This is a genomic window from Kitasatospora misakiensis (assembly GCF_042656005.1).
GTDB lineage: Bacteria > Actinomycetota > Actinomycetes > Streptomycetales > Streptomycetaceae > Kitasatospora > Kitasatospora misakiensis.
This window is the reverse complement of sequence record NZ_JBHSOF010000022.1, coordinates 1-54,399: the sequence shown is the minus strand read 5'-3', so window position 1 is coordinate 54,399 and position 54,399 is coordinate 1. Positions and strand designations below refer to the sequence as shown.

The following is a 54,399-nucleotide window of genomic DNA, read 5'->3' as shown; positions in this document are numbered from 1 at the left end:
TGGACGAAGCCAAGGCCGCCGTCCTGGTCGTGATCGGCGTCCGCGCGGACGGCACCAAGGAGCTCGTCGCCATGACCGACGGCTACCGCCAATCGTCCGAAGCCTGGGCCAGCCTGTTACGAGACTGCGCCCGCCGCGGCATGCGCGCCCCGGTCCTTGCGGTCGGCGACGGCGCGCTCGGCTTCTGGAAGGCCCTGCGCGAGGTCTTCCCCGCCACCCGCGAGCAGCGGTGCTGGGTTCACAACCGCCAAGCCCAAGTCCGCGCAGCCGGCGTCGAAGAGGGCCCTGCAGGACATCTACAACGCCGAGGACCGCGAGCACGCCGAGCAGGCCATCAAGGCGTTCGCCAGGATCTACGGAACGAAGTTCCCCAAGGCCGTCAAGAAGATCACCGACGACCAGGACGAGCTGCTGGCGTTCTACGACTTCCCGGCCGAGCACTGGATCCACCTGCGCACAACCAACCCTATCGAGTCCACCTTCGCCACCGTCCGGCTGCGGACCAAGGTCACCAAGGGCGCCGGATCCCGGGCCGCCGGTCTCGCGATGGTCTTCAAGCTCGTCGAGTCCGCCCAAAGCCGCTGGCGCTCGGTCGACGGCGCCCACCTCGTCCGCGCGGGAGCACGCTTCGAACGCGGCCGGCTCGTCGAACGCCCTGAGATCATGGCAGCGTGACGATGACTCCCGAGCCCCCGCGGATTGACGCGGAACTCCAGATCGACGACGTCCGAGGCACCGAGGAGGGCAAGGCGGCCGTTGTCGTGCGTTGCATCCGAGGACCGGCCCGCCTCGGGGCGCGCTTCCACCGTATCCGCGACACTGCGGCCCCGATCGACCTGGAGCTGGCGGAGATCCTCCTCTACGGGCGTCCGGTCGACGAACTCGATCCCTCCCACACCGCCCTCGTGACCCTCCGCGGAGCAGGAACGCCTCTCCTTGTTTCAGGAAACAAGGCTCATGGCTGGAAGATCATCCAGGGCGCAAACCCCTCGTCGTGACTCCATCCGCCCACAGGTTTTGACAATTGCTCGACTGCTGAGAGACGCGGCTGCGGCCGCCGCCTGCCCAGGCCGCTTTCGCGGGTTGCTCTCCGGTGGCCCTGCCGGCCACTGAAGTGCCGCCTTTCGAGGACGCCAGGCCCAACGGGTGGGGCCGGAGGGCGCCGTCGTCGGCAGCGCGCCGACTGTATGGCCTTCGTCCGGCAGGTCCACGACGCACGGGGCGGCCAAGCACGATGCCGGTCACCCGAAAGGGTGGATCCCTCGGCTGTCGCCCGCCACGGGACGGCGTTGCTTGGGAACCCACTGCGGGTGCGCTGCGCCCGGGAGTGGACGTCGTGTTCGGGCATGGGTCGCCGCCTGCTTACTGGCCTCCATCGCCCATAAGCCCCCGAGCCCGGCTGTTCGAACCTCGCCGCCCGCGACTCTGACGATGCCCGAAAAGTCCATGTTCGTCCCGGGCTCGCCCAGGCCTTAATCCACTTGAACACGGCTTTCGAACAGCACCATCATCGACGGCGTTCCATCTGGCCAACTACGCCTGTGAGGAGCCAACTTGAGCCATGCCGCCAGCAACGTTCCGATCCGCGAGAACCAGGAATCCGCCCAGTGATGGACTTCGCATCACTACCCGCCGAGGGCATCGAACAGACCGGCTTCGTCGTCCGCGTCATGAGGAAGGCCTGTTCCTCTTGCCGGTGCGACCGGAACCCGTACGCCTGGGCCCCCCACCGCCGCCCAGAACTGCCTCTCTGACACTCCGGAGGAATCCCCCGTGTCCCCCCTCCCCGTACTCCCCGCCGGTCCCCAAAGCCGCTCCGGTGGCTGCCTGTGCGGAGTGGTCCGGTTTACCGTGACCGGTGAACCCGAAGACCCGCACGTCTGCGGGTGCGCCCACTGTTCCCACCGGGCCGGGAGCCCGTTCCAGTGGTGGACCGGCTTCCCGCTGGCCGGCCTGTCCTGGATCGGCGAACACGGCGAGCCCTCCTGGTACGACACCCACGCCGGCAGGACCAAGCGCGGTTTCTGCCCCGCCTGCGGCAGCCACGTCGCCGCCCTCGACCACGGCGACACCGCGGTCGTCGGCATCCTCGTCACCGCACTCGACGGCTACCGGGACGACCCTGCTCACGTGCCGCTCAACCCGAGCCGCCTGACCGAAGCCGCCCCCTGGCTCGCGCCCGCCACACACCGCCACCAGGAACCCGTCGACGTCCACCTGATCCTTCGCCAGGACGGGGCGGACGGTCCCGAGGTGCTGTTGTCCCGGCGCGCCGGGCCCGTCTACGCCACGGGCCTGCTGCACCTGCCGTCCGGGCACCTCGACGGCCCGCACGAGGACGTCGTGGCGGCGCTGATCCGCGAAGCACGGGAGGAGACCGGTGTCGACATCGAACCGGCCGACGTCCGCCACGCCGTCACCGTGCACCACCGAAGCCCGGCCGGCGGCGCCCGGATCGGGCTCTTCTTCGAGGTCCGGCACTGGAGCGGCGAGCCCCACATCATGGAACCGGCCGTCTGCGACGCGATGGGCTGGCACGTGCTGTCCGAGCTTCCGACCCCGATGGTGGCCTACTGCCGGGCCGGGCTGGACGCCTACCGTGCCGGCCGGGCGTTCGCCGTCCACTTCCAGCAGCCTGGTGATCCGGTCGAATTCGAGCCCACGGCGGACCGCCTTCGGTCGGTGCCCTCCGCAGAGATGGCCGCGCCCGACCCGGCGGTGCGGGAGTTCACCGAGAAGGCCGTCGGGCGCGTCAGCGCCTGGACCGACACCAGCCTCGCCGACCCGGCCGCGCCGGCCGAATCGCCCCGCTGAACGAACCGCGCCTGACCAGCACGACACCGACCGACCTGCCGACCGGACGAGGAGCAGCACCGTGGGGTCCATCCCGCAGGAGCAGTGGGAGCAGAGCTACACCGATGGCATCGCGTTCAGCCCGCTCGGCGAGGACGAGCGGAAGCTCCTCGCCGAACATGCGCCCGCCCCGGTCGATGGAGGTCGGGCACTCGAGGTCGGCTGCGGAACCGGGGAGTTGGCCGTCCACCTCGCGGCGGCCGGCTACCAGGTCGACGCCGTCGACCTCGCCGAGGCCGCGCTGGAACGCGCTCGCGCCGGCCATCCCGGCGCCGCCGGGGTGCGGTGGCTGCGTCTGGACATCGAGCACGACGATCCCGAACCGCTCGGAGACGAGCGCTACGACCTCGTGGTCTTCCGCCTGGCACTGGCGTTCATCGGCGACCGCGCCCGCGTGCTGCATGCCCTCGGCCGCCGCCTGCGCGAAGGCGGCACCCTGCTGATCATCACACCGCTCGCCGCGACCACGCCGGCCGATCGGCGTCACATCGCCGTCGACGACCGGGAGATCACCGCGCTCACCTCCGGTTGGAAGGACGTGCAGCGCTACGCCGCTGGTGACCTGGCCGTGCTGGTGCTGCGCGGCCCGTGCGCGGACACCGTCGCGGTGGAGCGGCAGCACCCGCCGGAAGGGCCGGCCGTCACCGGTGCCCTCGCCGTCGTCACCGATGCCTCGGGCCGGGTCCTGCTCGGCTGGTCCCACCGCGGCATGTGGGAGCTTCCCGGCGGCAAGACGAACGGACCCGAGTCCTTCGAGGCGGCCGCCGTCCGCGAACTCGCCGAGGAGACCGGCCTCCTGGCCGAGGAAAACGCCGCCACCGTGCTGACGATGCTCGCCGACGCCGTGGGCGGGGTGCCCCGGCTGACCGCCGTTGTCCGGATCAGGCGCTGGAGCGGCACCCTCGGCAACCCCGAGGCGGACACGTTCCTGCGCTGGGAGTGGCACGACCTCCACGGCCTGGGCTGCCTCGGCCCGACATTCGCGCCGGCCGCCCACGCCCTGGCCGCCGTCTGGCCCGGCGCCGTCCCGGACCTGCCGGCCGTCCACTCCTACCCTCACTCCACCCCGCCGCCGGCGGTGCCGGGCGAAAGCCCGGAAGCCGAACGGCGGCGCGAGGCGATGGTCCAGGCCGTCATCGACGGCGGCTGGGCGCCCTCCGCCGAGGTTCAGGCCGCGCTGCGCACCGTGCCGCGGCACCGTTTCATCCCGGAGGCGGACCTCGCCGACGCCTACCGCCACGACCTGGCGGTCGTCACGCGCAGGGACGAGCACTCCCGGGCGACCAGCTCCGTCTCCGCCGTCTGGCTCCAGGCGAACATGATCGAGAACGCCCGGCTGCGCCCCGGCTCGCGAGTCCTGGAGGTCGGCGCGGGCGGCTACAACGCCGCGCTGATCGCCGGGATGGTCGGCCCGGGCGGGCGGGTCGTCACCGTGGACCTCGATCCGTACGTGGTGAACCGCACCAGGCGCTTCACCGCCGAGGTCGGCGCCGACACCGTGGTGGCCGTTCACGGCGACGGCGCGCTCGGCGCACCCGCCGCCCTGGTGCCCCGGGGCGGCTTCGACGCGGTCATCGTCACCTACAACGCCTGGACCATCGCACCGGCCTGGCGGGAGCAACTCGCCGACGGCGGAGTCCTGGTGGTCCCGCTGGAGATCCACGGGTACACCCGGGCGATCGCCTTCCGCCGTGAAGGAGCTGTCCTGCGCGCGATGGCGTGGACGTACTGCGGCTTCATCCGCGACGCCGGTGCGCTCCGCCGGGCCGTCCCCGAGGCCGTGCTGGCCGACGGCGGCCTGCGGCTGCGGTTCGACGACGGCGAACCGGGCGACACCGCCGGCATCGACGAAGCGCTGCGCGGGCCGCGGCACGAGGTCGCCACCGGCGTGACCATGGGAGCCGACGTCTACTTCGGCTCACTGCAGTTGTACGCCGCCACCACCCTGCCGGGCTTCTGCCGACTGGCCGCGGACCAAGACCCGGAGGACGGTGCCACCGGGATCACGAAGGGCCAGGAGGTGCCCGCGATCCTCGGCGAAGCCTCCCTCGCCTACCTGATCTACGTCCAGATCCGGGACGGCGACCGCCCCGAGGACAAGGAGTGGGAGTGGTTCGTCCACGCCTTCGGCGAGCAGGGCCCCCGACTCGCCGAGCAGTTGACGGAGACGGTTCGGGCATGGGACCGCCAGGTACGCGCCGACGACAACGGCAAGCACACCGACCCGGCGCTCACCGTCCACCCGGCCGACACCCCCGGCGAACTGCCGGCTGCGGGCCGCGTGCTGGAGAAGGGGCCCTGCCGGCTCGTCTTCCGGTGGCCGGACCGCACCGGGCAGGACTCGCCCGCGTGACCCGCCCGCAGAGTAAAACGTGTTGGCGGTGGCAGGCGGGCAACGGTCATGATCGCTGCCATGCCCACCGAGATCTCCTTCACCAAGAAGCCGACCCTCACCGACGCGCGCGTACTCCTGCGTCCGGTCCGCAGGAGCGACGCGCTGGCCGCGGTGGCAGCCGATCCGGAGGCGGATCGGCTGACCGGCACCCACGAGACCTTCAGCCTCCAAGCGTTGGAGCGCTGGTACGGCTCCCGGGCCGACCACGCCGACCGGTTGGACCTGGCGATCGTCGAACGGACCCTCGGCGAATGCGTCGGCGAGGTCGTGTTGTCGGACCTCGATGTCCACAACCGTTCCTGCTCGTTCCGGATCAGCCTGTTCGATCGCCGGTTCTTCGGACAGGGCCTGGGAACCGCGGCGAGCCGGCTGATCCTGGCCCACGCCTTCGAAACCGTCGGGATCCACCGGATCGAACTGGAGGTCTTCGCCTTCAACCCCCGGGCCCGCCACGTCTACGAGAAGCTCGGCTTCGTCCACGAGGGAACCCGGCGTGATGCGCTGCGCTGGGACGGGAAGTGGATCGACGCGCACACGATGGCCGTCCTGGCCCACGAGTGGACCGCGCACCGCGGCCACCCGAGCCTGGGGAGCAAGGGACCGACCGCGTCCGGCACGGGCACCGAACCGGGTCCTGCCCATCCGAAACCCTGATCCAGGCGATCACCGCCCGGGCGACCCGCGCTCCTTACGACCGGGGAAACTCCTCCTGGACGATGACGCGCTCGCCCTCGCCGGCGGGTTCCTCGAAGTTGGCGAAGTAGCGTTCGAGGAGTTCGTCGGAGACGGTGACGCTGTTCGCCCCGTTCCGCTGGTTGCGGGTGGCCAGTCGGCGTCGGAGGGTTTCCAGATCGGCCTTGAGACGGATCAGCTCCCATCGGCACCCGTGGCTCTCGATCGCGGCCTTGTACCGGTCCCGGGCGGCTCGGCTCCAGAAGCTGTAGTCGATGACGACCGGTACCTTCGCCTCCATCAAGCGGACCAGTTCCTCCCACAGCTCCCGCTCCACGGCGGACTTGAGTCGCTCGTACTCCGCCGGGTCGAGGTCGGCCGCGTCATGGCCGATGCGCGCCCACACCACCTCGTCGATCGACAGCCGGGTGTAGCCGCGACGCTCAAGCACTTGCGCATAGGTGCTCTTGCCCGAGCCGGGAAGGCCGCACATCATCACGACGAGGCCGCGCTCCGTCCCGTCCAGATGCGGCAGAAGATCTACTTCTTCCATGCGGGTGAGGCTAACGTGCCGGCGCGCGGTCGTCCTCGGGGTTTCCGCGGCCCCGCCCAGCCGGAGAAGCTCCTGGCCTCCCCGGGAGGCGACCGGCTGCCGGACGTCGGCCGTCGAACGCGGGCGTCCGGAGCGTGGTACGAGCGGGGGCCGGGTACTAACGTTCTACGGGTTGTCGCTGTGATGGGGGGCATCGCACATGCGCCTGCTGTTCTGGTCAACAGCATTGATATGTACAGGTGTTGCGGTCACTCTGGCCCTGTGGGCGGTCCTCGGGGACGCCGCCGGGGCCGAGCGCGCGAGTGCCGTGGTCGGGGCGGTCGTCGGGCTCGCCGGGCTTGTCATTTCGGTCTTCGCCCTACGGCGGGACGGCGGCGCCGCCGTCCGGGCCGGTGGACGCGGTGCGGTCGCCGCCGGGGGGAGCGTGACCGGCAACGCGATCGGTGCCGACAGCAGAGTCGCGGGGGTGGCCCGGGCCCCGCGCGGTGTGCCCGGGCCGGGGCGGGCCGTGTCCGCCCAGGGCGAGGGGGCGGTGGCCGCCGGAGGCGATGTCACCGGGAACGCGGTGGGCGAGGGCAGCGAGGTGACCGGCTGATGGCGAGCTCGCGCTTCCGGAGGCGCGGGCAGCAGGAACCGGCCGAACCCGAGCGGCCGGCCGAGCACGTGGAGGTCCGCGGCGGCGGGGTCGGTGCCGGGGCCGACGTCGCCGGCAACGCCATCGGCCCGCGCAGTTCCGTGACGAACAACTTCAACTACTACGGGCCCGCGGAGACCGACCCCCGCGCCGGCACCCCGGCACCGCCGGGCACGGCCCCGCCGGCGCCCACCGCACCTGACGAGCGCCGCTACCAGGTGTTCGTCAGCTCGACCAGCCTCGACCTGCGGCAGCACCGCGAGGCCGTGATCGACGAACTCGTCAAGGAGGGGTACATCCCCTCCGGCATGGAGTTGTTCGACGCACGGTCGGAAGGCGCCTGGGAGGTGGTCGAGCGGGTGATCAACGACTGCGACTACCTCGTCCTCATCCTCGGGGCGCGCTATGGGGACCTCAACGGAGGGACCGTCAGCTTCACGGAACGGGAGTACGACTACGCCCGCTCGCTGGGCAAGCCCGTCCTGGTCTTCGTCCACTCCGATCCCGCCGAGCTGCACACGGACAGCTGGCAGCCGACACCGGAGGACACCGAACGGCTCGCCGTCTTCCGGGAAAAGGTGCGCGGCGAGCGGCTCTGGAAGCCCTGGCGCACCGTCGCCGACCTGCGCAGCGATGTGACCAGGTCGCTGCGGCTGGCCGTCAGGCACAATCCCCAGCCCGGCTGGGTCAGGGGCAACTCGACCGCTCACACCTTCTCCACCGAATGGCAGAACCTGGTGGCGCCGGGCACGCGGATCGGTGTGGCCCGGATCAGCGTCGACGGGCAGGCCGGCAACGCGCTGAGCGAGAACCTCGGGAAGGCCGCGTCCATCGGGATCATGTCCACCAGCGGGAAGCGGCTGATCGAGATCCAGACGCCCTACCTGACGAAGGCGCTCGCGGCCGGAGCCCGGCTCCGCGTCCTGGTGCCGGTCTCCGACGGCCAGTTCCTCGCCGACGTCGACGAGTCCGAGTCGCTGTGGGACCAGCGCTCGCCGATCGCGGCCGAGGTCCGCGAGGTGGAGGCGCGGCTCCGGGCGATCGTCCGCGAGGCCCGGGCGCGCGGGACGGCCGCCAGCACGGCCACGGCCACCGGATCGGCCACCGCCACCACCGCCACCACCGGATCGGCCGAGATCGGGTTCTTCACCACGCACCTGCGGTCCACGATGATTCTGTGCGACCGGACCTGGGGATGGATCACTCTGACCCTGCCGCCGGCGAGGGCCCCGGAGACCCCGTCCCTGGAACTGCGCGGGACTGAGGAGTTCGGTCTGATCGACGCCTGCTGGAAGCACTTCGAGCGGACCTGGGCCATCGTCGAGGAGCGCGGAGAAGTGAAGACGATCACGTGAGGCGATCTGCGATGAACGTGCGAGACACGGCGCCCCTCCTCTCCCCCGCTGTGGCGGGGCGGTGGCGCGACCGGCTGCTGACGGCCCAGGCCTTCATGCGGACGCGACGCCATCTGCCGGGCGTGCTGATCGAGGTGGCGGCCCAGCACCCGCTGGTCGACGGCGCCACGCCCGGCGAAGAGTTCGCCGCCCGGCTGCGGCGCGGCCACGAGCTCTTCCAGGAATACCGGAAGGCAGGACACCCGGTGGAGGTCTACGTGCCGGGCAGTCGGCACCGCCACCTCGGGGTGGAGGACGAGAGCAGCCTCAGCCGGGCCGGCGGGGACTTCCTGGAGAAGCTCGGTGTACCGCCCTCGGCCGTCCACGGCGACGACCTCAACGAGCGGTACAAGGGCGAGGCCGGCGTCTACGGTTCGGCGGACGAGTGCTTCGTCGCCGCCTCGTACTTCAGGGACGGGGGCTTCGGCACGCTCGTCTCGGTCTGCTCGCCGGCCCAGATGATGCGCAAGACCCTGCACTACCTGCAGTTCGGGGTCTATCCGCTGAACCACACGGCACCCACGCCGGAGGGGTACCACGACTTCCTCCACGAGCTCCTGGTCGCGGTACCCGACGTCCTGGGCACCGACGACACGCTTCAGGCCTCGGACTCGGACGGGGCCGAGCGCCTGCGGGCCGACCGCCGGCCCTCGGCAGGCTGAGGGCCCGGCGGGCCGGCGGCCCGGAGGCGGCAGGCTCCGTCAGCCGATCGGCGGTGCCAGGTATTCCAGCGCGTAACCGTCACCGGAGGGGGTTACGCGGGCGATGCCGGGCGAGTCGAGGTGGGCGCCGGCGACGAAGTGGTGCGGTCGGGCCAGCTGTTCGAGGAGGGTCGCTCGCGCGGCGCGGGCCTGGGACTGGTCGCCGTCGAACTCCCAGGCGATGTTCGGCTGCTCGAACTGGAGCGTGGGAACGTGCACGGTGTCGCCCCAGACGAGAAGGTGGCCGGTGCCGCTCCTGACCTGGTAGACGGTGTGACCGGGCGTGTGGCCCGGCGTCGGGATCGCGGTGGTCCAGTCGTTGATCGCGACCGCCTCCGAGACAGGGACGAGCCGGTCGCGGAACGGTTCGAGCCGCCCCGTGAACACCGAGGTGTCGCCCGCGCCGATCCACACGCGCTCCAGTTTGCCGAACGCCTCCGAACCGTCCGGCGTGATCAGGCCGCTCACGTGGTCCTCGTGCTTGTGGGTGATGGCCACGTCGGTGACCTGCGCGCGGTCGATCCCCGCTTCGTCGAGCGCGTCGTAGATCAATCCCATGGTGGGGTCGTGCCAGACGTCGGACGCGCCGGTGTCGATGAGCACCGACCGCGTGCCGTCGGTGACGAAGAAGGCGTTGACCGCCAGCCGCAGGTTGTCGCCCACCAGCGGGACGGCGGCCGGCAGTTCGTCGAGTGCGCACCCGTCCTCGTCGCGGAGCCGGGTCGGCGGCATGTCGATGTACCCGTCCCGCAACGAGACCACCTGCAGATCGCCGAATTCGAAGGTGGCATGGTGCCGGCCACTCGAGATCAAACGCATGGAACCCCTCCGTCGTGTCGAGCGCGGTGAACATCACGCATCTCCTATAGAAGATCTGATCTTCTATAGGAGAGACCCTACACTGTGGGCAGCGGAGGTATCCATCAATCGAGGAGCACGGTGGTCGAGCAAGACTCAAACGCGGCCGCACCAGAGCACGGTGACGACCTGGCCGGCGCGTTCGGCGGCAATGTGCGGCGACGCCGCGAGGAGGCGGGCCTGACGCTGGAGCAGTTGTCCGCCCAGTCGTCGGTCAGCCGGGCGATGCTGTCCAAGGTCGAACGCGGCGAGAAGAGCCCGACGATCGGCGTCGCGTCCAGGATCGCCCACGCGCTCGACGCGTCGCTCTCGGACCTGGTCGGTGCGCCGGGCGCCGCCGCGTCCGGCGTGGCCATCGTCACGCGCAAGAACGATCGCCCCGTTTTCCGCGACCCGGAGACGGGCTTCGAGCGGCACATCGTGTCGGCGGCCCCGGGCGCGGGACGAGCCGAGATGATCGCCCACTACCTCCCCGCGCAGGTCTCCACCGGGCTTCTGCCCGCGTATCCGCCGGGTACGGAGAAGCAACTCGTGGTGCTCCTGGGCACCCTCACCGTCGCGATCGGCGGGATCAGCGAGACCCTGAACACGGGCGACTCCCTGTTCTTCCAAGCCGACGCGGACCACGGCTTCGCCAACCGGACGAACGCCCCCTGCGAATACATCATGGTCATCTCGCGCAGAACCTGATCGGCCGCCTGATGCTGTCGGGAGCCGTGGAGGACGCCAGAACCCCTCGCCCCACCCCGGGTTCGCCCGGCCGGCAGCCGGCGGTCGTCCTCGCGGTGGGCCCTGGGGAAGGGCATGCGGGTGGCCACCGCGGGACGACAGGAGGTGTCGGCGACGTCAGTCGAACTGGCGGATCACCTTGGCGACGACATCGGTGATCAGGGGACCGCATCCGTCGGGCGCGCGTCCGGTGAACTCCAGGGTGAAGTGGTCGGCAAGGGCCAAGAACGTCAGGCTTCTGTTGACCGACGCGAAGCGAGGGCCGTTGGGCGTGTAGGAGTCGCCCAGGGGGTCCCCGGTCGGGAAAATCACCTGGGCACTGTAGGACTGGTCGCCCATCGTCCTGGCGCACGCGGGGTCGGTGTTGCGGGAATGCTTCCAGGTGACGTCGACCACGGAGCCCCGGTCCGCCTCGAAGTCCTGGGAGAGGGTTCCCGGTCCGATGTCGACCGCCTGGTAGGTGTACTGGGTGAGGGCGCGGCTGTACAGCGTCACCCCGCCCTGCGGGCTGGACGCGCTGACCTGCCACGCGCCGATGCTCTCGCCGTCGTCGAACTCCACGTAGCCGCCCGCCGGGGCGATCGGCTGGGAGAAGGTGCCGTTGCTGATGAGGTTCCCGGCCGCCGCCGCAGGGGTGACGGTGGCGGTGGTGGCCAGGATGGTGGCGCCCAACAGGGCACCGACGGACGCGCGCTTGTTCATACGTTCTCCTTCATGCGTCGAGAAAGTCGAGAAAGGGGTCCGCCGTCGCATTGGTGCAACGGCGGCTGTGGGGACGGGACACACCCACGCGGGCCGGGAGCGGTGGACGGGCCGGCGCGTGCGTCGGGCGCACCCGGGCGGCTCGCGGGCGGACGGCGCCGCGCGAACGCGTCGGCCGGTCCCGCCCGGGCGGGACCGGCCGACGCGTTCGGAGGGGCATGGGTGGAGGCGCGGCGGCGCAGATCTCGCCGTCAGGCAATACCGAACACCGGAACGACACGCCCGTGAGCCTCGGAGGGAAGGTACTCGTCGCTGCCGTTGTACTTGACGGAGTACCCGCCGAGCTCGCCCACGATGGAGGTACCGATATCGCTGATACTGCCGCCCTCCATGGTGGCGATACCTCTTTGGTCGGTCTGCGAGGTGCCGAGGTACTCACCGCCGCTGCCGGCGTACCAGTCGATGTCCTGGAAGGCCACGGGCTTTCCCTTGCTCGTCAGCCGACATCTGCCGGACCCACTCAGCCCGGACAGGAGGTGGCCCTTCGTCGTCTCGGCCGTCAGGTTCGTGGGCTGCGCCTGCTGGGGCGCCTGAACGGTCGTTGTCGTCTGCGGCGCCTGAGCGTCGTTAGGTGAAACTCTCCTTGGCGACATGATGACTCCATGTGATCGAAAGATCCGGCTCATGTAGTAGGCCTACGGACAACGTCTCATGTTCAGGCATGGTTCGCATCCGCACTGAAGTCGACGCGCTACGCTCCGCAATCGTCGACTGAGTCGAGCGGGCAGCGGGTCCGGGGAAGTCACACCCCCGCGGCACCGGATCAGGACGAAAGGACCGCCTCGGCCGCCTGCCGGAGACTCCTGATCATGGGATTCGGGTCGCCGCTGCGGCTGACCAGGACGACCTGACTGGGGGGAGCGCCCTCGATCGGGACGGTGACGAGGTCGGGGCGCAGCGAACTGCGCCGGTCGCCGACCGGGAGCACGGCGATCGCCCTGCCGCTCGCGACGAGTTCGAGCTTGTCCTCGTAGCGCTCGATCGGCGGGACGCCGGCCCCGAGGATCCGGTAGGACGTCCAGTCCGCGGTCTCGAACGCGCACGGCGCCGCCTCCTCGCCGGCCAGTTCCGCCGCGGTCACCGACGCGCGGTCGGCGAGGAAATGGCCGCGCGGGACCACGAGCATCCGGGGCTCCTGGTACAGCGGGGTGGTGACCACGTCGTCGGCGGCGAACGGCAGCGGGGCCCGCGCGATCAGGGCGTCGACGCGCTTGTCGGACAGCGCCCCGACGTCGCGGCAGCTCAGGTACCGGGTGGCGATCTCGGCGTCCGGGTGACGGCGGCGCAGTTCCCGTACGGCGGCGGTGATCACCAGGTCTTCGACGTAGCCGATGGCGATCCGTTCGGTCTCGGCCTGTTCACGCGCGGCCGACTCGGCCTGCCGGGCGGCCCGCAGCAGGGCTTGGGCCCGAGGGAGGAACCGCTGGCCGGCCGGAGTGAGCCGGGCGCCCTGGGGCACGCGGTCCAGCAGTCGTACGCCGAGATACCTCTCGAGCCGTTGGATCTGGCGGCTCAGCGCCGGCTGGGCCACGTGCAGGTCGGCGGCGGCCCGGCCGAAGTGCTGATGCGCCGCCACCACGGTGAAGTAGCGCACCAGCCGCAGCTCCAGGTCCTGTCCGAGATCGTTCACCCTTCCAGCGTACGCGTCATGCTGTTTCGGAATGATCGGGTTGCCGAACCGGTCTTGGACGGCCGTGCCGTCCCGGGCCTTGACTGGAGGAGCAACGTTTCCCCGAGAAAGCGACAGGCGCGATGAAGGCGATCCAGTTCCACGAAGCGGGCGGCCCGGAGGTTCTGCGGTATGACGAGGTGCCGGTTCCCGAGATCGGGCCGGGCGAGGTGCTCGTCCGGGTGCACGCGGCGGGCATCAACCCGCCGGACTGGTACCTGCGTGAGGGGATGAAGGTCATGCCGGCCGAGATGAGGCCGGTGCTGGAGTTCCCGCTGACCCCCGGGACGGACATGTCGGGCGTGGTCGAGGCGGTCGCTCCGGACGTGGTGGGGTTCGCCGTCGGTGACGAGGTCTTCGGCATGCTGCGGTTCCCCGGGTTCGACGGCCGGACGTACGCCGAGTACGTGGCCGCGCCGGCTGCGGACCTGGCCCACAAGCCGGCCGGCATCGACCACGTACAGGCGGCCGGGGCGCCGATGGCCGTGCTCACGGCCTGGCAGTACCTGGTCGATCTCGGCCACGACGTGCCGTCTCCGTTCACCGGCCGGGTGCACCGGCCGGTGCCGATCACGCCGGGGATGACCGTGCTGGTCAACGGCGCCGCCGGTGGGGTGGGCCACTTCGCGGTGCAGTTGGCGAAATGGAAGGGGGCACACGTGATCGCGGTGGCCTCGGGCCGGCACGAGGAGTTCCTGCGCAAGCTCGGCGCCGACGAGTTCATCGACTACACCAGGACGCGGGCCGCCGACGTGGTCAGCGGTGTCGACCTGGTGATCGACACCGTCGGCGGCCCGGACAGCTCGCGCTTCCTGACCGTGCTCAAGCGCGGTGGCACCATGCTTCCGGTGTTCTTCGCCGAGTACGACCCGGCGGAGACGGCGCGTCTGGGCATCACGGTCTCGAACATCCAGGTGCGTTCCAACGGCTCCCAACTCGCCGAGATCGGGAGCCTGTTCGACAAGGGCGAGCTCCAGGTCGGGATGGACAGCACCTACCCGCTGCCCGAGGCGGGCAGCGCCCACACGCGAGCCGCGCGGGGGCACATCCAGGGCAAGATCGTGCTGACGGTGGTCTCGTGATCGCCTAACTCCACGCGGCGGCTTCAGCACCTACTTGCTGTCGGTGCTGAAGTCGCCGCTGCGGTGGCTGATCCGGTCCTGGAGATCCCGCCGGCTTCCCGCGTCGGCACCGAGGACGTCGTACAGGTAGGCGGAGACGGCGTCGGCGACGAGGACGACGCGGGCGGGGTCCTCCTCGGTGGTGTCCTTCCGGCGCAGCCCAGCAACTCCGGGGGTGGGGATCGCGCGGGCCGTGTCGTGCGTCAGGCGGTGAAGCCCGGTACCACCAGGCCTGATTCGTACGCGATCACCACCGCGTGGGTCCGGTTCTGCGCGCCGAGCTTGGTCAGTACGTTCCCGACGTGCGTCTTCACCGTTTCCAGGCTCACCATGAGCGACTGGGCGATCTCCGGGTTGGACAGTCCGGTGGCCATCAGCCGCAGCACCTCCTCCTCCCGCCCCGTCAGCGCCGCCTTCGGCAAGGCCTCGGCGCTGGCCAACGGGCGGGCGGTGACCATCCGGCTCAGGGCCGCCGGGAAGAGGATCGCCTCCCCCGCCGCCACCACGCGTACCGCCTCGGCGATCTGCCGGACCGGCAGCCGCTTGAGTACGAACCCGCTGGCCCCGGCGCCGAGCGCGGCGGTGACGTAGTCGTCGTTCTCGAAGGTGGTGATCACCACGACCTTGGGCGGCTCGACCGGCTCGACCGGCTCGACCGAATCGGCCGAATCGGCTGACTCAGCCGACTTGGCAAGGAGCTGCCGGGTGGCCTCGATTCCGTTGCGGCGCGGCATCCGTACGTCCATCAGGACCACGTCGGGCCGCAGCCGCCGCGCCTCCTCGACCGCCTCGACTCCGTCGGCGGCCTCCCCGATCACCGCGATCCCCGGCTGCGCCGCGAGCAAGGTGCGCAGACCACTGCGGGTCACCGCGTCGTCGTCCGCGATCAAGAGGGTGACGGGGGTGACCGGGGTGCCGGCCAGGTCGGCCGCGGTCGCGCTCACGCTCGCGTCGGAGCCGTTCACGCCGACACCCTTACCGGCAGCCGGACCGCCAAGCTCCAGTGCTGCGGCCCGCGCGGGCCGGTCTCGATCTCGCCGTGCAGCAGCCGTACGCGCTCGGCGAGACCTGGCAGGCCGTGCCCCGAGGTCGGGAAGGCGCCCGCACCGGTGCCCGGACGCGTACCGGCTCCGGTTCTGTTGACCACACCCAGCTCCAGGCTGTCCGGCGTGGCCGCCACCCGGACCTCGATCGGGCCGCCCGCCCCGTGCCGCAACGCGTTCGTCAGCCCCTCCTGCAGGATCCGGTACGCCGCCCGGGAGAGCGTCCCCTGCACCTGCGCCAGGTCGCCCGAGAGCTCCGGCTCCACCACCGCGCCCGCGTGCCGCAACCGGTCGAGCAGTTCGGGCAGGTCGGCCAGGGTCCGGGTCGGAGCCGTCCCCGACCGCTGGTCGCGCAGCACGCCCAGGACGTAGTCCAGGTCCTCCAGCGCGGCCCGCGACGACTCCTCGATGCTGCGCAGGGCGGCCCTCGCCGCCACCGGGTCGGCGGAGAACACCTCGCCGGCCACCGCGGCCTGGATCGTGGTCGCGGTCAGCGTGTGCCCGATCGAGTCGTGCAACTCGTGGGCCAGCCGGTTGCGTTCGGCCAGCGACCGCTCCCGCTCGGCCGCCAGCGCGAGTTGCTCGGCCGACGAGGGGCCCAGCAGCCTGGGCGCCAGCCACCGCAGGGTGCCCGTCACCACCGCGCACACGGCCGCCGCCAGCAGCAGGCAGCCGAGTGCCACCACCCAGCTCTGCCAGCCACCGTCCACCCGCACCGACCGGCCGAACAGGCTCAGGCCCGCCTCGGCATGGAGCCAGTTCCACGGCAGGGTCAGGCCCATGAGGACCAGCACCCCGCTGACCAGGGATCCCGTCCACCCCACTGCCACGTGCAGCAGCAACCAGAGCGAAGTCCGCCAACGGTCGGTGCCGGGGAAGCCCGCGGTCCGACGCGCGGCCACCGGGTCGGGCAGCGGCACCCTCAGCAGGTGGCGGGCGAACGCGATCAGCGCCCGCCGCATGAGGGGGACCAGCCCGACCGCGCCGATCAGCGCCGCCCAGACCAGGAGGACCAGCGCGGCCTGCACTCCATAGGGAGCGGACGACCACACCAACGAAGGCAGCAGCGCGAAAGGCAGCAGTGGAAGGCTCGCCAACGCCCCGCAATAGGCGAACAGCATTCCCGAATACGTGGAGCCGCGCAGCAACGGCCGAAATCCCCTGAACATGATCATCCCAGTATGACCGAGGCGCTCCCCGGTGCCCTCCCCCGATCGGGGGAGCACTTCCTCCCGCCTTCCCGCGATGCGCGCCGGCGCCCCCGGACGCCAGGATCGTGCCCTGAGCACGTAACCGGAGGACACCTGATGAACACACAAGGGACAGAGATGTCGACGCAGCACACCGCATTCGCTCGGACCGATCAGCCCCGGAAGAACGGTCCGGCCGGCGCCGCCGTGGTACTCGGCGTCCTCGGCTTGAGCACGTCGATCGTGTTCGTCGGCGGCCTGCTCGGCGTCATCGGCCTGGCCCTGGGCATCGGCGCCCTGGTGACGGCCAGGCGGACCGGCGTCGGCCGGGGCAGGGCCATCACCGGCGTGGTGACGTCCGCCCTCGCGATCGTGGTGTCCGTCCTGGTCGCCGTCTTCTTCGTCTGGTACGCCAACCAGACCCAGGAGTGCTACCGGCCCGACTCCTTCCAGCAGTACAAGCAGTGCGTCCAGCAGCACCTCACCGGAAACTGACAGGTTGCGCTCGGTAGGGATCATCGACGGGTGGTGCTGTCGATCGAGCACGCTGCGTCGAAGCCGGCTTCCTTCGCATTCCAGACGAGGAGGGCGTCGTCGAGGTCACCGCTGTTGAACAGTTGCACGCAGCAGGGCTACATCAGTTCGGTGTCGCCTTCGCCCTGAGCGCGCCGCTCGCGCTCCGTGTGCTCGCTGAGCAGTCCGCGGATCTCGTCGAGGTGCGTGCGGGAGGGGCGCAGCCCGAAGCGGCGCAGACTCTCCTCGTCATCCATCGGTGGTCTCCTTCAATCGTCCGGCACCGACCGTCCCTTCATACACCCTGGGTCGGACATCCGGCCCTGTGATCACGCTGGGCGCACCGAGCCCCGCGTGGGCAAGTCGTCGGTCACGGACGGCCTGCGGCCCATGACCGCCGACATCGCCCGATCAACTTCAGTACCCTGCGGGAATGCCGGCCGATCAACGCCGCGCTCGCCCTGCTCGACGTCGCTCCGAGCAGTTCCGAAGACGCGAACCACCAGAACCTGTTCCTGGAGGTGGGGCTCGGTCGGGAACAGGACATGGACGGCTGGCAGTTGGCCGGCCGGACCGCTCGGTGGGCGGCGACCTACGACAAGTGGTATCAGGAGCACAAGAGGACAGCGCGTGCCGCCGCAGAGCTCGAAAGGCACACGAGGCTCCCCGACGTTCCGGTGACTCTGAACGGCAAGGCGATCATGGAACTGCTCGGCATACCTCCGGGCCCACTGATCGGTGCGGCCACTCGCCATCTACAGGATCTGCATCTCGAACGCGGCCCGCTGTCACGGGAGGAGGCCGTGGCCCTGCTGCGGACCTGGGCCGTGGAACAGGACACGGGGCGCCGAGGCCGGGGACCGGTCGCGCGACCAAGGCCATCGCACCGGGCCGAGCCCCTACTCTATGGCCCTCCGGCATCGTCGTTGAGGATCCGCATGCACGTACTCACCCAGCCCTGACCCGGGGGGGGCGGCCGCCTCGCCGAGCGTCCGGCCCGACGACGTGGTTCCCTGTTCTACTGACTGACCGTCGCTGTGGGCGACGTCGCTGCGGCCACGTACACGCCGACCGGGTCGGCGGCCTTGCGGCGGCGGTAGTAGTGCACGGTCAAGGTGCCGAGCAGCGGCCCCCAGGCGGCCAGCGGCCAGTACGCCGCGTGGAAGACGAAGACCTGCCAACCGTGGGTGCCCACACCGGGGTCGACGCCGCCGTCGACCCTACGACCGAGACTGATCATGATCATCGAATACGGCCAGAGCAGGGTGTTGAACGTCGCGCCGAGGCCGGCCGGGACGACCGCGGCAAGGATCGGCACCCGGCGGCCGCGCAACCACGGGATCCACCGGGGCCACACCTCGCCCCACGTACACACCAGACCGACCGCCAGAAACGCCAGGGCCTCACTGACCGCGCTCAGCCCGAGGACGTACCACCACTCGCCGCCGAACCAGTCCGGCGGCGGGCTGCCGTCGGCCGGGGCGTCCATCAACGGGATCCGGAGGTCGACGCTCAGAACCCGCCAGAGCCCGGCGGGCAGCACGGTCAGCGAGATCGCGTAGGCGACCCGCACCGCCCACCGGGGCACTCCCGCCGCTGTCCGGCCGTGCAGCCGTGCCAGAACTGAGCCTGCGGCCATGGGGATCCTCCTCATCCGGACACCCGGTCGGTGCGGACGGCCTCTCCGGCCGCCCGATCCGGTGGGCGCACCCTGCGGAATCGATGATCACGAAGAGCGCCGGAGCGACACATCCCCCCTGAGAACGGAGCGGCTCACCCCCACGGGGGAGGCCGGTCCACACCTTGTGGCGGTCGGGCACCCCGCCGCTCGGTGACCTGCCGTTTCGCCTGGCCGGCCGGCGCTGCGTCCTGGTCGTCACGGCCAGCGGGGCTCCTACCGCCCCTGCGGGTTTTCACGCGGCTCTGATCGGTGCCGGATCGGCGGGGAGTTGCCAGTTGCCGCCGCGGTCTGCCCTGGAGCGGCGAAGCTCCTGGTCGGAGGTGTCACGACCAGGAGCCACCGGGAAGGTCGGTCAGGCGGAGGCGGGCCGGCGCCCGCGTGTCCGGTCGAAGGCGATGCGGGTGAGCCAGCCGAGGCCGGCGGTGAAGAGCGGTGGCCATACGACCGGCCCGACGGAGTAGCCGACCAGGATCACGAGTGGGACCCACCCACGGTTCACGGTGCGGTAGAGCATGCTGGGCGGGCGGATGCCGACGAGCCGCGCCAGGTCGGGCAGCACGAAGAACGCCAGCGCCGCGGTTGTGGTCGGCAGGCCGTACTTCTGACTCTCGAAGACGGCGAACGCGGCCAGCAGCAACGCGAGGGCACCCCAGGCGATTCGTGCAGGCCAGCCCCCGCCGTCCGCGCCGGAGTTGCGTAACGGTCCGGCGGAGCCCGGGGGTTTGGTGGTCACGCGTGGATCATACATATGACAACACGTCATCAGACAGAGGGCCGTGGGAACCAGCGATGGCAGGAGCTTCAGTGGCCGCCACGCCGATGCGATTGCGACGCGGACACGTTGGACAGGCCGCCGCTGCCGCGCGCCGACGTCGTCCCCGTGTCCGCCCCACAGCACCCGGCCGCACGGCGGGACACGCTCGTCGGTGTCAAGACGTCTGCGGTTGCTGAAGCCCCTGGAGGAGGAGCGCGATCAGGCGTCGGGGGTCGTAGCGGGGATCGTTGTCGCGTCCGATGCAGAGGTTGCCGACGCCGCGCGTCAGCTCGTAGGGCTGCGTGCCGGCCCCGATGTCGCCGGCCTCAACCGCGACGTCGAGCAGTTGGGCGCAGACAGGCAGCAGGCGGTTTGGTGACCAGGAAGTCGACGAAGAGGTCGATCCACTGACGGAGTGCCGCGAGAAGGGAGTCGGCGGCGGCCAGCAGGTTCGGGACGGGACCTCCCTCACAGGGCTTTCGGTCATCACGTTCTCCTTCGACGCCGACACCGCCACCGCTTGACAAAGCGGAGCGCCGCTCCGGATATTAAGTGGAGCAACGTTCCGCTTCAGGGAGTATCCGAACCGGATGCTCCTGACTGTCTTCTCCGCCCCCGGTCGCAGGTCGCAGGGAGACGGGGAGCGGAAGGCACCCCGAAAGGAACCACCATCGTGAGCACATCCACCGCCACCACCGCCGACGCCTTGGGCTCGCCCGTCCCGGTCCTGTCCTTCAGCCCCGTGGTCCTGCCCGTGCCCGGACGTCCCGTGGACCTCCAGGTGCGCGTCTCCGCACCGGCGACCGGAACCGGCCTCCCCGTCGTCCTCCTGTCCCACGGCCACGGCCCCTCGAACAACCTCTCCTCGCTCAACGGCTACGCACCGCTCGCCGACTTCTGGGCGGCACACGGATTCGTCGTCCTCCAGCCCACGCACCTCACCTCCAGGACACTGAGTCACCTGGTCGCCGACGCCCCCGGCGCGCCCGACTTCTGGCGCTCCCGCGCCGAGGACATGACGCACATCCTCGACCGGCTCGACGTGATCGAGCAGACCGTGCCACAACTCGCCGGACGGATCGACCGCACCAAGGTCGCCCTCGCCGGACACTCGCTCGGCGGCTTCACCGCCGCCCTGCTGCTGGGCGCCGGGCTCACCGACCCCGATACCGGAAACCTGGTGCACCTCGTCGAGCCCCGGATCAAGGCGGGCGTGCTGCTCGCCGCGCCCGGCAGGGGCGGCGACGTCCTCAACGGACCCGTGGCCGAGCAGTGGCCGATCATCGGGGCCGTCGACTTCTCCACCATGGCCGCACCCGCGCTGGTCGTCGCCGGCGACAAGGACGACTCCCGCCACTTCACAGATATGGGGCCGGACTGGCACGCCGACCCCTACACCCTCGCCCCCGGTCCCAAGACCCTGCTCACCCTGTTCGACGCGGAGCACGGACTCGGCGGGATCGCCGGATACGACGCGGCCGAGACAACCGACGAGAATCCCGAGCGAGTCGCCGCCCTCGCCCGGCTCACCGCGGCCTACCTCCACACCCAGCTCCACCCCGGCGCCCCCACCTGGCAGACCGCTTGCGAGGCGCTGACGACCGGCCCCGACCCGGTGGGACGAGTCGAATCCAAGTAGCGCCCTGCGGCCGGCCGAGTCCCGAGATGGCCGAGCGCGGTGAGCGCCGAGCTCACCTCCGCCTCGGTCCGCTTCTGCTCCCGGTCGACGGCGAGGAGGCGCTCGACCAGCCTGGGCGCCGACTGTACCGCCGCGCCCGGGAACCGCCTCGCCGTCATGCGGGTTCTCGTGCCAGCGAGCCGGCGCTGTCCACCAACTCGCCGTTCCAACCGGAGAGTTCCCCTGATGTGATGACACGAATGCGGACATTGCCCCCGGCAGGCTCGGGTGCTGCCAGGATCTGGCCGGGGGCCGCTGTAGCCACACCGCTCGCGTCCACCACCGCCCGACCAGGAGCACCGCTTGCCGCCCGCCAACGCCTCGATCACCGACGCCACCCGCGCCTACCTGTCACGCCTCCCCGGCGAGCAGGGTCGGTACGCCGGGTCGCGCCGGCGGACGCTGCGGAGCTGTCGCGGCTGGGCCTGGTGATGCTCCACTCCGCCGGCGTTGCCACGCCGCCCGGTTGGGAGAAGGTCCGCGAGGTGTGGTTCTGCGGGAGTCTGATCGGTGACGGCCGGTTCGTCGTCTACGACGGCGGCAGGGGCGGCTGCTGCCGTGCGCGGTCGCCCCGTACGACGACCGCCTGCCCCGACCGGCCCGGTCCCTCTCATCTGGAGCGCCCCATGACCGACGCTGCCCGCACCTCCCCGCACGACCTGCCGGCCCGGGCCCGGGCGGACGGCATCGAGCGGACCTCGGTCAGCGTCCTGCTGACCGACCCCGCCGGCCGGGTGCTGCTGGTGCGCCGCGCTCCCGGCGCCCTGCGGGCCGGGCGGTGGGAGCTGCCCGGTGGCGGCACCGAGCTCGGCGCGGACATTGTCACGACCGCGGTGCGCGAGCTGAACGAGAAGTGCGCCGTCACGGGCGCCCGCGTCACCGCGTACCTCGGCCACCACGACCACCACGACCACCACGACCACCACGACCACACCAACGCCCACGGCGTCCTGACGCGCGAGTACGCGATCGCCGCGTACCTCGACCGCCCCGAGCCCGTGCACTTGTCCTCCGAGCACGACGCCTTCGCCTGGACGGCGCCCGCCGCCCTGCCGGAGCCGGTCGCCGGCCACGAAGCAGAGCTGATCCGCCGACACACCGCGCCACCGCCGGCCCTGCCCGGCCATCTGCCGCTGCTGGCCTACCATCCCCGCCGCCCCGTTGTGGGGCTCGATCTTCTTCACCGACAGCGACGGTGCGGCCGTCCTGCTGCGCGCCACCGACCCGGCCAAGGGACTGCAGTGGGCGGGTGGAGACGTCGAGTTCACCGACCCGAGCCCGCTGCACACCGCGGTGCGCGAGTGCTTCGAGGAGACCGGCATCCTCCTGGAGCCCGACCCGGAGCGGCTCCCCCTGCTGGCCACCGTCGTCGAGCAACCGCGCAATGGCTGGCCGACCAAGATCGGATTCGCGTTCTTCGGGGGCGCGCTGTCCCCGGAACAGGTGGCGAAGATCCGCCTCGATCCGGCCGAACACACAGAGGTCCTCGTCCTCACCCGCGACGAACTGGCCAAGACGGTCGAGCCTCGGCGGGCACAGCTGACCCTCGCCGTCCTGGATGCGGTGCGCACCGGAGTGCCGGCCTACGTCGTCCGCTGACATCGTCCGCGCGCGGACCCGACCCGGGGCCACCACGACCACATGCTCCCCCGGCACGTTCGTTCACCCCGTTCGGAGGCCCACCCTCATGACCGACGCCACGCTCCCGCCCGAACTGCGCTCCTGGGTCGCCGGGCACCTGCCCGCACTGGACCAGGTCGACGACTTCTCCTGGCCGCGGTCCAGCTCGCGGGTCTGGCGAGTGGGTGTCGGAGGGAGCGAGGCCTTCGTCAAGGTCAGCCCGAGCGACCGCACCTTCCGCCGGGAGGTCGCCGGGTACGCCTACACTAGGCGGATCCTGACCAGGCGACAGGCCCCGCGTCTGCTGGCCTGCGACCCGGACCTGCGCGCGATCCTCACCACGGCGCTGCCGGGCAGCGTCGTGCGCGGCCTGCCGCTGGACCGCAACGTCGAGCTGCGCCTGCACGAGGACGCCGGCCGGCTGCTGCGGCACTGGCACGACCGGTCGGACTCCGGCGCCGAAGAGGACCGGGCCGCGGTGCGGTCCGTGATGCAGGCGTACGCCCGGGAAGCGGCCGACTGCCGGGTGAGCCTCGTCGGACACCTGTCGCCCGACGTGCTCGCCCTGGTCGAGGCCGCGGCCGCGGAGATCCCCGGCCTGGCCGAGCGGCTGCCGCTGGTCTTCCTCCACGGCGACTACGCGACGCGGAACTGGTTGTACGACGCCGAGTCCGGCGGGCACGCCCTGATCGACTTCGAGGCGGCCAGGTACGGCCTCGTCGTCGAGGAGTTCGTCTGGCTGAACGGTGCCCTCTGGCCCGAGCGCACCGACCTGCACGACGCCTTCTTCACGGGCTACGGCCACCCGCCGCAGCCGGCGGAGGCACGGCTGCTGCGCCTGCTGACCGTCCGCCTCGGCGCGTCCTACCTCCTCAACGGTCTGCTCCAGGGACGCGAGGACCTGCAGGCCCGCGGCCGCCTCGCCCTCGACCGCATGGCCGCCCTGGCCGACGCCGAGACGGTGGGCCGCTTCGCCGAGAGCACCCTGCCGTCAATCCTGGACCACCAAGGCGAGCAGGGCTCGGCCCAGCCGATCCGCCGCAGCGAGGCCCACAGCCTGCAGCCGGTCACCTCCCCCTGGCCAGGCTTCAGCCACTGACCCGAGCCGGCAGGGCGGCACCGGGCCCTCCTCAGGGCTCTTCGGGGAAGGCCCAACTGGGCTGACCGCCGGGCTCGGGACCCGCGAGAACCTGCACGTCGAACGGGCTCATGTCGTTGTCGTGGTCCCGGACGGTGAAGCCTGCCGCCGACAGGATCGCGATGATCGCGGCGGCCATCGCGATCTGGACCTCGCCGAACTGCCGGATCGCCGGGGTAACTCCTCGGCCCTGCCTCGCATCTGCCATGGCGTTGCTCCGCAGCTGGGGGCTGACCTTCCAGCTCACGACCACTTCGGGGTCCTCGCCGTGAAAGTGGTGGTTCCACATGACGGCGCGAACCTCCGCGCCGACGGCGAGCGCGGGCGACAGACCGGGTGTGACCAGCGGCAGCCCGGCCGCGGCGAGCTCGTCACGGACCCGCTGGGCCAATCGCTCGAAGGTGACCTTAACGCTCTCATCACTCGTCCCTGCCATGACCGCAACCTATCCAACCGCTCCGAACCGAACGCCGGCGGAGCACCCGCCTCCCCGGCATGACGTCGATGCCGGTCGACTTCCATACCTCGGAGGAATTCCCCGGGCCGGCGCCGCCTGGACCGGCAGAATGTCCCGGTGACACTCTTCATCTGCGCGAACTGCCGGCATCCGCTCACCGGAGATCTCAAGAAAACGCGGCCCTCGCGAGACACCGACCAGCGGTCCGGTCACGGGATCGCCCCTCCGCGGATGAGCCGTGGTACCTATGCGATCAGCCAGGACGCCGGTCTCGTCATCCTGAATCCCGACGATGTACCGGGAACGGCTCCGCACCCGGACCACCGGCGCCGCAACGGCTGCTGCGGACTCGACGGCCAGGACGGCGCCAATCTTGTCTGCGCAGCCTGCGGTGCCGACGTCGCCACCAAGCAGTCGGACTGCTGGACCCAGAACCTGGTGGCGCTGACCGCCGCCGCAGTCGTCAGCGGAGCCGACTCCCCCGCCTGAACCCGTCGACCTTCAGTGCCGTTCGATGTCTCCGGCGCCGGCTTCCACGGCGCCCGCATCTCCCGGCCGTGAGCGCTACATCATGTCGCTCGGGGTGAGCCCCGGTAGCAGCCAGCTCTGGAACGGCGCCAGCACGGCGAGCACCAGGAACGCCACCCCGGCGACCTGGGCCAGCAGCGGCCCGCGTCGCCATAGCTTCTCCAGGAAGACCACCACCGCGATTCCCGCCATCGCCACCACGTTCATCACCCCGAGCGGCACCAGCACCACCATCAGCGCCCAGCAGCAGCCCAGGCAGTACCCGCCGTGGTGCAGCCCGACCCTCAGGTCCCGCAGCGGCGGCCGGTAGCCCGCGTAGTGCATCAGCTGCGCCATCGGGCTGCGGCAGTGCCGCAGGCACACGTACTTCAGCGGGCCCAGCTGGTACAGCCCGGCCAGGGCGAACGCCGCCGCGCCGATCCACTTCCCGGCGTCCGGATCGCGCTCGACCAGGTCGCCGGTGAGCGCGAGCCCGCCGTACGCGAGCAGCCCGAAGGCCGTCCACACCAGCAGGTAGCCGCCGAGGAACTCCGTCGTGCGGACCGCCCGCTCGGCGCCGCTCGACTGTCGGCCGATGGCGCGGGCCCAGGTCACCGCCACCGGGGCTACCGAGGGCAGCATCATCGCGGCCATCATCGCCAGCCACAGCACCAGGAACAGCGCCAGCGCCATCCCCATCGTGCCGGGCTCGATCCCCATGTCCCGGGCCTGCCCGACCGTGAACAGCCAGGCCAGGGCCGCGATCACCATGATCAGGCCCCAGGCGAGGGCCAGATCCCTCGCGGGCATCAGCACCCCGGTGCGCAGCGGCTGCTTCTCCACGGTGACGGTACGCATGCTGCTCTCCTGCCTGGTCCTTCCAGGACAGCACACGTGCGCCGACGGCAACACCCGGTCGCGATCCCGCGCGGCGGCACACGGGACGGCACCGATCGCGGGCGGCGAGTCCTCGGGGACGGAGAGTCACCGGTTCGGGCGGCGCCCACCGCCCGACCGGCGGTGTCCTCCCGCCGATCTTCGGGAGCCTCTGGTGCTGGCCCCTCACTGAGGGGTAACCGGCGGAGGATCCGCCCGAAGACCCCGCCGGCCGGGCGGCAGCCGCGCGGTAATTCCGTGCGGACCGGACGCCGGCGGGCATAGGTTCGCCGGCATGGATCTTTCGACAACCGGTACGACGGCGGGCGCCACCAGGATCGACGGCAGGACGCTGGCGGCGGCCGGCACGACGGTGGTGCTGTGGGCGTCGGCGTTCGTGGCGATCCGCAGTGCGGGTGCGCACTTCGGGCCGGGTTCGCTGGCGCTGGGGCGCCTGGTGGTGGGGGCCGCCGCGCTGCTCGGACTGCTGGCGTACCGGCGGGAGGGGATTCCGCCGCGTTCGGCCTGGCCGGGGACGATCGCCTCCGGTGTGCTCTGGTTCGGCTTCTACATGGTCGCCCTGAACTGGGCCGAGCGGCAGGTCGACGCGGGCACCGCGGCGATGCTGATCGGCGTCGGACCGGTGCTGATCGCGCTGCTGGGAGGCCTGCTGCTGGGCGAGGGATTCCCGGCCAAGCTGCTGGCGGGGATGGCGGTCTCGCTGACGGGGGCCGCGGTGGTGGGGCTGTCCATGTCGGGCGGCGGCGGCAGTTCGGTGCTCGGCATCCTGGTGTGCCTGCTCGCCGCGGCGGCTTACGCGGCCGGGGTGGTGGGCCAGAAACCGGCTCTGCGCACCGCGAGTCCGCTCCAGGTGACGACCTTCGGGTGCCTGATCGGGGCGGTGACGTGTCTGCCGTTCGCCCCGGAGCTGGTGTCGGATCTGGTGGCGGCACCAGTGTCGGCGACCCTGAACATGGTCTACCTCGGGCTCTTCCCCACCGCCTTGGCGTTCACGACCTGGGCGTACGCGCTGTCACGGACGACGGCCGGACGGATGGGCGCGACGACGTACTCGGTGCCGGCGCTGGTCGTTCTGATGGCGTGGGCGCTGCTGGGCGAGGTGCCGGGGCTGCTGACGCTGGCGGGCGGCGCGTTCTGCCTGGCAGGCGTGGCGGTCTCACGACGCGTCTGAGCCTCGGCGCCTCATCCACGGCGGGGCGGCCGCCCCGGGGGAGGCCGCCCCTTCGGCGAGCGTGTCGACATGGACGAGGCTGCCGACGCCCGGCGGTCCCGGGGAGGTCGTCCGACCCGTACTACGGGGCGGGTCGGGAACGGAGCTGGGCCGGGGCATCAGCTCGGCCGGGGACGTCCGGCTTGCCCTCGTCGTCGACGGCCGTGCCATCCGGGTAGCGCAGGCACTCCGCGCCCGCGAAGACCTCCAGGCGGCCGGACGGGTAGGTCCACACCCCCGCTTTGACGGCGACCTTGTCGTCAGTGGCCGGGGGCCGCAGCCGCAGTGCGACCTCCCCCACGCCGTCGTCCCGATAGGAGACGACCTGCCACCCGGCTGCGGCAAGCGTCCGCCGGGCCCGGCCGATCGCTTCCACGGCCGCGGCCGGCGTGACCCCAGCGAGTGCCCAGCTCTCGTGCACGTCGGCCGTTCCGGGCTCGTGCGGCGGAGAGTCGCTCAGGACGTCGTTGAGGTTGCGCAGTCCGCGCGGATGGCAGTTGTAGATCGTGGCCTCGATCCCCTCCCCCGGCCACTGCGGGTCGAGCTGGGCCTCGGGCAACTCCAGCGCGTCGTAGATCGCCTGCGTCTGCGCGTCCAGCCGCTGCGCGACGGCGACGGGATCGGCCACCGGAAACGGGTCACCCCTCCATAGATCGACGGCCTTCACAGCACTGAAGACCAGCGCGGCAACCAGCACCACACCGACGACGATTCGCCCCGCCGCCGGCCGCACCCCGCTTCGCTGATGACTCGTCATGGCATCGATCCTGCCCCGCCCCGCAGCCTGCGGGCATGAGTACCCGTACTCAACTACTCCCGGTTCGCGGCCCTCGAACTCCGGAGCCTGGCTGTCGGGTTCGGAGCCGGACGACGATCAGGGCGGAGTGAGACAGGACTGGCCTGTGGGATCCCGTCACCGACTCGGACCCACAGGGGCGAGGAGGCAAGTCCGGCGGAGCATACGAGGGACCGGCCCCCGCAGTTGGCTCCCCTCGGCGCCGGATGCGGCCTCCAACGAGGGCGCGCCTCGTCCACATGCCATCCGCGCCGCCCGGACCGCCTGCCTCACCGCACACCGCGCCGAGCTGACCGACCGCGCCTGCTGCCCGCCGCCTGCCGGCCGGCGTCGAGCCACGCGCCAGATCCGTGCCGTGGTGCGGATGCGCGGGTGCGGATGTGGGTACGGGTGCGGGGGTGCGGGGTGAGAAACCCCAGCTTTTTGGGGTACCAGGGGCCAGGCCGGTGTCGAAGACTGTGGCCATGGACGCCATCGAGAAGACCCGAACCACAGACAACCGAGAGATCGTGCGTGCCTTCATCGACGCACTGTTCACCAAGGGCGACCTCGCAGCGGTCGACGAGTACCTCGCCGAGGACTTCCTCAACCACGACCCGCCCGTCGGCTCCGACACTGGCCGCGAGGGCATGCGAAAGGCCGGTGCCCTGTTCCGCGCCGCCTTCCCCGACTGGCACTCCACGCCCGACTTCCTCGTCGCCGAGGACGACATGGTCGTGGAACACTTCAGCGCCAGCGGCACCCAGCTCGGCGAGATCTTCGGCGCGCCGGCCACCGGCCGTACTGTCACGCTTCGGGGGATCAACATCTTCCGGATCCGGGAGGGCCGCATCGTCGAGCGCTGGGGCCGGCTCGACGAGCTGGGACTGCTGCGTCAGCTCGGGCTCGTGCCGGGCCAGGGGTAGTCGGGAGTAGGCTCGTGTTCGTGGCAGGTGCAGGTGCAGGTGCGGCTGTGGAACGCCGACTCGCCGACATCGAACGACGGTGCCGCGGCGGGCTGGACACCATCGCGCTGGGCACGGAGATCCTTGACCGGCTGCGCCGGGTCGTGCCGGCGGAGGCGGCCTTCTCCGCGACCGTCGACCCGGTGACCCTGCTGTTCACCTCGGCGACCGCCGAGGACCCGCTGGGTGCCGCGACCGCGCAGTTCCTCGACAACGAGTTCGGGCGGGCGGACGTCAACAAGTTCGCCGGCCTCGCCCAGGCGGCTGATCCGGTCGGCTCCTTGGACCGGGCCACCGAAGGCAACCGGGCGGACAGTGCCCGCTACCGCGAGATCATGGCCCCCCTCGGGCTCGGCGACGAACTGCGCGCCGCGCTGGTCACCGGGCACCGCTGCTGGGGCGTGCTCTGCCTGCACCGGGAGGCCTCCTCCCCGGGCTTCACCGACACGGAGTTCGCCCTGGTCCGACGCATCGCCCCGGCGCTGGCGGCCGGTCTGCGGACGGCGATGACCGCACCACCGCCTTCCAAGGCCACCACCGGCCCGGACCCGCACGGAGTGGGTCTCATCCTGCTCGACTCCGCTCTCAGGACCGTGTCCATGAGCCCCGAAGCCGAGCGGTGGCTGACCGACTTCCCCGACGGCGACCGGCAGGACGCGGCCCTGCTCCCGGTCAGCGTCCTCGCGGCCGCCGCCGGCCCGGTGCCCTCGACCGTCCGCATCCGCGGGCGCTCGGGCCGGTGGCTCGCCGTGCACACCGTCCGTTTGGGCCCGCAGATCGGCGTGGTGGTGGAACCGGCCCGACCGTCGGAACTCGGAGCGGTCCTGCTCAGCGCCCATGGCCTCACCGATGCCCAGACCCGGGTCGCGGCCCTGGTCATCCGGGGACACTCCACCCGCCAGCTGGTCGACGAACTCCACATCTCCGCCAACACCGTGCAGGAACACCTGACCGCCGTCTTCGACAAGTTCGGTGTCCGAAGCCGCCGCGAGCTCGTCGCCGTGATGCTGGCGGACATGTCGGGCTCCGCGTAGCGAGGTGCCGGCCTGAGCCCGCTCCCGGACGGCGGACCCGGGGCGGGCGGCTCAGGGGGCGTTGCCGGTCAGCTGGCGGCGGCGGTCGGCACGGTGAAGGTCTCGCGGGGGCCGAAGTCGGTGTAGGCGACGGTGATGACGGAGGTGACGGTCGTGCCGCCCTTGGGCACCTTCATGGACTGCTTCTCGGCCAGGACGCGGCCGGCCCGGTCGATCCAGACGTCGTAGTCCTTCGCGGTGACGCCCTGGTCGGCCATCCGCTTGTAGTCCTTGGGGTCGATGGCCTTGAGCTGGGCGGCCGTCAGGCGAGCGCCGAGGTGGTAGGCCGGGACGCCGTTCTTCTGCTCCATCCCCTTGCGGGCGGCGGGGCCGGCCTCGACGAGGGCCTTGGCGTAGACGGTGCGGTCGTCGGCCTGGGCGGCGTCGTCACTGTCGGTGTCGGACGAGCTCCAGGCGCTGCCCGGCTTCGCCTTGTTCCGCATGAAGGTGGCCTTGCCGGTGCTGATCGACTCCATCCAGAGCGTCGGCTCGTCGCTCTCGTCACCGATCGTCATCTTCGTCTCGATCCGGCACTCCCGGGTCGGGGTGTTGAAGTTGACCCGGCCGGTCTGGGTGATCACGGACCCCTGGCCGTCCGCCGTCGCCGTGGTCTTCATGGTCTCGGTGGCGGCGTACGGCGTCCGGTCGGCGTTGGCCAGCGCCACCGCGGGATCGAACGCGCCCGAGGCGTCGACCGGCGCGCCGGTGACGGTCGGAGTCGGCGTGGCAGTCGGCGTCGCGGTCACGGTTGCGGTCGGCGTGGGGACCGCCGCGGTCGCGGTCGGTGTGACGCTCGCGGTCGCGCTCGCGCTCACGGTGGCCGAGGCACTGGCGGGCGGCGGGGCGGACTGCGCGTCGCCATCGTTGCAGGCCGCCACGGCGGTCAGGGCGAGCAACACGGCGGCGGTCAGGGTCGTACGGCGGATCGTCACACTGTTCTCCGGTCAGATCATCGATGAGCAGGAGAACACTTTCACGAAACCACCCCATCGATCGACAAGATTTCCACCGCGCCGATCCTACGGACGTTGACGCGGCGGGGCGGAAGCGGCCCGTGGTCCGACGCTGCGCCGCACCTGCCGGACCGCCCCGGGCGACACTCCGGAGGGTTTTGACACGAACTCACCGCCCCGCCCGTGCGACAGTTGCGCTCACCGCGAGCGTCGCAAGGGAGAGCAATCGTGCCTGTCGTCCGCACCGCCGTCCTACTCGCCGCGTTCCCCGCCGGACAGCCGCTCAACCTGCACGGCAACGCCCCCTGGTACGTCTCCTACTTCTTCAGCCCGACCCACGGACAGACGGCGTACTGGCTGAAGCAGACGGACAACGACATGCTGTTCACGGGAGAGGTCTTCGACTGGGCCCTCTCCGACGATCCGGCACCCGACCTGTCCAAACGCCGGGCCACGCTCGACCGGGTGATCCGAGCGATGGAGAACGACCGGGGCATCGACTTCTCCCCCTTCGACGTCGTCGTGGTGGTACTGGGTGTACGGGACGGCTACCCGACCGACGGCGGATCGGCCCAGGCCACCTCCCGCCACCGCCGGCACCACGGGATCGTGACCCGGACCGGCGACCGGTTCGACTTCCTCGCACACGAACTGGGCCATACCCTCGGCCTGCCGCACTCCTTCGGCGACCCGGCTTTCAAGGACTCCGGGGAGGACTACGGAGGCTACGCACACCCGTACTGCGTCATGAGCGCGATGGCCTACGGCGGCATCGGCGGCCCGTACTTCCCGGCCACGCCGCGGGACGGCCGCCCCGAGTACTCCGGACTCGGCCCGAGCCTCAACGCCACGACCGCACGGGGCCGCGGCTGGATCCACGCCGACACCTACGACCTGGCCGCCGCCGGCGGCCCCGCCGAGTTCACCCTCCGCAGCAGACACTGGCTCGGCCGTGCCCCCCGCCTGGCACCGCAGGCCGTCGAGGTGCTGGCCGCCGACGGAACGAACTACGTCATCGAGTACCGGGAGGACGCCGACTGGGACCAGGGCCAAGCGTCACCGGCACTGATCGTCGCCCAAGGCCGCGGCAGCACCGGCGACGCCCACTACCCCGACACCTTCGCGACGACCTTCCTGGCGCTGCGCCGCCTGCCGATCACCTTCGGATCGTGGAACAGCGTCTACAACGGGCCGGGCTTCGGTATGGAAGTGATCGGCCGGTCCGCCAACGACCATACGCTGACGATCCGCCTCCGCCCGGGGAAGGCTCACCCGGTGGCGATCGCCTTCACGGACCGCACGACGACCTCGCGCGAGGAGGAAATCGGTACGGGCACGACCACCTGGGTGCCGGGGGAGAAACTGTGCGTCCGGGGGACCTGGGAATACCGCGAGCTGGCGAGGGAACAGCAAGCCGTGGTCGAGGCGGGCTACCCGCCCGGCGGCGTGCCGGTGACCGTGACTTGGAGGGTCGACGGCAGGAGGCTCACGGGAACGTCGGGGCAGTTGTCCCTGCGGAAGCGGGTACAGGTGGCGAATCCCCGGCTCGACCCGCAGGAGGCCAGCCGCACGGTCGTCGTCTCCTACGAGATCGAGGTGCTTCCCGCCGGGGCGCGGCTGCGCCTGACCAACCGTCCGGAGGACGAGACTTACCAGCTGGACGTCGCGGCGACGGTGTCGACGTCGTTCGGCACGGCAGGTGATCGCACGTGGATCGAGTTCAACGGCCGCGAGTACCGGTATCCCCAGGAGTTCTACGACACGCGCGACGCCTGCATCCGAACGTACGTGGAGATCGGGCACCGGTTCGCCAAGTCCAAGGTCCTGCTGCCGCCGGACCTGTGGCGGCGGATCGGAGAGGAACGCGCCGAGCGGGTGCGGCAGCTGACCGACGTCCTCGCCCGGCTGCACACCGTCGGCGACACCGCGGCCTACCGGCGGGTCGCGGACGAGCTCGGAGCGCTCGTCCACGACGCGGACGTCGCACTGACCGTCGTCCCTCTGGACGAGGTGGCCGAGGTCCTGATTCCGGACGGGCCGATCCCACCACCCGGCCACGAGGTGCTGCCCTGGCACGGCGGGCCGCCCACACCGACCGGCCGACCACCGACCGGCCCTGCTGATCCCGAGCTGCGGGAGTAGCGGCCCGAGCGGGGCGCGCCACGCCGGTAGGGTCCCGCACGAGCGACTCAAGGTGGAGACCGGACAGGACCGCGGCGCTCTCCGGACCAGCAGGCTCCAGCCAGTCAACTCACCGTCGATCCTGCGGGCGGACGAAACAGACCCGGCCGGATCGAAACTTCAGGTTCAGGTTGAGCGAGGAGATGTCAAAGACCGGCGGAATGTCGGTGCCATACTCGTAGTAACTAATATTATCAAGGCCTTCAGGTTCAACATCTTCGGCGATTTCCGGCCACCCCTCCGAGGCCACCCCACCCTGCCGGAATGTCAGCTCACCGACGTTCTGGAACTCCAGAGAAAAGAACTCTCCGGAATCCTCTTTGAAGTCGACGAGGAGATCCTGTCGAGGATGACCGATGAACCGGAAGCCAATAACGGAAACCTCATTGTGAAGATCAATAAATCCCGATGAGGTAGAAATCTCCGTGAAGTCGTTATTCAACTTCCAGGGATCCATTCCCGAAAAGATTGCTTCCAATTTCACTTCCTCGAGTGGCTGCGGACCCTCCACGGGTCCTTCCGTACCATGGGGTTGGTATTTTACTACCAGGCTTTCCCCAGTCGGCCCTCTTTTTATCGGCCCCCAGGGCGCCGCACCTTGTGCGGGGTCGGGGATGCACGCGGCACCTCGGCTACCTCGGCGACGACCTCCGCCGATGAGGAGGCAGCGCGGTTCGACCGTCCCCCAAGGTCGATAAAGCGATGAATGTATGATCGCCCGATGCACCACGACCTCATCGACGGCGTCCCCGTCATCTGGACCGAGACGCCCGGCCCGCTCGAAGCCACTCTGATGTTCGGCTGCGGGGTCCAGGACGAGACCTTCCGTACCCTCGGGGTGACGCACCTGGTCGAGCACCTGGCGATGAGCACGCTTCCTCGGCTGCACTTCGATCACAATGCCTCGGTCAGCCTCTCGATCACCGACTTCACCTGTTCGGGGCGACCGGAGCAGGTCGTCGACTTCCTCGCCCGCGTCTGTGCCGCCCTCGCCGAGCTGCCCCTGGAGCGGATCGAGAAGGAGGCCGGCGTGTTGGCCGCCGAGGGGAGTGGTGCGGCCGACCCGGTCACCGGCGAGTTGCTGTCGATCCGTTACGGCACCCAGGGCCTCGGCCTGGCCTCCTTCAGCGGGCCCGGCGCGGACCGGATCCCGCTGGAGGCCGTCCGGGAGACCGTCGCCCGGCACTTCCACGCCGGCAACGCCGTCCTCGCCCTGACCGGGCCGCCGCCGGAGGGGCTGCGCCTGCCGCTGCCCTCCGGCGCCCGCACCGCCCGCGCGCCGCACCCGGCCCCACGCAACACCGGCCCGTCCTGGCACCGGGCCGACGTCCCCGGTCCCGGCCTGCTGCTCGCCTGCGACCTCAACGACCAGGCGATGCTGCTCGCCACCCACATCCTCTCGCAGCGCCTGACCGACACCGTCCGTCACGAGCACGGCCTGAGCTACGACGTCGGCGGCACCGCCGTCTACGTCGGGCCCGGCCGTGGCGAGCGCGTCGTCCAACTGGACGTCCGCGAGGGCCAGGAGAAGCGCGTCACCGAACTGCTCTGGCAGGAGGCGCTGCGCCTCGCCGCCGAGGAGCCCACCGAGGCCGAGCTGGCCGAGGAGCGCGAGGCCGCCCGGGAGTTCCTGACCGACCCGCGCACCCTCGACATGGAGGTCGCCGAGCGCGCGGCGGACCAGCTCCTCGACGAGACCCACCTCGACGCCGCGACCAAGCTCGCGCGGCAGGCCGAGGTGACCCCGGCCCAGGTGCGGGAGGTGTTCGCGGCGGCGATGGAGACGGCGCTCCTGCTCGTGCCCTGCCAGGTGGAGCAGTTGACGCTCGGCCGGCCCGACCGCTCGGCGCTGCCCGCCGGCGGCTGCTCGGAGCGCAGCGGACTGCCCGCCGGGCCGCAGTTCCGGCCGCCGCTGCTCGCCCGGGCACGCTCCGGCGCGGCCCGAAAGGTCCGGCTCGTGGTGAACGCCGACGGCGCGTGGTGGCAGGACGAGGACGGCCAGGTCCACGGCTTCCCGTACAGCGAGGTAGTCGGCGTCGAGGTCCACGACGGTGGCCGCATCCTCCACGGCCTGGGCAACTGCTTCGTCCCCGTGACCCCGGAACTCTTCTCCGGCCTCGGCACCGCCGTCGCCGCCATCGACGCCGCCGTCCCGGAGGCGCTGCGCTACCCGGTCTCGGCCCTGCGCGCCACGGGGTGACCCGGGTCGGCGTGCCGGGGCCGGCGGCAGGAGCCGGGCATCACGTCGGCGGTCGGACGAGTTTGGCGGCCACGGCGTCGAGGACCCAGTCCAGTCCGGTCGCGAAGGATGTCTCGGCGTCCACGTCCGTGCCGTCGTACACGGCCTTGGCGAGCGCCGGGAAGCGGCCCGTGGCCAGCATGCTCGTCACATGCGGGCCGGAGGCGCGCTGCCAGTCGTGCTTGGACAGGCCCGTGGCGCGCTCGGCCCGCAGGTTCGCGATCTCGCGCCTGATCGCGCCGATGTAGTAGGCGCTGACGGTCTCCACGGCGCGCATGACGGTGTCGATGTCGGCGTGGCCGTCGAGGGCGGAGAGCGTGGCCTCGGTCACAGCGAGGCCGTTCGGGCCCAGGGCCGGGCGGCCGCCGAGCAGGTCGGCCAGCCATTCGTGGCGGAGCGCGGCCTGCCTGGTGCGCTGGGCGAGGAGGCGCAGCGCCTCCCGCCAGTCACCGGGCTGCTCCTCGGGGCGGATCTCGGCCTGGACCTCGTCCACCATGAGGTCGAACAGCTCCTCCTTGGTGGAGATGTAGCGGTACAGCCGCATCGGGCCCGCGTCCAGGCGGGCGGCGACCTTGCGCAGGGACACCGCCTCCAACCCGCCCTCGTCGGCCAGCGCGACGGCGGCGGCGACGATCCGCTCCCGGTCGAGCGGTACGGGTTGAGTCGGCGGCTCCGGGCGGTCCCACACAGTCATGGCCCCACCGTACCGTTGCGATGCACCACATCGACTCAATACAGTGTATCGATATGAGACATCGCATCGCGGTGGTCGGCGGCGGCCCGGCCGGCCTTACCTTCGCCCGTGTCCTGCAGCGCCACGGCCACCCCGTCGCCGTCCTGGAACGCGATCCCGCCCCCGACGCCCGCCCGCCGGGCGGCACGCTGGACCTGCAGGAAGGGCTGGGCCAGCTCGCGTTGGACAAGGCGGGGCTGCTGGCGGAGTTCCAGGCGCTGTCCCGTCCCGAGGGGCAGGCCATGCGCATCCTGGACACGGACGGGACGGTCCTGCGCGACTGGCACCCCCGTCCGGACGAGCGGGCGAACCCCGAGATCGACCGCGGGCAACTCCGTGACCTGCTGCTCGGCCCGCTCGACGACGTCCGGTGGGGCCGGAGCGTGACGCGGGTGGTGCCGGGGACCCGGGACGGCGTACTGGTCCATTTCGCGGACGGGCGGCAGGAGGCCTTCGACCTCGTGATCGGCGCGGACGGCGCCTGGTCCCGGGTCCGCCCCGCGGTCTCGCCGGTGACGCCGCACTACACCGGCGTCACCTCGGTCGAGACCTCCCTCGACGAGGTCGACACCCGCCACCCGGCCCTCGCCCGGTTGATCGGTGACGGTTCCGTGGCCGTGTACGGCGTGAACCGCTCGCTCGTCGCCCAGCGCAACAGCGGCGGCCACGTCAAGGTGTACGCCAAGTTCCGCGCGCCGCTGGGCTGGCACGCGAAGCTTGACCTGGACCTAAACCGGAACCTGGACCTGGCCGACGTCGAGGCCGTGCGGTCGGGCCTGCTGGCGCTGTTCGACGGCTGGGCCGCTCCCGTTCTCGACCTCCTCCGACACGGCGCCGCCTTCGTTCACCGCCCCTTCTACAGCCTGCCCGTGTCCCACACCTGGACCCACGTCCCCGGGGTGACGCTGCTGGGCGACGCCGCTCATCTGATGCCCCCGCTGGGTGCGGGCGCGAACCTCGCGATGCTGGACGGCGCCGAACTCGCTGAGTCCATCGCCACCGAGTCCATCGCCAGCGGCTCCGGAGATCCGGACGAGGCCGTCCGCGCCTTCGAGGAACGGATGTGGGCACGGGCCGGCCGGTGGGCGCAGATCACGACGGCCGGCCTGGAACGCCTCGTGAGCCCGGACCCCGCCGAAGCCATCGCCCAGTTCGACCACGTCCAGCTGTCCTGACGGCCGATCACGAGAGCACCCGCACCTCGTCACCCTTCGGTCCGGCCGGCGGGCACGTTCCTTCGGTCCGCCCGCCGATCCGGAGGAAGGGGCTCAGGCCAGGCGCTCCACCGCCAGCGCCAACGCGCGGTCGAGCGCCGTCCCGGCGTCGCACGGCACGTCGGGCCGGACGCCGGTCCCCTCCCAGTTACTGCCCGAGACGGGGTTGACCGCGCGGGCGACGGGCACGCTGAGCTCCAGGTGCGGGTGCACGGTCCAGCCGTCGCGCGGGTGCGCGCCGCCCCGGGTGGCCTCCCCCACGACCTCGGCGCGACCGAGCTGCTGAAGGTCGTAGGCGAGTTCCTCGCCAGCGGAGAAGGTGTCTCCGCTGGTCAGGACGTAGAGCGGCTTGCTGCCGCCGAAGCGGGCTCCGGGGACGAACGGGGGCGTCCAGGACTGCTCGGCGACGTCCCCCTGCCGCGAGAGCATGGTGTTGAGGTGGGTACGCCCGTCGAGCAGGTAGGCGCAGACGAAGGCGACCGTGTTCGGGTCGCCGCCGGTGTTGCGGCGCAGGTCCAGGATGAGGGCGCGGGCGGGGGCCACCAGGGAGAGCGCCGCGGTCAGCGGCTGGGCCGCCCAGTCCAGCGGGAACATCTTGGGTGCGATCTCCAGGACCGCGACGCCGCCGTCGAGGAGTTCCACCCGGGGAACACCGCCCAGGGAGGCGTCGAAGTCCCTGCGCATCGTGGCGAGTACCGCCGCGCCCCGCTCCGCCGGCACCGGTACGGCGTGGTACTTGAGGGCCAGGTGCAGGTCGCCGTTGACGGACCGCAGATCGGCGGTGACCGCCTCGGCCAACTCCTCGGCGGATTCGGTCAGGTAGGAGCCCTCGGCGCTCCGGCGCCGCAGCAGGGACGCCAGTTCCCGGGCGGCGTCAGGGAAGACGTAGTTCTCGCCGACCAGAGCGGCGATCGACTCGACGACGGCGGCGGCATCCAGAGCGGAAGGCAATGTGGTGGAGGTCATGGAGAGGGAGTAGACCAGCGGCTTGCCAAAGCGTCAACCGTACTTAACGCTTGATCTGGTGAGCCATCAACCGGACGAGAACGTCCAACGGATCGACACGCCCCAGCAGCACAGCGCGCTCGCCCACCCCATGCGCCAGCGCCTGCTCTTCGCCCTGAGCACCCGGCCGTCGACGATCAGCCGGCTCGCCGCGCAGTTGGGAGCGAACAAGGGCGGGGTCTCCCACCACCTCAGAGTGCTGTGCGAGGCGGGCCTGGTCCAGGACGCGGGAACGCGGCGGGTACGCGGCGGCACCGAGAAGTACTACCGGCGGACCGCCGAGCGCCTCCTCGTCGCCGAACCGCGGGCCGAGGGCACGGCCGCACTGCTCGGCGCCGTCGCCCAGGAGCTGGACCGCTCACCCGCCGACCACCTCCTGACGCTACGTCATCTTCGGCTCAGCCCGGCCAAGGCGGCGCGCCTCGCCGAGGCCCTGGCCGGGCTGGTCGACGACACGGAGGAGGATCCGGAGGGCGAGCCGGTGCACGGCATCCTGATGACGCTCTACCAGCAGGCCGGGGCGTAGCGTCGATCTCGCTCGCCCGCGCGGTAGCCGAGCGCGACTCCCGGGCTCTCGCCCAGGAGCCGCCCTCCGATTGATGCTCCGTCATGAGCGCTTTCACATACGTCTGTTGTGCGGTATCTGGGATCGGATCCCGTCGCTGGTCAGCGGCGGGAGACCGAGGCGGGCGGCTCGGTGAGGCGCAGGGCCGGCGCGGCTTCCACGGAGAGGCCGGGTGCGGCGACGGGGGACGGCTGGACGAACTGGACGCAGGCGGTCTGCGGTGCCGTGGTGCTCTGGCCGAAGCGGCAGGCGACCGCGCTGAGCCTGATGGTGATGAAGTCGGTGATCTGGGCGCCGAACTGGATCAGCTTGCCGTTGATGGTGATGTCGCCGACGGCGAATCCCCGGTCCTGCGGGACTTCGTAGACGGCGCGCACGGGGTGGGTGGCGTCGCCGCGCAGGTAGGTCCAGTAGTCCTTCGGGTCGGAGCCGTCGGGGGTCGCCCAGCCGTCGGTGGAGAGGTCGTTGAAGTAGAGGCCGACCGGGTCGGCGAGCGAGATGTCGGCCTTCTGGCGGGCGAGCGCGTTGACCGCGCCGCCGATGTGGGGGTCGCTGTTGCGTTCCGGCTGCCCGTACATGCCGCACTGGATCAACTGCTGTTCGGTGGTGAGTTCCTGGCCGTCGATGAGCCGGACGACGGTGCCGGCCGCGGCGAGTTCGATCTCCGCGCCGAGCGTGTTGTTGCGCTGGATCAGGTGCATCGCGCCGTGCGAGGTCGAGTCGTTCCACCGGTTGCGCGGCTTGTAGGTGCCGTCCACCCCGAACAGGTCGCCGTGCTGCACACCGGGGTCGACGAACGTCCGGTACAGCGTGAGGACGGCCGCCGGGTCGGTCTGGGCCAGCATCGACCAGTACTCGGGCCCTTCGCAGGTGAAGGTGACCTTGGTGATCTTCCCGGTGGTGTCGCGGGTGACGCTCCACTCGCAGTACTCGTCCTGGACGTCGCGGCTGGCGTCCGCGCGCTTCCAGCGCTGGAGGTCCCCGATCGAGCTGAGCTTGATGACCCGAGGGAACGCCGTCCAGGTGACGGCGGCCTCGGTCGCGTCCGCGGCGGTGTCGGTCCGGGTGAGGTTGTAGAACTGGCTGCGGGGGCTGTCGTGGAGCACCGCGCTGGGGTCGGGGCCCTTCGCGGCCCGGTCGACACTTTCGCTGATGAAGGTGTCCCAGGCCTTCAGCCCGGCACCGTCCAGGTCGGTGAGGTTGCCGGGCGGGTTGTACGAGGGCAGCTTGCTCATGCGCGCTTCCTTTGCGGTGCGGTGGTCCGGCCCCGGAGCGGTCCCGCGGCCGGACAGGTGGGGCGGACGGATGTACCGGACCGGTGGACCGGACGGGTGGGCCGGACGGGTGGGCCGGGCGTCAGAGGTCGAGAGTGGGGGCCGGAGCGGGGGCGACGGTCGCGTTCGCCAGCATCTCCAGGCGGGGTGCGTCGGCGGGGATGTCGGTGGCCGGGAGCGTGAGTTCGAACTCGTTGAGCCGCATCGCCTTGAAGTCCCGACGGCGGGACTCCGCCAGCCGCACGTACTCCTCGAAGCCCGCGGGTGTGCCGATGCGGGCGGACACCCGGCCCAGGTAGGTGTCGATACGGTCGGCGAAGGCCTGCGGCCAGTCGGCATCGGGCAGCGCCCAGTCGGCGGCGAACCGGGCCTCCGGGCTGGTGGACGGCAGCGTGCCCGCGGCTTTCGTGATCGCCTGCGCGATCTGCTCGGCGAGGCCGGCGGCCGGGGTGGGGACGGTCGGCACGTACGCCATCAGGCGGGCCCGGTCGGCACTGAAGACGGGGTTGGTGAAGTCGACCATGAGCGCGCACGCGGCGAACTTCGCGGGGAGCAGTCCGCTCCCCACCATCTGGCGGACCACGTCGTTGTCCTCGAAGGCGGCCTCCGGCACCACGAACGCGAAGAAGGTGTCCCCGGGCCGGCGGAAGCCGCTGGCCTCCTCCTGGAGGCGGAAGCCGAACCTGGTCAGGGCCGCCACGTACGCGGCCGCGGGCGCCAGCGGCACGGACGCGGTGACCGGCAGCGCGAGGTCGTTGATCAGGGCGTCGCCGTTCAGCCAGAAGCCGACCGGCAGCGGGAAGTCCTGGCTCGCCGCGGTGACGGCGGTGCTCTGGACCGCGCTGCTGGACAGGTTGACCGAGGTGGTGGTGAAGAGCTGTCGCAGGAGGTGGTCCGGCCGGTCCACGGTGCCGGTCCGGGTGACGGCCGCGAGCCGCGCCGTCGTCCACCGGGCGACGAGCGCGCGGACCGTCAGCTCCAGGATCTCCGCGCCGACGACCTGGGCGAACAGCGGGTCGGTCCGCACGGGGCTGTCGGCGGGGAGGTCGATCGTCGCGACCTGGGACTGCCAGTTGCTCCACGGCTGGGCCAGTTCCTTCATCACGACGCTGCCGTTGATGTGGCTGTCGAAGCAGCCCCGGCCGCGGGAGCCTTCCGCCAGCGCCGCCCAGGAGTCCCCCGACCAGACCCAGCTCGGGCTGATCCGCGAGTAGTAGTTGAACACGCCGGCGTCCGGGTCCCAGGCCGCCACCTGGAGGAAGGTGGTGGCGGGGTCATCACCCGCGCCGGTGCTGATCAGCAGGTCGACGTCCTTGCTCTGCAGGGCCGTGCGGGTGATGGCGAACCGGAAGTCCCGGAACGGGGGCGGCGAGGCGTTCCACGGGATCTGTCCGGCCTCGCCGATCAGGTAGACCGCGTTCGGCAGGCCGCCGGGTGGCTGCGGCAGGCCAGCGAGCAGGTCCTGGACCGTCATGGGGAACACGCCCCGCCGGAAGAACAGCACCGCCATGGGATCGCCCAGCGCGGCCAACTCCCCGTCGGTCACCGGTACCGCCTGGTGGTCGACACCGCTGACCCGGCGGTGCAGGCGGCCGGCCGCCAGGCTCGTGGGGCCCGCGCCGCACCCGTCGCCGGGCACGTCCTCGCCGGGCACGTCCTCGTCGCCGAGCGGCAGGCCCGCGGCCCCCGCCGCGCTGCGCTCGGGGCCCGACCGCGTCCAGGCCGTGGCGCGCCGACGCTCGTGGTACTCCATCAAGTGACCGGGCCCTTCCGGCGAACACGCACAACAGGACGTCCACGAAGCTATCGGTCTCCCCCGAGCCCCCGCCCCGTTTCCCGGAAGCGCGCCGCCACCTGCCACCCACCCGGCGGAGCGCGCGCCGCGGCGCCGAAGCGCCGCAGCCGGAGACAGAAACTACTGGCGTCCGGCCAGCGAACGGTCGGTCACCACGTGGGCCGCCCACCGTCCGAGCAGTTCGTCCACCGGCATGTGCGCCAGGCCCGCCGCCGCCTCCAGCCGCTCGGCGGAGGCGGTGTCGTACCGATCCTCGGAGAGGAACGAGAGCGCCTCCCGGTCGACCCCGGTCAGCCGCTGCGGCAGGCGCCTGACCAGCGCGAGGGGCACGGTGGCGCGCGGCGGCCGGACGTTCAGACGCCGGGCGACCGTGGCGACCAGCTCCGGCAGCGGTGGTGTCCGCGGGTCCAGCACCGTGTGCAGCGCGAGCGGCGCCGTGTCGTGCTCCGGGACGGCCGCCAGGAAGGCCGCCAGGTGGTCGACCGCCACCACCGGGACGAAGGTGCGCGCACTGCCGGCGAGGGCCTTGAGCTTCCCCGCGTACAACTGCTCGACCAGCGGCGCCAGGCCAAGGTACTGGCCCGACTCGCCGGTTCGCGAATGGCCGATCACCACCCCCGGGTTGACCACGGTGGTGGGGACCCCGAGCCGCGGCGCGAGGGTGCGCACCGCCGCGTCGCCCTCGCGCTTGGACGCCTCGTACGCGCCCTCGGTGCGGTAGCGGCGGTCCGCGTCGGGCAGCGGGTACGCGGGGGACGGGTCGCGGCCCACCCGGTAGCCGGACAGGTGCACCAGGCGGCGCAGCCGCGGCAGCTCCGCCGCCCAGCGGACGGTGCGCGCGGCGCCGTCCGCGTTGACGGCCGCCGCCTCGGCGCGGGTCAGGCCGAAGCGGTAGCGGGCGGCCAGGTTGTAGACGTCTGCGGTGGCCGACAGCGCCTCGCGGTCGGTGGAGGAGAGGCCCAGGTCGGGACGGGTGACGTCGACCTGGACGGTGGTCAGCTCGGCGTCGGCCGCGTTGCGCTCGCGCAGCCAGGCGCGCAGTTCGTCGCCGTTGCCGTTGCCGTTGCCGTTGCCGCGGACGCCGGCGATGGTGGGCCGGCCGGTGGCGAGCAGGTGGAGGGTCAGCCAGCGGCCGATGAAGCCGTTGGCACCGAGGATGAGTGCGGTCATGGTTCCGGGCTCCTGTTTAAGTGGACCGATCTGCATATTCTGAGGCGCCGGGTCGTGTGCGGCCTGGGGGTCGGGCCGGGTCGCTCAGCCGAGCAGCAGTTCGACCGCACCGGCCGCCCGGTCCAGCGGCAGACGGCTGTGCTGGACCCGGGCCAGCAGCAGCGCGCCCTCCACCAAGGCGAGCGCCGAGCCGGCCGCCGCCTCGGCGCCCGCGCGATCGCGCCCGTCCAGAACCAGCCGGTCCGCGAGGGCGCCCTGCCACTCGGCGTACGCGCTCTCGCAGACCCGGCGCAGCTCCTCGTGCCCGGCCGAGACCTCCAGGGCCACGGTGGCCAGCGGGCAGCCCTTGGCGTACCCGGACTGCTCCATCCGATCGCCGAAGGCATCCAGCAGGCCGCGCACCACCTCGGCCGCGGACAGCTCGCCGCCGGCCATCCCGGAGATGAGCACCGCGACGTCCCGCCCGGCCTCGGACAGCGCCTGGGCGACCAGCTGGTCCTTGCCCTCGGGGAAGTGGAAGTAGAGCGACCCGCGCGGCGCGCCGCTCTCGGCCAGCACCTGGTTGAGGCCGGTGCCGTAGTAGCCCTGCGCCTCGATCAGCTGCCGGGTGGCCGCGACCAACCGCGCCCGAGTCTCCTCGCCCTTCGCTCCCATGCCGAAACAGTAGACCGATCGCTATATTCCTGTCGAGGCCCGGCCCGCCTCGACTACCGAGCCACTGAGCCGAACCCCTTGTGAAGATGATCAGTCAGTCCTGCCAGTAGAACAGCAGGGTGTCGACGGTGAGGGGCACCCGCGCGCCGAAGTAGTAGACGCAGAGGTCGGTCACCTCGATCGCACCGGTCTCCTCGTCGATCCAGCGGAACCCGGTCGCCTCCAGGGCCTGACGGGCCGTGGGGGCGACCTCGTGGCCGGTGGCGAACCGGCCGAGGGTGCTGATGAACACCGAGCCCTCCCCGCACTCGATCACGTGGTAGGTTCCCTCGCCCTGCTGGTTGTGCTCGCCGGCGGAGACCGGGGATGCCGGTTCGAGTCCCACCGCGGTCAACGCGGCTATGGCCCGGGCGAGTTGCTCGTCCTGGTCGGGGTGGGCCGGCGGCTCGGTACAGAGCACCTCGACGCGCCAGCGGGGGTCGCTGTGCGCCTGGCAGCCCTCGGCGAACTGGTGCACGATCGCGCTGCGCAGTTCCTCGTCCAGGCCGGCCACCTCGACCCGGGGGCGGCCCAGGTGGTCGTAGATCGCCCGGGTCTCGACCGTGTCCTCGGTGAGGTGGTACAGCGCGTACGCGGCCCAGAGCTTCGCCTCGGTGGTCGGCGCCTCGTCCAGGTAGGCGCGCACACGGTGTTCGTCCGTCAGCAGCGACCGGGCCAGGTGGGCGACGGAACGGTCCGGGTCGGCCAGTGCGAACACGTCCAGCTCCGCGTCCTGCAACCGGAGTCGGGCCGCCCGGTCCTCCGGCCGCTCATCCCCGAGCTCGGCCAGGATTGCCTCGTTCCCGTACCGCCGGGCCAGCGTGTACAGCCCGGCCTCGCCGAGCTCCCGCCGGTGCGACCACTCGGACGCGGCGAGGGTCGCGAGTTCCGGCAGGACCGAGCGGTCGCCGAGGCCGGCGCGGGCCTTGAGGAAGGCCTCGGGCATGCCGTAGCCGTTCTCCTCCCGTCGGTCCTGGTGCCGCAGCCAGGGCAGCAACTCGGCATGGTCCCCGAGCAGTTCAAGCAGCGCGATGCGGACTTCCGACGTGTCCTCCGGGTCCTGGATACGGTCGATCAGCTCGGCGACCCACGCCTGCGGCACCCGACCGGTCAGCGCCCGCACGCACGGCTCGCGCCGCCACCACGGGTGGGCCGGATCAGCCACATACCGGGCGAGCTCGTCAGCGTCCAGCTCACGCAGGCCCACGGCATCGGCCCGCCGAGCGGCCGGTACCAGGAGTTCGATGTTTCGCACGGCTGGAGGCTACCGACCCGTGGCCACCACGTGCCGTGGATTTTCGTGTGACTGAGCGCTTCACTTGGCGAGTTGGGCGTTGACCGGGCGGGGTATCGCCAGAGTTGGATCGGCGAGCCTGGTTTGGGCTATTTCGTCCGCCCGACCACAAGGCGCGGTGTCCTGAGCGCCGTGGACGGCGTACACGGTGAGAGAGCTGGTACAGGGCCAGCGTGGTCGCATACCTGCTCGCCGGATGATCTTCTGATTCCGTACGAGCAACCTGACCACATTGCAGGGGCGGCTAGGCTTCCTGGGCCTGTCCTGCCCGTACGGCGGGCCAGCCGAGCGGGTACGGAGGGCACGATGGCGGAACCACTCATAGATGCGGTCCGGAGCGGGGACGCACGGGTGGCGGACGCGTTGTTGCGGGCAGGCGCCGACCCCGACGCTGCCGACGAGCACGGCACCCCTGTCCTGTGCCTGGCTGTGGATGCCTTCGATCTCCCGATGATGGAGACCCTCCTCGGGGCATGTGCGCGTCCGGACCGTGTGGACGGCCTCGGCCGTACCCCGCTGCATCGCGCGATCGAGCTGGGTTCCTACGACATCACGAACCTGCTTATCAACCGTGGCGCCCACATGTGGATCACAGACGCCGAAGGGCGCAACGCCCTGGCACTGGCCCAGTACTGGCACGAGACGGACCTCGTGGCCGAGCTGTACCGCAGAAGCGGCCGACAGGGGCCAGTCGACCGTAGAGCTGTCTCATCCGATTCCGGGAACTGCGAGCAACTGTCACTGGGCAGCCTGACCATCAGAACCGGGCACGCGGCGATACTCACCAATTTGGAGAAGTCGTACGGCATCGCGACGTCCTTCGACGAACTGCTCTCCCGCGCGCTGGCCGAGCCCGACATCGACCACGCGATCTGGTGGCAGACCACCGCGACGCTCGCGGAGCGTGGCTCCGCAGCCTGGGACGCGGCCGCTGCCCTGCGCAACCGGCCCGACCCGATGGAGCGCTACTTCGGCGCGGAGATCCTCCGCCTGACCAACCTCTTCGACGAGAGCGACGACGCGCCCTTCGACGGACCTCTCGTCGACCTGTTCCTTCCCTGGGTAGCGAGCGAGCCGGACCCCCGCGTGACCCGGCCGCTCACCGCCGGCCTGGCCGATGCTCAGGACCCGCGCCGCGACGAACCGCTCACCGCGCTCACCCGTCACATCGACAGCAAGGTCCGGCAAACGGCGCTCTCCGGATTGCACCGCCCGATCGGAAGAGGCGATCACCAGGCCCTCTCCGCAGCCGTGGAGCGCACAGCGGACAAAAACCCGATGGTACGCAGGCAAGCCTGCCGAGCCCTCGCGTCCGCACCCGCACACCACCAGGACGCCACGGACTCACTCGTCACCTGCCTCACCGATCCGGACGAGGACGTGCGTGTGGAGGCAGCCGTACGGCTCGCGCTGCGGGACGACCCACGAGGCGACGAGATCCTGGACAGCCTCCGCCCCATTGACGAGGGGTCCCCGTACCACTGGCTGCTCTACGACGTGTCCCAACACCGTCACGGCTGATGCCCTGGAGCAGCCGTCGTCAGGCGAGCACCCCGCCGTACAACGGGGACCAACGCCCCCCACAGCACTACCCGGAAAGCTCGCCCGCCAACTGAAGCGCTCAGTCACATCGTGGCCTCGACTCTGGTCTATAGCGGCTGCGTCAGAAGGCGAATTCAATCCACCCGAAGAAGAGAATCAACGCCTTCTTGGCCGAGCACGTCGGCTTATGTCCCGAAGCCGCGAAAAAGATGAATACGGCGATCACGACGGCGAGCGCGAGGGCCGGCACGCCAAGTCCGGGTGCCGGTCCGACGAAGGCGAACAGGACCGCCGAGAGCACTGCCAGGCAGACCATCCCCAGTCCGGTCTGTCGCAGTGTCCTCAGCAGCGAAACGCGCCCGGACCTGCCCTGGCGCTGATCTGCTTCGACGACAACATGCTCCGTCGTGTTGCAAATCTCCTTGTCGATCACGACGGCCCCTCCATGAGATCGAGAACGGGGCGCGAAGGACGCGCTCCCCACCCTCGGACGACAATTCGCAAGCTTACGATATTCATACCCCTCTTGAACCCGCCTCCGGTACCTCGAACGGTGCCGCCGGCTCGTCCCCCAGGGGCCGTTGTCGGCCTCCGTGGCGGGCTCGGCTCAGTCCTGTTCCTCGCCGGTGACCGCGGCTTCGTAGGCGAGGAGGGTGTTGACGAACAGGTTTCGCTGATCCGGCGTCAGGGGTTCCAAGGTCTTGCGCCATGCGGCCGCGCCCGGGGCCAGCCAGGAGGTGATCGCGGGCTGCTGGTCGGTGGCGATGCCGATGATCCGGCGGCGGCGGTCCGTCTCGTCCTCGCGGCGTTCCAGGATGCCCTTCCGGCTCAGCTCGCCGACCAGCAGGCTCACCGTCGTCGGTGCGACCTGGAGTCGGGCTGCCAGCTCGTTGACGGTCATCGGCCCGTCGAAGAGCAGGTAGGAGAGCAGCGAGAGGTGGCGCGGCGCCAGTGCGAAGGACTGCAGTGCCTCGGGCACGGGGATCTTCTTGACCCGGCCCACCATCCGGGGCATGAGCAGGAGCAGGGCCCTGACGGTGTCGTCGACCCCGCCCTCGCCGCCCCCTGTCGCCTCGTGCGCCGTGGGCCTTGACATGGCACACCCCTTCGTCTTTATCTTTGCAGTCAAAGGTACTTTGCTGGCAAAGCCAGGTGCCTCCATCCTATGTACCGCTGTGAACGGAGTTGCCACCATGCCTCACTTCAGCGTGCACATCCGCGAGGAAGCCCTCGACGGGACGGTCGAACCGAAGCTGATCAGCGCCCTGGCCGACGCGGTCGGTGCCGTCTACGGCCAGGAGTTCCGCCGCCTCGTCGGGGTCGACCTGATCGGAATCCCGCAGCACCGGCGCGGCGTCGGCGGCGTCCAGGTCGACCACGACGCGCCTCTCGTCACGCTCAGCATGCGCGAGGCCGCGTACCACCTGCCGGAGGTTCCGGACGCCCCCGCCCGCCTGGTGGCCACGACCACCGACGCGCTGGCCGACGTACTCGGTGAGGCCGTTCGCAAGCAGGTCATCGTGACCATCGTCGGCGTCCCCGACGGCCGTACCGGGGTGGCCGGCTCGGTGGCCTGACGCGCGCGCAGGCGCGGTCGGTTCGGACGGTCGCGAGCCTCGGCCTGGCGCGGATTTTCAGAGCGCGGCGATCGAAGCGGGCGCCCGCTCGGCCCGGGTGAAGGCTCGCAGCACGTTCACCGCGCCGTGGCGGCGCAGCGCGATCCGGGACAGCAGGTCGACGACGGTTTCGACGGCCTCGGCGGGCAGTTCCGGCGTCGGCACCCCCACGCTGTGCGCCAGATCGTCGCTGTGGACGACGAGTTCGAGCAGTCGGCTGGTCACGAAGTCGTCCAGGCTGATCGACCACGGTCCCCAGGTCGGCCGCCGGACCGTTCGATCCGGGGCCGCCGGCAGCACGGTGCGGAGTTCGCGGACGGTGGCCTCCGCGCGGGCCGCCAGCGCCGCGGGGCCGTCCGCGGCCTCCTGCTCGCCTCCGGTCCTGATGAACACGTTGAACGGATCGTCGAGGTCCGAGCCGATCCAGCTCACCCGCGCGTAGTACTCGTGGATCGGGATGCTCTCCTCGACGGGCACCGGTTCGGCGAGCATCTGGGGGATGAAGAAGATCTGTCCGGCCAGATGGCCGGCCAGGCCCTGGACGCTGAGCTTCGGCAACGCGCTCGGCTCCTGCCACGCCGCGGCCACCTGAGGGGAGGCGAGCAGCCGCGCCGCCGACGCGGCCACGGTGAGGTAGAGCTCTCTGATCTGCGTCACGGGGGAAGCCTCCGGAGGGTGTGCGGCACTTGCTACGGTCTGGAACCATCGGCCGCCGGCGTCTGTTCCAGCGACGCGCCGGCGTCTTCCGCACCCCTACGTCCGGAGCCGACCGACGAGGGTTACCCCGGCGTTGGGCTCTGAGTGTCGGTGTCCCGCCCCTGCCGAGATGAGGCGGCCGGGGCGGGACACCGCAGCGAGGTCAGCGGGTCAGCCGAGCGAGACCAGACGCGCGCCCCCGTCGCTCTCGATGACGGTGCCGGTGAGGTTGGCATTGGTGGCGGCCAGGGCCACCACCTCGGCGATCTCCTCCGCCGAGGCGATGTGGCGGACCGGCAGAGTGGCGGCGGCCTGGGCGAAGTACCCGCGCTTGGCGTCCTCCGGCAGGCCGTTCCACCAGGGCGTGTCGACGAGCCCAGGAGACACGGCGTTCACCCGTATCGGGGCGAGTTCCGCGGCCAGCGGCCGGACCAGGGCCTCGACGGCGCCGTTGATGGCGGCGATGCCGGCGGTTCCCGGCATACCGGTCCGCGCGGTGATGGCGCTGAGCAGGGTGATGGACCCGTCCGGTGCGAGCTGCGGCAGGACCGCCTGGATCGCGGTGACGTGGGGCCAGAACTTGGCCTCGAACGCGCGGCGCAGCATCGTCAGGTCGAGGTCGGCCACCGGCCCCGGCCCTTCGCTCCCGCCGGCCGCCAGGACCAGCCAGTCGATGCTGCCGGTCGTCTCGGCGAGTGCGCGCATCTCGTCGGGGTTTCCGGCGTCGGCCCGGTGCCCGACCAGTTCGGCGTCGGTGACGGCAAGGGCGTCGAGGCGCTCCTTGCTGCGGCCGGTGATGTGCACGGTGGCGCCGCGCCGCTGGAGCAGGCGGGCCGTTGCGAGCCCGATGCCGGAGGTTCCTCCGACCACGAGGGCAGTGCGCTGGGGCATGGTGTCTCCTTATTTCGAACCGCTGCGTATCGAACCGCCGCGTCTCGCATTAAGCTAGCTTCCATGGTCATGGACAAGCAACCCCCCTCGGAGTCACGCCCGGGACGCAAACGCAGCGAGGAGAGCCGGATGGCGATCCTGGTCGCGGCGTTCGAACTCCTCGGCGAGGTCGGCTACGCGGGACTGACGATCGAAGGAATCGCCACCCGTGCCGGCTGCGGCAAGCAGACGATCTACCGGTGGTGGCCCTCCAAGGCGCACGTGCTCCTCGAAGTGCTCACGGTGAAAGCCGATCTGTACGTCACGAACGCCGACCACGGCTCCTATGCCGACGACCTGCGGGCCTTCCTGGGGGACACCTTCCGGCTCGGCCGCCAGCAGCGGGTGGTCGACATCCTGCGCGTCCTGATGGCGGAGGCCCAGATCAACGAGGAGTTCGGCGAGCTCTTCCGTGTCGCGTTCCTGCAGCGTCGGCGCGACGCGCTCCAGGTGGTCCTCGACCGGGCCCGGGCACGGGGCGACCTGCCGCCCCGTCCCACCCCGTCCACCGTCATGGACATCGTGTTCGGCACCTTGTGGTACCGCCTCCTGGCCACGCGCCAGGAGATGGGCGACGACCTCGTCGAGGACCTCGTGGCCACCCTCACGCAGGCCGCGCAACCCCCGACCGACCAAGAGATCGACCTGGGAGACCCGCAATGACCCTTGCCCGCACCGTCCTCATCACCGGCGCCACCGACGGCCTCGGCCTGGCCCTGGCCGAACGGCTGGCGGCCGACGGCGCCGACCTGCTCCTGCACGGCCGTGACCAGGCCAAACTCGACGGCATCGCCGACCGGTTCGCGGTTCGCGGCGCGTCCAGGCCCCGGACCGTGACCGCGGACCTCTCCGACCTCGGGCAGGTCCGGCGCATGGCCGCCGAGATCCGCGCGTCGGTGGACCGGCTCGACGTCCTGGTGAACAACGCCGGCATCGGCGCCGGGAAGCCGGACGGCCGCACCCGCCGTACCAGCGCCGACGGCCACGAGCTGCGCTTCGCCGTCAACTACCTCGCCGGCTTCCTGCTCACCCTCGAACTCCTGCCGCTGCTGCGCGCGTCGGCGCCGGCCCGCGTCGTCAACGTCGCCTCCATCGGCCAGCACCCGCTCGACTTCGAGAATCTGATGCTGGAGCGCGAGTACCACGGCATGCGGGCCTACGCCCAGAGCAAGCTCGCCCAGATCTCGTTCGGCTTCGAGCTCGCCGGGCGCCTGCCCGCCGACGAGGTCACGGTCAACAGCCTGCACCCCGCGACCTACATGCCGACCAAGATCGTCCTCTCCGAGGTCGCGCACAGCATCGACACACTGGAGGAAGGAGTGACCGCCACCCGCCGGCTCGTCATCGACCCGGCGCTCGCCGGTACCACCGGACGGTTCTACGAGCGCACCCGCGACGCACGCGCCCATGCCCAGGCGTACGACAGCGAGGCCCGACTGCGCCTGTGGCAGGCGAGCCTGCGACTCACCGGAGCCGAGGACCCCTTGGGCTGAGTACCGCCGGGGTGGCGGCCGCGAGCAGGGCCGCCACCCGGTTCCGGTCCGCGCCCGGTCGTGCCGGCGTCAGCGGGCGAGGGAGACGGCGAAGGGCTTGAAGCCGTGTCGGCGCAGGAGGTGGGGCACGGCCAGGATCATGGCCTCGGTGGCGCGGGCCGTGGTGATGTCGCCGAGGTCCTCGATCCATCCGGGCTGCCAGCCCAGGTCGCCGAGCAGGCCGGTCACGGTCTCCTTCGCGGCTTCGTCGTCGCCCGAGAGATAGGCGGTCGGCGGGACGGTCAGGGTGTCGGGAGCGGTCATGACCATGAACAGCATGGTGTTGAGGGTCTTGACCACCCGGGTGTCGGGAAGGGCCGCCTGGAGTTGCTCGGCGAGGCTGCTGCCGGGGTAGCACAGGTCGCCGGGCAGGCCGTCGGCGGCGTCGCGGGTGGCGTTGGAGACGTCGACGAGGAGCTTTCCGGAGAGTTCGGCGCGCAGGTCGGCCAGGCGGTCCAGGGAGGTGGCACCGGGCGTCGCGTTGATCACGATCTCCGCGGTACGGGCGGTGGTGCGCTGGTCGGCGAAGGCGATCTGCGGGGCGATGCCGGCGGCGAGGGCTGCGGTGTCCTCCGGGTTCCGGACACCGAGGGTGACACGGTGTCCGGCGGCGGAGAGCTTGCCGGCGAGGTTGGCGCCGACGCGGCCGGCGCCCAGGATGCCGATGCTGGTCATGAGGTGATGCTCCTTGCGGTATCGGGTGGGTAGAGCGGAGGTGCCCGGTCAGGCGATGGTCGACAGGACCTTGCGGGCGGCGGCGTGGATGCCGGGGGCGGCGGCCAGGAAGTCGCGGCTGCCCGTGGTCCAGGGCTCGCCCGCCAGGTCGGTGACGGTGCCTCCGGCCTCGGAGACCAGCAGGGCGCCGGCGACCAGGCCGGAGCGCACGTCGGAGAACTGCCAGAAGGCGTCCATGCGTCCGGCGGCGACGTGGATGAGCTGCATCGTGGCGGGCACGGACACGCGCACGACCAGGCCGTTGATGAGCATGGCAGTGACCGAGTCGCCGATCCGCCGGAACGTGCGCTCGTCCTCGCCGGGCCTGGCCTGGCCGGTGCCGATGAGCGCGGCGCCCAGATCGGTCTTGGCGGACACCTTCAGGGGCCGGTCGTTGAGGCGCGCACCGCCGCCGGCGACGGCGGTGTAGGTGTCGCCGGTCAGCGGTAGGTGGACGACGGTGAGCACCGGCCGGTTGTCACGGACCAGGGTGGCGGTGACGGCCCAGTCCTCCAGGCCGTGGACGTGGTTGATGTTGCCCTCGGCGGGGTCGACGACCCACCACTCCCCCGCCGGGAGCGCACCGCCGGCCAACTCGTCCTCGGCCCACCGCGATCCGGGCCGGGCCCGCAGCAGCGGCTCCCGCAGCACGTCCAGCACCGCGTCGTCGTTGGCGTGGATCTCGGCGACGACCTCGTCCAGACTCACGCCCCGGGCGTGCGGGGTGTGGCGCTCGCGCAGCGTACGGCCGGCGGTCTTCACCGCGGCGGTCACCTCGGACAGGAGCGTCGTGTCGGCGGCGAAAGGCATGGCTGTGCTCATGGCGGGCTCCCTGGCTTCGATGTGTGCGGGTGGCTTGTCTCTCGCCCGCACTTCGAAGGTAGGACCCCCGACCATTAACAACAAGTGCATGCTTTGCACTTGTAAAGTTACTGGCATGCAACTGGATCTGAACCTGCTCACGGCCCTGGACGCACTCCTGGAGGAGGGCAGCGTCGCCGGCGCCGCAGCACGACTCCACGTCACCGCACCGGCGATGAGCCGCTCCCTGGGCCGCATCCGCAAGGCCACCGGAGACCAGATCCTGGTCCGCACCGGCCGCAGCATGGTCCCCACCACCCGCGCACTCGCCATGCGCGCCCAGGTCCACGCCCTCGTCCAGCAGGCCCACCACCTCCTGTCCGCTCAACAGGAACTCGACCTGGCGGCCCTGGACCGGGTATTCACCGTGCGCTGGCACGACGCCCTGACCGCCGCCTGCGGCACCGCCCTGATCACCGCCGTCCACCGCCAAGCCCCCGGCGTCCGGCTGCGCCTGCCGGCCGAACCCGGGACGGACGACGCCGAGCTGCGCCGGGGAGAGGTCGACCTCGAATCCAGCTCCAGCGCCCCGACGCTCCCCGACATCCGCCACCGCCTCGTCGGCAGCGACCGGCTGGTCGTCGCCGTCCGACCAGGCCACCCCCTCACCGAAGGCCCGCTGAGCACCGAGCGCTACGCGGCCGCCGAACACCTCACCGTTTCGCGACGCGGAAGTCTGCGCGACCCGATCGACGACGCCCTGACCACCCTCGGCCTCGAACGACGCGTCGTCGCCGCCGGGCCCACCGCCGCCTTCGCACTGCAGCTCGCCCGCGACACCGACCTGGTCGTCACCCTCCCCGACGCCGTCACCCGCGCAGCCCGGGAACAGCTCGGCCTGGCCACACTGCCGCCGCCACTCCCGCTGCCCGACGTCCCCCTGTACCTGCTGTGGCACCAGCGCTACGACGACGACCGCGCCCACAGCTGGCTGCGGGACCTGGCCACCGAAACCGTCCAGGCACTGTTCGCACCGCCGACCGCCGCTCCACAATCCCTCGGGTGACGGACCCGCGGCGACGCCGTTGTCGCAGATCACCCAGCCGTCGTCGACCGGGAGTGGGACGGGTTCCAGAGTCGGTCGGCCTCGCCGCGGGCGACGTGGTCCTCGTAGATCCGTATCTTCTGCCGCATCACCTCCAAGGTGCCCTGCAGCTCCCGGATCTGCGCCTCCACGTGGTTCTGGTGTCCGCGCAGCAGCTCAAGCCGCTCGTGTTCGTTGCCCGCGCCCTGGCGGGCCAGCTCGATGTACCGCCGGATCACCGCCAGGGACATGCCGGAGGAACGCAGCTTGGTGCAGATCGCCAGCCACTCCAGATCCTCCTCGTGATAGATCCGGCGGCCGTTGGACAGGCGGCGCACCGGGTTGGCGAAGAGGCCCTCCCGCTCGTAGAACCGCAACGCGTGCACGCTCAGCCCACTGCGCTGCGCCACCTCACCGATACTCAGGTCCATCAGCGCCTCTCCTTCATCCAGCTGTTGATCTAGACCCGACTCTAGGCCCGTACTTCGCGGGTGACCGTTTCAGGTCTGTGGCCAGCGGGTTTGTG

The 54,399-nt window shown here is 71.2% G+C and carries 56 protein-coding genes and 3 pseudogenes (1 of these 59 only partly in view); 29 read left to right on the top strand and 30 right to left on the bottom strand.

Annotated elements, in window-relative coordinates; genetic code table 11:
- From ACFP3U_RS18515 to ACFP3U_RS18495, 5 genes and pseudogenes are all read left to right on the top strand, one after another.
- Positions 1-675, top strand: a pseudogene (locus tag ACFP3U_RS18515) (IS256 family transposase) (it extends 549 nt beyond the left edge of the window).
- Complete coding sequence (locus ACFP3U_RS18510) at positions 672-998, top strand: hypothetical protein (RefSeq protein ID WP_380226659.1); 327 nt, start codon at positions 672-674, stop codon at positions 996-998. Before ACFP3U_RS18515 ends, ACFP3U_RS18510 begins: the two are co-directional and overlap by 4 nt.
- A gap of 775 nt (positions 999-1,773) precedes the next feature.
- A complete protein-coding gene (locus tag ACFP3U_RS18505) occupies positions 1,774-2,814 on the top strand; it encodes a GFA family protein (RefSeq protein WP_465261966.1) in 1,041 nt (346 codons plus the stop codon).
- Between the two features lie 61 nt (positions 2,815-2,875).
- Positions 2,876-5,206 carry a methyltransferase, FxLD system gene (gene fxlM, locus ACFP3U_RS18500; protein WP_380226657.1) on the top strand — a complete coding sequence of 777 codons (2,331 nt, stop codon included), beginning with the start codon at positions 2,876-2,878 and terminating at the stop codon, positions 5,204-5,206.
- 60 nt (positions 5,207-5,266) lie between these two features.
- Entirely contained in the window at positions 5,267-5,902 is a 636-nt protein-coding gene (locus tag ACFP3U_RS18495) for a GNAT family N-acetyltransferase (protein WP_380226656.1), read from the top strand.
- A 34-nt stretch (positions 5,903-5,936) separates the two neighbouring features.
- On the opposite strand, the gene ACFP3U_RS18490 is transcribed toward ACFP3U_RS18495, so the two are convergent.
- Positions 5,937-6,473 (bottom strand): P-loop nucleotide/nucleoside kinase family protein, encoded by a 537-nt coding sequence (locus ACFP3U_RS18490; RefSeq protein WP_380226655.1) that lies wholly within the window; start codon positions 6,471-6,473, stop codon positions 5,937-5,939.
- Positions 6,474-6,672: 199 nt separating this feature from the next.
- On the opposite strand from ACFP3U_RS18490, the gene ACFP3U_RS18485 reads away from it, so the two are divergent.
- Genes ACFP3U_RS18485 through ACFP3U_RS18475 form a run of 3 tightly spaced genes read left to right on the top strand, consistent with a single transcriptional unit; the run spans position 6,673 to position 9,163 of the window.
- Complete coding sequence (locus tag ACFP3U_RS18485; RefSeq protein ID WP_380226654.1) at positions 6,673-7,068, top strand: hypothetical protein; 396 nt, start codon at positions 6,673-6,675, stop codon at positions 7,066-7,068.
- A complete protein-coding gene (locus ACFP3U_RS18480) occupies positions 7,068-8,462 on the top strand; it encodes a DUF4062 domain-containing protein (protein ID WP_380226653.1) in 1,395 nt (464 codons plus the stop codon). Before ACFP3U_RS18485 ends, ACFP3U_RS18480 begins: the two co-directional genes overlap by 1 nt.
- An 11-nt stretch (positions 8,463-8,473) precedes the next feature.
- Entirely contained in the window at positions 8,474-9,163 is a 690-nt protein-coding gene (locus ACFP3U_RS18475) for a hypothetical protein (RefSeq protein ID WP_380226652.1), read from the top strand.
- Between the two features lie 39 nt (positions 9,164-9,202).
- On the opposite strand, the gene ACFP3U_RS18470 is transcribed toward ACFP3U_RS18475, so the two are convergent.
- The gene (locus ACFP3U_RS18470; RefSeq protein WP_380226651.1) at positions 9,203-10,021 is read right to left on the bottom strand and encodes an MBL fold metallo-hydrolase; all 819 of its coding nucleotides are present in this window, start codon (positions 10,019-10,021) and stop codon (positions 9,203-9,205) included.
- Between the two features lie 120 nt (positions 10,022-10,141).
- On the opposite strand from ACFP3U_RS18470, the gene ACFP3U_RS18465 reads away from it, so the two are divergent.
- Positions 10,142-10,750: a helix-turn-helix domain-containing protein gene (locus ACFP3U_RS18465; protein ID WP_380226650.1), complete on the top strand. Its 609-nt coding sequence runs from the start codon at positions 10,142-10,144 to the stop codon at positions 10,748-10,750.
- Positions 10,751-10,906: 156 nt separating this feature from the next.
- On the opposite strand, the gene ACFP3U_RS18460 is transcribed toward ACFP3U_RS18465, so the two are convergent.
- From ACFP3U_RS18460 to ACFP3U_RS18450, 3 genes are all read right to left on the bottom strand, one after another.
- Positions 10,907-11,491, bottom strand: coding sequence for a hypothetical protein (locus tag ACFP3U_RS18460; protein WP_380226649.1), 585 nt, complete (start codon positions 11,489-11,491; stop codon positions 10,907-10,909).
- A 251-nt stretch (positions 11,492-11,742) separates the two neighbouring features.
- Positions 11,743-11,970 carry a hypothetical protein gene (locus ACFP3U_RS18455; RefSeq protein WP_380226648.1) on the bottom strand — a complete coding sequence of 76 codons (228 nt, stop codon included), beginning with the start codon at positions 11,968-11,970 and terminating at the stop codon, positions 11,743-11,745.
- Positions 11,971-12,314: 344 nt separating this feature from the next.
- A complete protein-coding gene (locus tag ACFP3U_RS18450) occupies positions 12,315-13,181 on the bottom strand; it encodes a LysR family transcriptional regulator (protein WP_380226647.1) in 867 nt (288 codons plus the stop codon).
- 122 nt (positions 13,182-13,303) lie between these two features.
- On the opposite strand from ACFP3U_RS18450, the gene ACFP3U_RS18445 reads away from it, so the two are divergent.
- Positions 13,304-14,302 (top strand): NADP-dependent oxidoreductase, encoded by a 999-nt coding sequence (locus ACFP3U_RS18445; protein WP_380226646.1) that lies wholly within the window; start codon positions 13,304-13,306, stop codon positions 14,300-14,302.
- A gap of 242 nt (positions 14,303-14,544) precedes the next feature.
- Here the strand turns inward: ACFP3U_RS18445 and ACFP3U_RS18440 are convergent, their stop codons facing one another.
- Positions 14,545-15,306: a response regulator transcription factor gene (locus tag ACFP3U_RS18440; RefSeq protein ID WP_380226645.1), complete on the bottom strand. Its 762-nt coding sequence runs from the start codon at positions 15,304-15,306 to the stop codon at positions 14,545-14,547.
- Positions 15,303-16,553 carry a sensor histidine kinase gene (locus ACFP3U_RS18435; RefSeq protein WP_380226644.1) on the bottom strand — a complete coding sequence of 417 codons (1,251 nt, stop codon included), beginning with the start codon at positions 16,551-16,553 and terminating at the stop codon, positions 15,303-15,305. The genes ACFP3U_RS18440 and ACFP3U_RS18435 overlap by 4 nt, the downstream gene beginning before the upstream one ends.
- Before the next feature lie 249 nt (positions 16,554-16,802).
- Here ACFP3U_RS18435 and ACFP3U_RS18430 point away from each other — a divergent pair, with 249 nt between their 5' ends.
- On the top strand, positions 16,803-17,069 hold the full coding sequence (locus ACFP3U_RS18430) for a DUF4190 domain-containing protein (RefSeq protein ID WP_380226643.1): 267 nt from the start codon (positions 16,803-16,805) through the stop codon (positions 17,067-17,069).
- A 137-nt stretch (positions 17,070-17,206) separates the two neighbouring features.
- On the opposite strand, the gene ACFP3U_RS18425 is transcribed toward ACFP3U_RS18430, so the two are convergent.
- The 4 genes and pseudogenes from ACFP3U_RS18425 to ACFP3U_RS18410 all read right to left on the bottom strand — a co-directional run.
- Entirely contained in the window at positions 17,207-17,344 is a 138-nt protein-coding gene (locus ACFP3U_RS18425; RefSeq protein WP_380226642.1) for a hypothetical protein, read from the bottom strand.
- Between the two features lie 761 nt (positions 17,345-18,105).
- Entirely contained in the window at positions 18,106-18,726 is a 621-nt protein-coding gene (locus ACFP3U_RS18420) for a hypothetical protein (protein WP_380226641.1), read from the bottom strand.
- A 394-nt stretch (positions 18,727-19,120) separates the two neighbouring features.
- Positions 19,121-19,501, bottom strand: coding sequence for a DUF4260 domain-containing protein (locus ACFP3U_RS18415; RefSeq protein WP_380226640.1), 381 nt, complete (start codon positions 19,499-19,501; stop codon positions 19,121-19,123).
- Between the two features lie 196 nt (positions 19,502-19,697).
- A pseudogene (locus ACFP3U_RS18410) lies at positions 19,698-19,977 on the bottom strand (TetR family transcriptional regulator); the annotation flags it as partial.
- Positions 19,978-20,195: 218 nt separating this feature from the next.
- Between ACFP3U_RS18410 and ACFP3U_RS18405 the strand changes: the two are divergent.
- The 5 genes and pseudogenes from ACFP3U_RS18405 to ACFP3U_RS18385 all read left to right on the top strand — a co-directional run bounded on the left by ACFP3U_RS18405 (position 20,196) and on the right by ACFP3U_RS18385 (position 23,919).
- The gene (locus ACFP3U_RS18405) at positions 20,196-21,161 is read left to right on the top strand and encodes an alpha/beta hydrolase family protein (protein WP_380226639.1); all 966 of its coding nucleotides are present in this window, start codon (positions 20,196-20,198) and stop codon (positions 21,159-21,161) included.
- A 342-nt stretch (positions 21,162-21,503) separates the two neighbouring features.
- Positions 21,504-21,632 carry a hypothetical protein gene (locus ACFP3U_RS18400; RefSeq protein ID WP_380226638.1) on the top strand — a complete coding sequence of 43 codons (129 nt, stop codon included), beginning with the start codon at positions 21,504-21,506 and terminating at the stop codon, positions 21,630-21,632.
- Positions 21,632-22,279 (top strand): annotated as a pseudogene (locus ACFP3U_RS18395) (NUDIX hydrolase); the annotation flags it as partial. The gene ACFP3U_RS18400 and the pseudogene ACFP3U_RS18395, both read left to right, overlap by 1 nt.
- Before the next feature lie 82 nt (positions 22,280-22,361).
- Positions 22,362-22,799 carry an NUDIX domain-containing protein gene (locus tag ACFP3U_RS18390; protein WP_380226637.1) on the top strand — a complete coding sequence of 146 codons (438 nt, stop codon included), beginning with the start codon at positions 22,362-22,364 and terminating at the stop codon, positions 22,797-22,799.
- 88 nt (positions 22,800-22,887) lie between these two features.
- Positions 22,888-23,919 carry an aminoglycoside phosphotransferase family protein gene (locus tag ACFP3U_RS18385; RefSeq protein WP_380226636.1) on the top strand — a complete coding sequence of 344 codons (1,032 nt, stop codon included), beginning with the start codon at positions 22,888-22,890 and terminating at the stop codon, positions 23,917-23,919.
- Between the two features lie 31 nt (positions 23,920-23,950).
- Here the strand turns inward: ACFP3U_RS18385 and ACFP3U_RS18380 are convergent, their stop codons facing one another.
- Positions 23,951-24,394, bottom strand: coding sequence for a hypothetical protein (locus ACFP3U_RS18380; RefSeq protein ID WP_380226635.1), 444 nt, complete (start codon positions 24,392-24,394; stop codon positions 23,951-23,953).
- A 138-nt stretch (positions 24,395-24,532) separates the two neighbouring features.
- Here ACFP3U_RS18380 and ACFP3U_RS18375 point away from each other — a divergent pair, with 138 nt between their 5' ends.
- Positions 24,533-24,904 carry a hypothetical protein gene (locus tag ACFP3U_RS18375; RefSeq protein WP_380226634.1) on the top strand — a complete coding sequence of 124 codons (372 nt, stop codon included), beginning with the start codon at positions 24,533-24,535 and terminating at the stop codon, positions 24,902-24,904.
- A 75-nt stretch (positions 24,905-24,979) separates the two neighbouring features.
- Here ACFP3U_RS18375 and ACFP3U_RS18370 read toward each other — a convergent pair whose 3' ends face one another.
- Positions 24,980-25,780: a DUF2182 domain-containing protein gene (locus ACFP3U_RS18370; RefSeq protein WP_380226633.1), complete on the bottom strand. Its 801-nt coding sequence runs from the start codon at positions 25,778-25,780 to the stop codon at positions 24,980-24,982.
- A gap of 313 nt (positions 25,781-26,093) precedes the next feature.
- Here ACFP3U_RS18370 and ACFP3U_RS18365 point away from each other — a divergent pair, with 313 nt between their 5' ends.
- Positions 26,094-26,990, top strand: a complete 897-nt coding sequence (locus ACFP3U_RS18365) for a DMT family transporter (RefSeq protein ID WP_380226632.1) — start codon at positions 26,094-26,096, stop codon at positions 26,988-26,990.
- A gap of 121 nt (positions 26,991-27,111) precedes the next feature.
- Here the strand turns inward: ACFP3U_RS18365 and ACFP3U_RS18360 are convergent, their stop codons facing one another.
- Positions 27,112-27,786, bottom strand: coding sequence for a hypothetical protein (locus ACFP3U_RS18360; RefSeq protein WP_380226631.1), 675 nt, complete (start codon positions 27,784-27,786; stop codon positions 27,112-27,114).
- Positions 27,787-28,289: 503 nt separating this feature from the next.
- Here ACFP3U_RS18360 and ACFP3U_RS18355 point away from each other — a divergent pair.
- Together ACFP3U_RS18355 and ACFP3U_RS18350 are read left to right on the top strand one after the other, a co-directional pair.
- Positions 28,290-28,730, top strand: a complete 441-nt coding sequence (locus ACFP3U_RS18355; protein WP_380226630.1) for an ester cyclase — start codon at positions 28,290-28,292, stop codon at positions 28,728-28,730.
- 47 nt (positions 28,731-28,777) lie between these two features.
- Positions 28,778-29,803: a LuxR C-terminal-related transcriptional regulator gene (locus tag ACFP3U_RS18350; protein ID WP_380226629.1), complete on the top strand. Its 1,026-nt coding sequence runs from the start codon at positions 28,778-28,780 to the stop codon at positions 29,801-29,803.
- 68 nt (positions 29,804-29,871) lie between these two features.
- Here ACFP3U_RS18350 and ACFP3U_RS18345 read toward each other — a convergent pair whose 3' ends face one another.
- Positions 29,872-30,774: a hypothetical protein gene (locus tag ACFP3U_RS18345; RefSeq protein WP_380226628.1), complete on the bottom strand. Its 903-nt coding sequence runs from the start codon at positions 30,772-30,774 to the stop codon at positions 29,872-29,874.
- 249 nt (positions 30,775-31,023) lie between these two features.
- Between ACFP3U_RS18345 and ACFP3U_RS18340 the strand changes: the two genes are divergently transcribed.
- The gene (locus ACFP3U_RS18340) at positions 31,024-32,937 is read left to right on the top strand and encodes a zinc metalloprotease (RefSeq protein WP_380226627.1); all 1,914 of its coding nucleotides are present in this window, start codon (positions 31,024-31,026) and stop codon (positions 32,935-32,937) included.
- A gap of 109 nt (positions 32,938-33,046) precedes the next feature.
- Here ACFP3U_RS18340 and ACFP3U_RS18335 read toward each other — a convergent pair whose 3' ends face one another.
- Positions 33,047-33,487: a hypothetical protein gene (locus tag ACFP3U_RS18335; RefSeq protein ID WP_380226626.1), complete on the bottom strand. Its 441-nt coding sequence runs from the start codon at positions 33,485-33,487 to the stop codon at positions 33,047-33,049.
- 210 nt (positions 33,488-33,697) lie between these two features.
- Between ACFP3U_RS18335 and ACFP3U_RS18330 the strand changes: the two genes are divergently transcribed.
- Positions 33,698-35,176 carry an insulinase family protein gene (locus ACFP3U_RS18330; RefSeq protein WP_380226625.1) on the top strand — a complete coding sequence of 493 codons (1,479 nt, stop codon included), beginning with the start codon at positions 33,698-33,700 and terminating at the stop codon, positions 35,174-35,176.
- Positions 35,177-35,216: 40 nt separating this feature from the next.
- On the opposite strand, the gene ACFP3U_RS18325 is transcribed toward ACFP3U_RS18330, so the two are convergent.
- The gene (locus ACFP3U_RS18325) at positions 35,217-35,909 is read right to left on the bottom strand and encodes a TetR/AcrR family transcriptional regulator (protein ID WP_380226624.1); all 693 of its coding nucleotides are present in this window, start codon (positions 35,907-35,909) and stop codon (positions 35,217-35,219) included.
- A 53-nt stretch (positions 35,910-35,962) separates the two neighbouring features.
- Here ACFP3U_RS18325 and ACFP3U_RS18320 point away from each other — a divergent pair, with 53 nt between their 5' ends.
- The gene (locus ACFP3U_RS18320; protein ID WP_380226623.1) at positions 35,963-37,123 is read left to right on the top strand and encodes an FAD-dependent oxidoreductase; all 1,161 of its coding nucleotides are present in this window, start codon (positions 35,963-35,965) and stop codon (positions 37,121-37,123) included.
- 93 nt (positions 37,124-37,216) lie between these two features.
- Here the strand turns inward: ACFP3U_RS18320 and ACFP3U_RS18315 are convergent, their stop codons facing one another.
- Positions 37,217-38,128, bottom strand: a complete 912-nt coding sequence (locus ACFP3U_RS18315) for a S41 family peptidase (RefSeq protein ID WP_380226622.1) — start codon at positions 38,126-38,128, stop codon at positions 37,217-37,219.
- A gap of 58 nt (positions 38,129-38,186) precedes the next feature.
- On the opposite strand from ACFP3U_RS18315, the gene ACFP3U_RS18310 reads away from it, so the two are divergent.
- A complete protein-coding gene (locus ACFP3U_RS18310) occupies positions 38,187-38,693 on the top strand; it encodes an ArsR/SmtB family transcription factor (RefSeq protein WP_380226621.1) in 507 nt (168 codons plus the stop codon).
- A gap of 140 nt (positions 38,694-38,833) precedes the next feature.
- On the opposite strand, the gene ACFP3U_RS18305 is transcribed toward ACFP3U_RS18310, so the two are convergent.
- From ACFP3U_RS18305 to ACFP3U_RS18285, 5 genes are all read right to left on the bottom strand, one after another.
- Entirely contained in the window at positions 38,834-39,967 is a 1,134-nt protein-coding gene (locus tag ACFP3U_RS18305) for a hypothetical protein (protein WP_380226620.1), read from the bottom strand.
- Positions 39,968-40,088: 121 nt separating this feature from the next.
- On the bottom strand, positions 40,089-41,759 hold the full coding sequence (locus ACFP3U_RS18300; protein ID WP_380226619.1) for a hypothetical protein: 1,671 nt from the start codon (positions 41,757-41,759) through the stop codon (positions 40,089-40,091).
- 162 nt (positions 41,760-41,921) lie between these two features.
- The gene (locus ACFP3U_RS18295) at positions 41,922-42,971 is read right to left on the bottom strand and encodes an SDR family oxidoreductase (RefSeq protein ID WP_380226618.1); all 1,050 of its coding nucleotides are present in this window, start codon (positions 42,969-42,971) and stop codon (positions 41,922-41,924) included.
- Positions 42,972-43,055: 84 nt separating this feature from the next.
- Positions 43,056-43,625, bottom strand: a complete 570-nt coding sequence (locus ACFP3U_RS18290; protein ID WP_380226617.1) for a TetR/AcrR family transcriptional regulator — start codon at positions 43,623-43,625, stop codon at positions 43,056-43,058.
- A 94-nt stretch (positions 43,626-43,719) separates the two neighbouring features.
- Positions 43,720-44,919: a hypothetical protein gene (locus ACFP3U_RS18285; RefSeq protein ID WP_380226616.1), complete on the bottom strand. Its 1,200-nt coding sequence runs from the start codon at positions 44,917-44,919 to the stop codon at positions 43,720-43,722.
- A 345-nt stretch (positions 44,920-45,264) separates the two neighbouring features.
- Here ACFP3U_RS18285 and ACFP3U_RS18280 point away from each other — a divergent pair, with 345 nt between their 5' ends.
- Positions 45,265-46,479 (top strand): ankyrin repeat domain-containing protein, encoded by a 1,215-nt coding sequence (locus tag ACFP3U_RS18280; protein WP_380226615.1) that lies wholly within the window; start codon positions 45,265-45,267, stop codon positions 46,477-46,479.
- Between the two features lie 142 nt (positions 46,480-46,621).
- On the opposite strand, the gene ACFP3U_RS18275 is transcribed toward ACFP3U_RS18280, so the two are convergent.
- Complete coding sequence (locus ACFP3U_RS18275) at positions 46,622-46,933, bottom strand: hypothetical protein (RefSeq protein ID WP_380226614.1); 312 nt, start codon at positions 46,931-46,933, stop codon at positions 46,622-46,624.
- 174 nt (positions 46,934-47,107) lie between these two features.
- The gene (locus ACFP3U_RS18270; RefSeq protein WP_380226613.1) at positions 47,108-47,596 is read right to left on the bottom strand and encodes a MarR family transcriptional regulator; all 489 of its coding nucleotides are present in this window, start codon (positions 47,594-47,596) and stop codon (positions 47,108-47,110) included.
- Between the two features lie 97 nt (positions 47,597-47,693).
- Here ACFP3U_RS18270 and ACFP3U_RS18265 point away from each other — a divergent pair, with 97 nt between their 5' ends.
- Positions 47,694-48,077, top strand: coding sequence for a hypothetical protein (locus ACFP3U_RS18265; protein WP_380226612.1), 384 nt, complete (start codon positions 47,694-47,696; stop codon positions 48,075-48,077).
- A 57-nt stretch (positions 48,078-48,134) separates the two neighbouring features.
- On the opposite strand, the gene ACFP3U_RS18260 is transcribed toward ACFP3U_RS18265, so the two are convergent.
- On the bottom strand, positions 48,135-48,773 hold the full coding sequence (locus ACFP3U_RS18260) for a maleylpyruvate isomerase N-terminal domain-containing protein (protein ID WP_380226611.1): 639 nt from the start codon (positions 48,771-48,773) through the stop codon (positions 48,135-48,137).
- Positions 48,774-48,983: 210 nt separating this feature from the next.
- On the bottom strand, positions 48,984-49,703 hold the full coding sequence (locus ACFP3U_RS18255) for an SDR family oxidoreductase (protein ID WP_380226610.1): 720 nt from the start codon (positions 49,701-49,703) through the stop codon (positions 48,984-48,986).
- 129 nt (positions 49,704-49,832) lie between these two features.
- Here ACFP3U_RS18255 and ACFP3U_RS18250 point away from each other — a divergent pair, with 129 nt between their 5' ends.
- Both ACFP3U_RS18250 and ACFP3U_RS18245 read left to right on the top strand, forming a co-directional pair.
- The gene (locus ACFP3U_RS18250; RefSeq protein ID WP_380226609.1) at positions 49,833-50,405 is read left to right on the top strand and encodes a TetR/AcrR family transcriptional regulator; all 573 of its coding nucleotides are present in this window, start codon (positions 49,833-49,835) and stop codon (positions 50,403-50,405) included.
- Positions 50,402-51,235 (top strand): SDR family NAD(P)-dependent oxidoreductase, encoded by an 834-nt coding sequence (locus tag ACFP3U_RS18245; RefSeq protein ID WP_380226608.1) that lies wholly within the window; start codon positions 50,402-50,404, stop codon positions 51,233-51,235. The genes ACFP3U_RS18250 and ACFP3U_RS18245 overlap by 4 nt, the downstream gene beginning before the upstream one ends.
- 69 nt (positions 51,236-51,304) lie before the next feature.
- Here ACFP3U_RS18245 and ACFP3U_RS18240 read toward each other — a convergent pair whose 3' ends face one another.
- Both ACFP3U_RS18240 and ACFP3U_RS18235 read right to left on the bottom strand, forming a co-directional pair.
- The gene (locus ACFP3U_RS18240; protein WP_380226607.1) at positions 51,305-51,949 is read right to left on the bottom strand and encodes an NADPH-dependent F420 reductase; all 645 of its coding nucleotides are present in this window, start codon (positions 51,947-51,949) and stop codon (positions 51,305-51,307) included.
- Between the two features lie 48 nt (positions 51,950-51,997).
- Positions 51,998-52,810, bottom strand: a complete 813-nt coding sequence (locus tag ACFP3U_RS18235; protein ID WP_380226606.1) for an inositol monophosphatase family protein — start codon at positions 52,808-52,810, stop codon at positions 51,998-52,000.
- 115 nt (positions 52,811-52,925) lie between these two features.
- Between ACFP3U_RS18235 and ACFP3U_RS18230 the strand changes: the two genes are divergently transcribed.
- Positions 52,926-53,855 carry a LysR family transcriptional regulator gene (locus ACFP3U_RS18230; protein ID WP_380226605.1) on the top strand — a complete coding sequence of 310 codons (930 nt, stop codon included), beginning with the start codon at positions 52,926-52,928 and terminating at the stop codon, positions 53,853-53,855.
- 29 nt (positions 53,856-53,884) lie between these two features.
- On the opposite strand, the gene ACFP3U_RS18225 is transcribed toward ACFP3U_RS18230, so the two are convergent.
- Positions 53,885-54,304, bottom strand: a complete 420-nt coding sequence (locus ACFP3U_RS18225; RefSeq protein ID WP_380226604.1) for a MerR family transcriptional regulator — start codon at positions 54,302-54,304, stop codon at positions 53,885-53,887.
- Between the last annotated feature and the right edge of the window lie 95 nt (positions 54,305-54,399).

Excerpts from the sequence above, each read along its gene's own strand:
- ACFP3U_RS18240 (WP_380226607.1), bottom strand. The coding sequence starts at position 51,949 with ATGACCAGCATCGGCATCCTGGGCGCCGGCCGCGTCGGCGCCAACCTC.
- ACFP3U_RS18485 (WP_380226654.1), top strand. The coding sequence starts at position 6,673 with ATGCGCCTGCTGTTCTGGTCAACAGCATTGATATGTACAGGTGTTGCG.
- ACFP3U_RS18380 (WP_380226635.1), bottom strand. The coding sequence starts at position 24,394 with ATGGCAGGGACGAGTGATGAGAGCGTTAAGGTCACCTTCGAGCGATTG.
- ACFP3U_RS18315 (WP_380226622.1), bottom strand. The coding sequence starts at position 38,128 with ATGACCTCCACCACATTGCCTTCCGCTCTGGATGCCGCCGCCGTCGTC.
- ACFP3U_RS18235 (WP_380226606.1), bottom strand. The coding sequence starts at position 52,810 with ATGAGCACAGCCATGCCTTTCGCCGCCGACACGACGCTCCTGTCCGAG.
- ACFP3U_RS18460 (WP_380226649.1), bottom strand. The coding sequence starts at position 11,491 with ATGAACAAGCGCGCGTCCGTCGGTGCCCTGTTGGGCGCCACCATCCTG.
- ACFP3U_RS18300 (WP_380226619.1), bottom strand. The coding sequence starts at position 41,759 with ATGGAGTACCACGAGCGTCGGCGCGCCACGGCCTGGACGCGGTCGGGC.
- ACFP3U_RS18255 (WP_380226610.1), bottom strand. The coding sequence starts at position 49,703 with ATGCCCCAGCGCACTGCCCTCGTGGTCGGAGGAACCTCCGGCATCGGG.
- ACFP3U_RS18360 (WP_380226631.1), bottom strand. The coding sequence starts at position 27,786 with ATGACGAGTCATCAGCGAAGCGGGGTGCGGCCGGCGGCGGGGCGAATC.
- ACFP3U_RS18355 (WP_380226630.1), top strand. The coding sequence starts at position 28,290 with ATGGACGCCATCGAGAAGACCCGAACCACAGACAACCGAGAGATCGTG.
- ACFP3U_RS18295 (WP_380226618.1), bottom strand. The coding sequence starts at position 42,971 with ATGACCGCACTCATCCTCGGTGCCAACGGCTTCATCGGCCGCTGGCTG.
- ACFP3U_RS18225 (WP_380226604.1), bottom strand. The coding sequence starts at position 54,304 with ATGGACCTGAGTATCGGTGAGGTGGCGCAGCGCAGTGGGCTGAGCGTG.
- ACFP3U_RS18470 (WP_380226651.1), bottom strand. The coding sequence starts at position 10,021 with ATGCGTTTGATCTCGAGTGGCCGGCACCATGCCACCTTCGAATTCGGC.
- ACFP3U_RS18425 (WP_380226642.1), bottom strand. The coding sequence starts at position 17,344 with ATGGATGACGAGGAGAGTCTGCGCCGCTTCGGGCTGCGCCCCTCCCGC.
- ACFP3U_RS18330 (WP_380226625.1), top strand. The coding sequence starts at position 33,698 with ATGCACCACGACCTCATCGACGGCGTCCCCGTCATCTGGACCGAGACG.
- ACFP3U_RS18435 (WP_380226644.1), bottom strand. The coding sequence starts at position 16,553 with ATGTTCAGGGGATTTCGGCCGTTGCTGCGCGGCTCCACGTATTCGGGA.
- ACFP3U_RS18420 (WP_380226641.1), bottom strand. The coding sequence starts at position 18,726 with ATGGCCGCAGGCTCAGTTCTGGCACGGCTGCACGGCCGGACAGCGGCG.
- ACFP3U_RS18475 (WP_380226652.1), top strand. The coding sequence starts at position 8,474 with ATGAACGTGCGAGACACGGCGCCCCTCCTCTCCCCCGCTGTGGCGGGG.
- ACFP3U_RS18370 (WP_380226633.1), bottom strand. The coding sequence starts at position 25,780 with ATGCGTACCGTCACCGTGGAGAAGCAGCCGCTGCGCACCGGGGTGCTG.
- ACFP3U_RS18320 (WP_380226623.1), top strand. The coding sequence starts at position 35,963 with ATGAGACATCGCATCGCGGTGGTCGGCGGCGGCCCGGCCGGCCTTACC.
- ACFP3U_RS18445 (WP_380226646.1), top strand. The coding sequence starts at position 13,304 with ATGAAGGCGATCCAGTTCCACGAAGCGGGCGGCCCGGAGGTTCTGCGG.
- ACFP3U_RS18270 (WP_380226613.1), bottom strand. The coding sequence starts at position 47,596 with ATGTCAAGGCCCACGGCGCACGAGGCGACAGGGGGCGGCGAGGGCGGG.
- ACFP3U_RS18280 (WP_380226615.1), top strand. The coding sequence starts at position 45,265 with ATGGCGGAACCACTCATAGATGCGGTCCGGAGCGGGGACGCACGGGTG.
- ACFP3U_RS18325 (WP_380226624.1), bottom strand. The coding sequence starts at position 35,909 with ATGACTGTGTGGGACCGCCCGGAGCCGCCGACTCAACCCGTACCGCTC.
- ACFP3U_RS18245 (WP_380226608.1), top strand. The coding sequence starts at position 50,402 with ATGACCCTTGCCCGCACCGTCCTCATCACCGGCGCCACCGACGGCCTC.
- ACFP3U_RS18385 (WP_380226636.1), top strand. The coding sequence starts at position 22,888 with ATGACCGACGCCACGCTCCCGCCCGAACTGCGCTCCTGGGTCGCCGGG.
- ACFP3U_RS18250 (WP_380226609.1), top strand. The coding sequence starts at position 49,833 with ATGGCGATCCTGGTCGCGGCGTTCGAACTCCTCGGCGAGGTCGGCTAC.
- ACFP3U_RS18495 (WP_380226656.1), top strand. The coding sequence starts at position 5,267 with ATGCCCACCGAGATCTCCTTCACCAAGAAGCCGACCCTCACCGACGCG.
- ACFP3U_RS18290 (WP_380226617.1), bottom strand. The coding sequence starts at position 43,625 with ATGGGAGCGAAGGGCGAGGAGACTCGGGCGCGGTTGGTCGCGGCCACC.
- ACFP3U_RS18305 (WP_380226620.1), bottom strand. The coding sequence starts at position 39,967 with ATGAGCAAGCTGCCCTCGTACAACCCGCCCGGCAACCTCACCGACCTG.
- ACFP3U_RS18490 (WP_380226655.1), bottom strand. The coding sequence starts at position 6,473 with ATGGAAGAAGTAGATCTTCTGCCGCATCTGGACGGGACGGAGCGCGGC.
- ACFP3U_RS18480 (WP_380226653.1), top strand. The coding sequence starts at position 7,068 with ATGGCGAGCTCGCGCTTCCGGAGGCGCGGGCAGCAGGAACCGGCCGAA.
- ACFP3U_RS18265 (WP_380226612.1), top strand. The coding sequence starts at position 47,694 with ATGCCTCACTTCAGCGTGCACATCCGCGAGGAAGCCCTCGACGGGACG.
- ACFP3U_RS18365 (WP_380226632.1), top strand. The coding sequence starts at position 26,094 with ATGGATCTTTCGACAACCGGTACGACGGCGGGCGCCACCAGGATCGAC.
- ACFP3U_RS18230 (WP_380226605.1), top strand. The coding sequence starts at position 52,926 with ATGCAACTGGATCTGAACCTGCTCACGGCCCTGGACGCACTCCTGGAG.